Annotated in this window: 55 protein-coding genes and 1 tRNA gene (2 of these 56 only partly in view); 29 read left to right on the plus strand and 27 right to left on the minus strand. The window is 65.9% G+C overall.

Features of this window, described 5'->3' with window-relative positions:
* Positions 1-134, plus strand: the final stretch of a protein-coding gene (locus ACN0V4_RS03645) for an acyl-CoA carboxylase subunit beta (protein WP_417673168.1). It extends 1,483 nt beyond the left edge of the window; only the last 134 of its 1,617 coding nucleotides appear in the window; its start codon lies beyond the left edge, outside the window; its stop codon occupies positions 132-134.
* Between the two features lie 19 nt (positions 135-153).
* On the plus strand, positions 154-2,109 hold the full coding sequence (locus tag ACN0V4_RS03650; protein WP_417673169.1) for an acetyl/propionyl/methylcrotonyl-CoA carboxylase subunit alpha: 1,956 nt from the start codon (positions 154-156) through the stop codon (positions 2,107-2,109).
* A 21-nt stretch (positions 2,110-2,130) separates the two neighbouring features.
* On the opposite strand, the gene ACN0V4_RS03655 is transcribed toward ACN0V4_RS03650, so the two are convergent.
* Positions 2,131-2,799, minus strand: coding sequence for a GntR family transcriptional regulator (locus ACN0V4_RS03655; RefSeq protein ID WP_417673170.1), 669 nt, complete (start codon positions 2,797-2,799; stop codon positions 2,131-2,133).
* A 113-nt stretch (positions 2,800-2,912) separates the two neighbouring features.
* Positions 2,913-3,953, minus strand: coding sequence for an MBL fold metallo-hydrolase (locus ACN0V4_RS03660; RefSeq protein WP_417673171.1), 1,041 nt, complete (start codon positions 3,951-3,953; stop codon positions 2,913-2,915).
* A gap of 505 nt (positions 3,954-4,458) precedes the next feature.
* Between ACN0V4_RS03660 and ACN0V4_RS03665 the strand changes: the two genes are divergently transcribed.
* Positions 4,459-4,908, plus strand: a complete 450-nt coding sequence (locus tag ACN0V4_RS03665; RefSeq protein WP_417673172.1) for an MmcB family DNA repair protein — start codon at positions 4,459-4,461, stop codon at positions 4,906-4,908.
* Here ACN0V4_RS03665 and ACN0V4_RS03670 read toward each other — a convergent pair.
* Positions 4,898-5,089, minus strand: a complete 192-nt coding sequence (locus tag ACN0V4_RS03670) for a DUF6324 family protein (protein WP_417673173.1) — start codon at positions 5,087-5,089, stop codon at positions 4,898-4,900. The two genes, ACN0V4_RS03665 and ACN0V4_RS03670, sit on opposite strands and share 11 nt — an antisense overlap.
* Before the next feature lie 65 nt (positions 5,090-5,154).
* Between ACN0V4_RS03670 and ACN0V4_RS03675 the strand changes: the two genes are divergently transcribed.
* Together ACN0V4_RS03675 and ACN0V4_RS03680 are read left to right on the plus strand one after the other, a co-directional pair.
* A complete protein-coding gene (locus ACN0V4_RS03675; protein WP_417673174.1) occupies positions 5,155-5,358 on the plus strand; it encodes a hypothetical protein in 204 nt (67 codons plus the stop codon).
* A 217-nt stretch (positions 5,359-5,575) separates the two neighbouring features.
* Positions 5,576-5,652, plus strand: a tRNA-His gene (locus ACN0V4_RS03680).
* Positions 5,653-5,870: 218 nt separating this feature from the next.
* Here the strand turns inward: ACN0V4_RS03680 and ACN0V4_RS03685 are convergent.
* The 5 genes from ACN0V4_RS03685 to ACN0V4_RS03705 all read right to left on the minus strand — a co-directional run bounded on the left by ACN0V4_RS03685 (position 5,871) and on the right by ACN0V4_RS03705 (position 11,470).
* The gene (locus ACN0V4_RS03685; RefSeq protein ID WP_417673175.1) at positions 5,871-7,748 is read right to left on the minus strand and encodes an alpha/beta fold hydrolase; all 1,878 of its coding nucleotides are present in this window, start codon (positions 7,746-7,748) and stop codon (positions 5,871-5,873) included.
* Positions 7,748-8,635: a branched-chain amino acid ABC transporter permease gene (locus ACN0V4_RS03690; protein ID WP_417673176.1), complete on the minus strand. Its 888-nt coding sequence runs from the start codon at positions 8,633-8,635 to the stop codon at positions 7,748-7,750. The genes ACN0V4_RS03685 and ACN0V4_RS03690 overlap by 1 nt, the downstream gene beginning before the upstream one ends.
* Positions 8,635-9,414 carry an ABC transporter ATP-binding protein gene (locus tag ACN0V4_RS03695; protein WP_417673177.1) on the minus strand — a complete coding sequence of 260 codons (780 nt, stop codon included), beginning with the start codon at positions 9,412-9,414 and terminating at the stop codon, positions 8,635-8,637. Before ACN0V4_RS03695 ends, ACN0V4_RS03690 begins: the two co-directional genes overlap by 1 nt.
* Positions 9,407-10,144 (minus strand): ABC transporter ATP-binding protein, encoded by a 738-nt coding sequence (locus tag ACN0V4_RS03700; RefSeq protein WP_417673178.1) that lies wholly within the window; start codon positions 10,142-10,144, stop codon positions 9,407-9,409. Before ACN0V4_RS03700 ends, ACN0V4_RS03695 begins: the two co-directional genes overlap by 8 nt.
* A 93-nt stretch (positions 10,145-10,237) precedes the next feature.
* Entirely contained in the window at positions 10,238-11,470 is a 1,233-nt protein-coding gene (locus ACN0V4_RS03705) for an ABC transporter substrate-binding protein (RefSeq protein WP_417673179.1), read from the minus strand.
* A gap of 140 nt (positions 11,471-11,610) precedes the next feature.
* Between ACN0V4_RS03705 and ACN0V4_RS03710 the strand changes: the two genes are divergently transcribed.
* Positions 11,611-12,336 (plus strand): helix-turn-helix transcriptional regulator, encoded by a 726-nt coding sequence (locus ACN0V4_RS03710; RefSeq protein WP_417673180.1) that lies wholly within the window; start codon positions 11,611-11,613, stop codon positions 12,334-12,336.
* 20 nt (positions 12,337-12,356) lie between these two features.
* Here the strand turns inward: ACN0V4_RS03710 and ACN0V4_RS03715 are convergent, their stop codons facing one another.
* Positions 12,357-13,997, minus strand: coding sequence for an AMP-binding protein (locus tag ACN0V4_RS03715; RefSeq protein ID WP_417673181.1), 1,641 nt, complete (start codon positions 13,995-13,997; stop codon positions 12,357-12,359).
* A 156-nt stretch (positions 13,998-14,153) separates the two neighbouring features.
* Here ACN0V4_RS03715 and ACN0V4_RS03720 point away from each other — a divergent pair, with 156 nt between their 5' ends.
* The 12 genes from ACN0V4_RS03720 (at position 14,154) to ACN0V4_RS03775 (ending at position 28,736) form a co-directional block, all read left to right on the plus strand.
* Complete coding sequence (locus ACN0V4_RS03720; RefSeq protein ID WP_417673182.1) at positions 14,154-15,368, plus strand: acetyl-CoA C-acetyltransferase; 1,215 nt, start codon at positions 14,154-14,156, stop codon at positions 15,366-15,368.
* Positions 15,369-15,378: 10 nt separating this feature from the next.
* Positions 15,379-16,782, plus strand: coding sequence for an enoyl-CoA hydratase-related protein (locus ACN0V4_RS03725; protein WP_417673183.1), 1,404 nt, complete (start codon positions 15,379-15,381; stop codon positions 16,780-16,782).
* Between the two features lie 5 nt (positions 16,783-16,787).
* Positions 16,788-18,092 carry an aminotransferase class III-fold pyridoxal phosphate-dependent enzyme gene (locus tag ACN0V4_RS03730; protein ID WP_417673184.1) on the plus strand — a complete coding sequence of 435 codons (1,305 nt, stop codon included), beginning with the start codon at positions 16,788-16,790 and terminating at the stop codon, positions 18,090-18,092.
* A 28-nt stretch (positions 18,093-18,120) separates the two neighbouring features.
* Complete coding sequence (locus ACN0V4_RS03735) at positions 18,121-18,501, plus strand: nuclear transport factor 2 family protein (protein WP_417673185.1); 381 nt, start codon at positions 18,121-18,123, stop codon at positions 18,499-18,501.
* 168 nt (positions 18,502-18,669) lie between these two features.
* Entirely contained in the window at positions 18,670-19,428 is a 759-nt protein-coding gene (locus ACN0V4_RS03740) for an IclR family transcriptional regulator (protein WP_417673186.1), read from the plus strand.
* 323 nt (positions 19,429-19,751) lie between these two features.
* Complete coding sequence (locus ACN0V4_RS03745) at positions 19,752-21,761, plus strand: hydantoinase/oxoprolinase family protein (protein WP_417673187.1); 2,010 nt, start codon at positions 19,752-19,754, stop codon at positions 21,759-21,761.
* Positions 21,758-23,353 (plus strand): hydantoinase B/oxoprolinase family protein, encoded by a 1,596-nt coding sequence (locus ACN0V4_RS03750; protein ID WP_417673188.1) that lies wholly within the window; start codon positions 21,758-21,760, stop codon positions 23,351-23,353. The genes ACN0V4_RS03745 and ACN0V4_RS03750 overlap by 4 nt, the downstream gene beginning before the upstream one ends.
* A 53-nt stretch (positions 23,354-23,406) precedes the next feature.
* Positions 23,407-25,017: an ABC transporter substrate-binding protein gene (locus ACN0V4_RS03755; protein WP_417673189.1), complete on the plus strand. Its 1,611-nt coding sequence runs from the start codon at positions 23,407-23,409 to the stop codon at positions 25,015-25,017.
* Between the two features lie 61 nt (positions 25,018-25,078).
* Positions 25,079-26,107, plus strand: coding sequence for an ABC transporter permease (locus ACN0V4_RS03760; protein WP_417673190.1), 1,029 nt, complete (start codon positions 25,079-25,081; stop codon positions 26,105-26,107).
* A gap of 4 nt (positions 26,108-26,111) precedes the next feature.
* On the plus strand, positions 26,112-26,951 hold the full coding sequence (locus tag ACN0V4_RS03765; RefSeq protein ID WP_417673191.1) for an ABC transporter permease: 840 nt from the start codon (positions 26,112-26,114) through the stop codon (positions 26,949-26,951).
* A complete protein-coding gene (locus ACN0V4_RS03770) occupies positions 26,951-27,925 on the plus strand; it encodes an ABC transporter ATP-binding protein (RefSeq protein WP_417673192.1) in 975 nt (324 codons plus the stop codon). The genes ACN0V4_RS03765 and ACN0V4_RS03770 overlap by 1 nt, the downstream gene beginning before the upstream one ends.
* Positions 27,918-28,736, plus strand: coding sequence for an ABC transporter ATP-binding protein (locus ACN0V4_RS03775; protein ID WP_417673193.1), 819 nt, complete (start codon positions 27,918-27,920; stop codon positions 28,734-28,736). Before ACN0V4_RS03770 ends, ACN0V4_RS03775 begins: the two co-directional genes overlap by 8 nt.
* 2 nt (positions 28,737-28,738) lie before the next feature.
* Here ACN0V4_RS03775 and ACN0V4_RS03780 read toward each other — a convergent pair whose 3' ends face one another.
* On the minus strand, positions 28,739-29,059 hold the full coding sequence (locus ACN0V4_RS03780; RefSeq protein WP_417673194.1) for a DUF6476 family protein: 321 nt from the start codon (positions 29,057-29,059) through the stop codon (positions 28,739-28,741).
* On the opposite strand from ACN0V4_RS03780, the gene ACN0V4_RS03785 reads away from it, so the two are divergent.
* Positions 29,058-30,104 (plus strand): RluA family pseudouridine synthase, encoded by a 1,047-nt coding sequence (locus tag ACN0V4_RS03785; RefSeq protein WP_417673195.1) that lies wholly within the window; start codon positions 29,058-29,060, stop codon positions 30,102-30,104. The genes ACN0V4_RS03780 and ACN0V4_RS03785 overlap by 2 nt on opposite strands.
* Here the strand turns inward: ACN0V4_RS03785 and ACN0V4_RS03790 are convergent.
* Positions 30,055-30,726 (minus strand): DUF4386 domain-containing protein, encoded by a 672-nt coding sequence (locus tag ACN0V4_RS03790; RefSeq protein WP_417673196.1) that lies wholly within the window; start codon positions 30,724-30,726, stop codon positions 30,055-30,057. The two genes, ACN0V4_RS03785 and ACN0V4_RS03790, sit on opposite strands and share 50 nt — an antisense overlap.
* A gap of 322 nt (positions 30,727-31,048) precedes the next feature.
* Here ACN0V4_RS03790 and rpoH point away from each other — a divergent pair, with 322 nt between their 5' ends.
* Positions 31,049-31,945, plus strand: a complete 897-nt coding sequence (gene rpoH, locus ACN0V4_RS03795; RefSeq protein ID WP_417673197.1) for an RNA polymerase sigma factor RpoH — start codon at positions 31,049-31,051, stop codon at positions 31,943-31,945.
* A 586-nt stretch (positions 31,946-32,531) separates the two neighbouring features.
* Complete coding sequence (locus ACN0V4_RS03800) at positions 32,532-32,801, plus strand: DksA/TraR family C4-type zinc finger protein (RefSeq protein WP_417673198.1); 270 nt, start codon at positions 32,532-32,534, stop codon at positions 32,799-32,801.
* A 4-nt stretch (positions 32,802-32,805) separates the two neighbouring features.
* Here ACN0V4_RS03800 and ACN0V4_RS03805 read toward each other — a convergent pair whose 3' ends face one another.
* From ACN0V4_RS03805 to ACN0V4_RS03830, 6 genes are all read right to left on the minus strand, one after another.
* On the minus strand, positions 32,806-33,033 hold the full coding sequence (locus ACN0V4_RS03805; RefSeq protein WP_417673199.1) for a hypothetical protein: 228 nt from the start codon (positions 33,031-33,033) through the stop codon (positions 32,806-32,808).
* On the minus strand, positions 33,030-33,518 hold the full coding sequence (locus tag ACN0V4_RS03810) for a GNAT family N-acetyltransferase (RefSeq protein WP_417673200.1): 489 nt from the start codon (positions 33,516-33,518) through the stop codon (positions 33,030-33,032). Before ACN0V4_RS03810 ends, ACN0V4_RS03805 begins: the two co-directional genes overlap by 4 nt.
* A 23-nt stretch (positions 33,519-33,541) precedes the next feature.
* Positions 33,542-33,940, minus strand: a complete 399-nt coding sequence (locus ACN0V4_RS03815) for a hypothetical protein (protein ID WP_417673201.1) — start codon at positions 33,938-33,940, stop codon at positions 33,542-33,544.
* On the minus strand, positions 33,937-35,772 hold the full coding sequence (locus tag ACN0V4_RS03820; protein ID WP_417673202.1) for a M3 family oligoendopeptidase: 1,836 nt from the start codon (positions 35,770-35,772) through the stop codon (positions 33,937-33,939). The genes ACN0V4_RS03815 and ACN0V4_RS03820 overlap by 4 nt, the downstream gene beginning before the upstream one ends.
* Before the next feature lie 334 nt (positions 35,773-36,106).
* Positions 36,107-37,051 carry an alpha/beta hydrolase gene (locus ACN0V4_RS03825; protein WP_417673203.1) on the minus strand — a complete coding sequence of 315 codons (945 nt, stop codon included), beginning with the start codon at positions 37,049-37,051 and terminating at the stop codon, positions 36,107-36,109.
* On the minus strand, positions 37,051-37,338 hold the full coding sequence (locus tag ACN0V4_RS03830) for an SCP2 sterol-binding domain-containing protein (protein WP_417673204.1): 288 nt from the start codon (positions 37,336-37,338) through the stop codon (positions 37,051-37,053). The genes ACN0V4_RS03825 and ACN0V4_RS03830 overlap by 1 nt, the downstream gene beginning before the upstream one ends.
* 72 nt (positions 37,339-37,410) lie before the next feature.
* Between ACN0V4_RS03830 and ACN0V4_RS03835 the strand changes: the two genes are divergently transcribed.
* The 6 genes from ACN0V4_RS03835 (at position 37,411) to ACN0V4_RS03860 (ending at position 43,454) form a co-directional block, all read left to right on the plus strand.
* A complete protein-coding gene (locus ACN0V4_RS03835) occupies positions 37,411-37,980 on the plus strand; it encodes a tetratricopeptide repeat protein (RefSeq protein ID WP_417673205.1) in 570 nt (189 codons plus the stop codon).
* Positions 37,981-38,014: 34 nt separating this feature from the next.
* On the plus strand, positions 38,015-40,933 hold the full coding sequence (locus tag ACN0V4_RS03840) for a helicase-related protein (protein ID WP_417673206.1): 2,919 nt from the start codon (positions 38,015-38,017) through the stop codon (positions 40,931-40,933).
* A 7-nt stretch (positions 40,934-40,940) separates the two neighbouring features.
* Complete coding sequence (locus ACN0V4_RS03845; protein ID WP_417673207.1) at positions 40,941-41,315, plus strand: RNA-binding S4 domain-containing protein; 375 nt, start codon at positions 40,941-40,943, stop codon at positions 41,313-41,315.
* Positions 41,316-41,379: 64 nt separating this feature from the next.
* On the plus strand, positions 41,380-41,718 hold the full coding sequence (fdxA, locus tag ACN0V4_RS03850) for a ferredoxin FdxA (protein ID WP_417673208.1): 339 nt from the start codon (positions 41,380-41,382) through the stop codon (positions 41,716-41,718).
* Between the two features lie 274 nt (positions 41,719-41,992).
* The gene (locus ACN0V4_RS03855; RefSeq protein ID WP_417673209.1) at positions 41,993-42,502 is read left to right on the plus strand and encodes a CarD family transcriptional regulator; all 510 of its coding nucleotides are present in this window, start codon (positions 41,993-41,995) and stop codon (positions 42,500-42,502) included.
* A gap of 175 nt (positions 42,503-42,677) precedes the next feature.
* Positions 42,678-43,454: a potassium channel family protein gene (locus ACN0V4_RS03860; RefSeq protein ID WP_417673210.1), complete on the plus strand. Its 777-nt coding sequence runs from the start codon at positions 42,678-42,680 to the stop codon at positions 43,452-43,454.
* Here ACN0V4_RS03860 and cobS read toward each other — a convergent pair.
* Positions 43,451-44,230, minus strand: a complete 780-nt coding sequence (gene cobS, locus ACN0V4_RS03865; protein WP_417673211.1) for an adenosylcobinamide-GDP ribazoletransferase — start codon at positions 44,228-44,230, stop codon at positions 43,451-43,453. The two genes, ACN0V4_RS03860 and cobS, sit on opposite strands and share 4 nt — an antisense overlap.
* A gap of 79 nt (positions 44,231-44,309) precedes the next feature.
* On the opposite strand from cobS, the gene cobT reads away from it, so the two are divergent.
* Complete coding sequence (cobT, locus tag ACN0V4_RS03870) at positions 44,310-45,326, plus strand: nicotinate-nucleotide--dimethylbenzimidazole phosphoribosyltransferase (RefSeq protein ID WP_417673212.1); 1,017 nt, start codon at positions 44,310-44,312, stop codon at positions 45,324-45,326.
* 307 nt (positions 45,327-45,633) lie between these two features.
* Here cobT and ACN0V4_RS03875 read toward each other — a convergent pair whose 3' ends face one another.
* Positions 45,634-47,523 carry a cation:proton antiporter gene (locus ACN0V4_RS03875; protein ID WP_417673213.1) on the minus strand — a complete coding sequence of 630 codons (1,890 nt, stop codon included), beginning with the start codon at positions 47,521-47,523 and terminating at the stop codon, positions 45,634-45,636.
* A 21-nt stretch (positions 47,524-47,544) separates the two neighbouring features.
* Positions 47,545-48,000 (minus strand): Lrp/AsnC family transcriptional regulator, encoded by a 456-nt coding sequence (locus tag ACN0V4_RS03880; RefSeq protein ID WP_417673214.1) that lies wholly within the window; start codon positions 47,998-48,000, stop codon positions 47,545-47,547.
* A gap of 151 nt (positions 48,001-48,151) precedes the next feature.
* On the opposite strand from ACN0V4_RS03880, the gene hppD reads away from it, so the two are divergent.
* Positions 48,152-49,267, plus strand: a complete 1,116-nt coding sequence (hppD, locus tag ACN0V4_RS03885; RefSeq protein ID WP_417673215.1) for a 4-hydroxyphenylpyruvate dioxygenase — start codon at positions 48,152-48,154, stop codon at positions 49,265-49,267.
* 87 nt (positions 49,268-49,354) lie between these two features.
* Here hppD and tpiA read toward each other — a convergent pair whose 3' ends face one another.
* The 7 genes from tpiA to ACN0V4_RS03920 form a co-directional block, all read right to left on the minus strand.
* Positions 49,355-50,104 carry a triose-phosphate isomerase gene (gene tpiA, locus ACN0V4_RS03890; RefSeq protein ID WP_417673216.1) on the minus strand — a complete coding sequence of 250 codons (750 nt, stop codon included), beginning with the start codon at positions 50,102-50,104 and terminating at the stop codon, positions 49,355-49,357.
* A 273-nt stretch (positions 50,105-50,377) separates the two neighbouring features.
* Positions 50,378-50,767 carry a HesB/IscA family protein gene (locus ACN0V4_RS03895; RefSeq protein ID WP_417673217.1) on the minus strand — a complete coding sequence of 130 codons (390 nt, stop codon included), beginning with the start codon at positions 50,765-50,767 and terminating at the stop codon, positions 50,378-50,380.
* 262 nt (positions 50,768-51,029) lie between these two features.
* Complete coding sequence (locus tag ACN0V4_RS03900) at positions 51,030-51,392, minus strand: SUF system Fe-S cluster assembly protein (RefSeq protein ID WP_417673218.1); 363 nt, start codon at positions 51,390-51,392, stop codon at positions 51,030-51,032.
* A 71-nt stretch (positions 51,393-51,463) separates the two neighbouring features.
* On the minus strand, positions 51,464-51,736 hold the full coding sequence (locus ACN0V4_RS03905; protein WP_417673219.1) for an NfeD family protein: 273 nt from the start codon (positions 51,734-51,736) through the stop codon (positions 51,464-51,466).
* Entirely contained in the window at positions 51,736-52,626 is an 891-nt protein-coding gene (locus ACN0V4_RS03910) for an SPFH domain-containing protein (RefSeq protein ID WP_417673220.1), read from the minus strand. Before ACN0V4_RS03910 ends, ACN0V4_RS03905 begins: the two co-directional genes overlap by 1 nt.
* Positions 52,627-52,689: 63 nt before the next feature.
* Positions 52,690-54,117 (minus strand): 30S ribosomal protein S6--L-glutamate ligase, encoded by a 1,428-nt coding sequence (gene rimK, locus ACN0V4_RS03915; RefSeq protein ID WP_417673221.1) that lies wholly within the window; start codon positions 54,115-54,117, stop codon positions 52,690-52,692.
* 93 nt (positions 54,118-54,210) lie between these two features.
* On the minus strand, positions 54,211-54,942 hold the 3' portion of the coding sequence (locus ACN0V4_RS03920; RefSeq protein WP_417673222.1) for an MFS transporter. The gene runs 465 nt beyond the window's last position; only the last 732 of its 1,197 coding nucleotides appear in the window; its start codon lies off the right edge, out of view; the stop codon is at positions 54,211-54,213.

Consider the following 54,942-nt stretch of genomic DNA (forward strand, 5'->3'; position numbering starts at 1 on the left):
CGGCGCGCCTGCTGGACGACGGGGTGATCGACCCGCGCGACACCCGCGAGCTGCTGATCGAACTGATGGCCGTCGCCCGGGACGAGGCCGCGCGCCAGCCCAATGCCATCCAGTTCGCCGTCGCGCGCCCCTGAGACCGGAGACCCGAGAGCCATGGACAAGAGCACCCCTTTCACCAAGCTGCTGATCGCCAACCGGGGCGAGATCGCCCTGCGCGTCATGCGCACCGCCAAGGCGATGGGTTATGCCACCGTCGCGGTCTATTCCGAGGCCGACGCCGGGGCCGAACATGCGCGCGCCGCCGATCAGGCCGTCTGCATCGGCGGCGCGGCGCCGTCGGAGTCCTATCTGCGGATCGACCGGATCATCGCGGCGGCGCGCGCCACCGGCGCCGACGCGATCCACCCGGGCTATGGGTTTCTGGCGGAAAATCCTGACTTCCCCAAGGCTTGCGCGGCAGCCGGCATCGTCTTTGTCGGCCCCTCGGCCACGGCGATCCGGGCGATGGGCGACAAGGCCGGCGCCAAGGCGCTGATGATCGCGGCGGGCGTGCCTTGCGTGCCCGGCTATCAGGGCGCGGATCAGGGGGCCGAGACCCTCTTGGCCGAGGCGCGGCGGATCGGTTTCCCGGTGATGATCAAGGCCACCGCCGGCGGCGGCGGGCGCGGCATGCGGCTGGTCGCGCGGGAGGAGGTGTTTGCCGAGGCCCTGCGCTCTGCGAAGTCCGAGGCGAAATCGGCCTTCGGCAGCGATGTGGTGCTGTTGGAAAAGGCGATCCTCAATCCCCGCCATGTGGAAATCCAGGTGATGGCCGACCGTCACGGCAATGCCATCCATCTGGGTGAACGCGACTGTTCGGTGCAGCGCCGTCACCAGAAGCTGATCGAAGAGGCGCCGTCGCCGGCCGTCGACGCCGATCTGCGGGCGCGGATGGGGGCGGCCTCGCTCGCCGCCGTGCGCGCCATCGGCTACGAGGGGGCGGGGACTTTCGAATATCTGCTCGATGCCTCCGGCGGTTTCTATTTCATGGAGATGAACACCCGTCTTCAGGTCGAACACCCGGTGACCGAGGCGATCACCGGCCTTGATCTGGTGGCGCTGCAATTGCGCGTTGCCGCCGGCGAGGCGCTGCCGCTGCGGCAGGAGGATGTCACCTTTTCCGGTCACGCGATCGAGGTGCGGCTTTGCGCCGAGGATCCGCAGGCCGGCTTCATGCCGCAAAGCGGGGCGATGGAACGCTGGGCGCCGGCGCCCGGCATTCGCGCCGATCACGCTCTGAGGGATGGTGCCCCGGTGCCGCCGTTCTACGATTCGATGATCGCCAAGCTGATCGCCCATGGTCCGGATCGCGAGGCGGCGCGGCGGCGTCTGCTCTCTGCCATCGAGGGGACGGTGGCGCTGGGCCTGCGCAGCAATCAGGACTTTCTTGGCGCCTGCCTGGCTCATCCAATGTTTCAGGAAGGTGCCGCAACCACCGGATTCATCGAGGAAAATCGCGATGACCTCTTGCCGGAAACCGATCCTGCAGAGGCGCGCGCCGCAATGATCCTGGCGGCGCTGCTGCGGGCTGGTCCCACCACGGGGTTGGCGCATGGTTTCCCGACGCCGCTGCGGTTGGAGCGCAATGGCACCCTCTATGACCCGCAGGTGCGGGCGCTGAGGGCTGGCGCCTGCCAGGTCACCATGACCGGGCAGGACCCGCTGGCGCTGACCGTCCTTCACCGCGACCGGCACGCGGCACTGATCGAGTTCGACGGTATCCGCGAGCGAGTGGCGCTGTTGCCGGAAACGAACACCCCGGCGCTGCGACGTGCCGGGCGCAGCTTTGATTTCCGCGATCTCAGCTTTGCCCCGACGGTGCGCGGCGGCGCGCAGGGCGACGGTCGGGTACGGGCGACGATGAACGGATCGGTGGTCTCGGTCGAGGTGGCGGTCGGTGATCAGGTCGAGGCCGGGCAGAAGGTGCTGGTGCTGGAGGCGATGAAGATGGAGCACACCCATACCGCCGCCGTCGCGGGCATCGTTGCCGCCGTGCATGTCGCGGCGGGCGCGCAGGTCACCGCCCATGCGGTTGTGGTCGAGATTACGCCCACGGCGCCCCCGGCCTGACGCCGGGGGCGCCGCCCGGGATTATTCCGGGAAATGCGGCAGAAGATGCGAGGCGGTCATCAGCACATAGGCACGGGCGGTCTTCTCCGCCTTGGCGCCATCGCCGCTGAGGATCGCCTGCGTCATCTTGCGATAGCCCTCGACCCGTTCCTTCACCGGCACCGCCAGGCGATTGCGGATCAGGTGCACCTGCAGCCGGGGCAGCAGGGTGGCAAGCTCGGGGTTGCCGCTGATTTCGATCAGCGCGCGGAAATAGCGGTCGCGGCGGCGGATGAAGTCGAACCGGTCGCTCAGATCCTCATGCGCGGCGATGGCGTCGAAATGCGCCTGCAGCTTTTCGCGCGCGCCCGGCGCGTCGATATGCTGCGCCGCCTGCCGCGCGGCGAGGCCCAGCACCACCTCCATGATGGCGAAGTTGTTCTCGGCGTCGTGCCGGGTCATCCGCCGGATGCTGGCGCCGCGATAGGGGTGCGACACGACGATGCCGTCCGAAGTAAGCTGTTTCAGCGCCTCGCGCACGGTGCTGCGGCTGACCGAATAGTGCTGCATCAGGTCGGGTTCGACCAGCCGCTGACCCGCGACATAGCGCCCCTCATAGAGGCCGCGCACGATATCGCGCACGATCACGGTCGAGGAGCTGATCGTTGCCTCTCCCTTGCCGCCATCCTTGTCGCGCCGCGTCTTGTCCATGTTCGTTCCGCATCCTCTGGGTGATCCCGCGGCTATCGCTTTTAGAGGGTTTCAGGCCTTTCGGCCAGCCGCCTTGCGAAACCGGGGGTGCTCAGCTCGGGCTATGGCATCGCTCAGGGCGTCGTCAGCCGCCGGTGGCCCTCGGCGTCGATCTGCCAGACCAGCTCGCCATCGGCGGCGAGATAGTTCATATGCGCCAGCACCTCGCTGAAGGCGAAGCTCATCTCATGCGGGCTGAGCGTCTGGTGAAACAGCACCGGCACCAGCTCGGCGGCCGAGACTGGGCGCACCGCTGCCTCGCCGCGGATCAGATCGCAGCGGTAGCCGTGATGGGCGATCAACTCGCGGCAGCGCTGATGCAGCCCGACGAAGGGCAGTCGGTGACCGGAGAGAACCAGCGCATCCTCGGGGATATCCTCGATCAGCGCCTGCAGCGAGCGGATGAAATCGCCCAAGGGGTTGCCATCGGGTTCGAAGGCGGTGACCGAGATATTCGGGCTGATCTTCTCGATCACCTGATCGGCGGCCAGCAGGATATTGTCCTCGGGGGCGTAGAACATCAACTGTTCGGGGCAATGGCCGTCGCCCGAAAGCACGTTGAAGCGGCGCGTTCCCACCTGCAGCCGGTCACCGGCGGCGAGCCGGCGATAGGTCAGCGGCGGTTTGGACAGCATCCGCATGTATTGATGCCCCTGCACGCTGACCAGGGCCGCGATCTCGTCGCTCATCCCGTGGCTGATGAAGAAGTCGCTATAGGCGCTGGCCGCGAGCAGTTCGGGCGAGTTGAAATAGGTGGTGGTCGACAGGAAGGTGGTGCGGCTGGTCAGCAAGGGGATGCGCAGGGTTTCGCACAGCCAGCCGGCCAGGCCGATGTGATCGGGGTGATGGTGGGTGATGATCAGCCCGGTGATCTTTTCGCCCTGCATCGCGCCGGCCAGCATGGCGCGCCAGGCGTCGCGGGTCTCGGGGTTGTCGATGCCGGTGTCGATGATCAGCCAGCCGTCGCCGTCCTTCAGGAAATAGACGTTCACATGATCGAGCCGGAACGGCAGGGCAAAGCGCGCCCAGAGAATCCCGGGGGCGATTTCGATCAGCTCTCCGGGGGCGGGGGCAGTGGCAAAGGGATGCTCGAGAGGGGCGTTCTGGGGGATCATCTGGTTTTGCTTCCGTTAGGTCACGCCATGGTGCTGCAGGTGCGGGCCAAGCGCAACCACGCCCGAGGTCGCTTGCGCCCGGAGGCTGGGATGCGACGGAACGTCAGGACAGGATTTTGGGGGGGATGGCGGACAGCCGGATGGATCATGTGGCGGGACCACCGCAAACGTGCGGTTTGATTCCCGAGGACCTGTATGTACAGGTGGGCGCCAGGTAATCAGGCCAAGACCTGAACAGAGCCAGCCCCCTCGGAAATGTTTAAGGCCACCGGAATGCTACCGAACACAGGAAGGGCAGTACCCGCCACGGATCAGAGGTAGGGCGCCGCGAAGGGGCGCGCAAGGGGGCATGCGAGGATTTCGAATTCCGAGGTGGCAGGGGGCGCTGTCCCGCCTTCTGCCAAGACGCCCGCGGGATATGCCCATCTGCAAAACGGCGGGAGGCGGCGGGCAGCGACTGAGAAGGGGGCTTGATTTTTGTTCCCTAAATGTTCACATTTGCGCCATGCTTGAGGAACTGCAGCCAGGACAGCGATTGGCCCGCGGGGTGGCGCGTCATCTGACGCGGCTGGGGTTCGTGTCGGTCGAGGAATTCGTACCCGCCCGCGGCTTGCGCGTTGACGTGATGGGGCTGGGGCCGAAGGGCGAGATCTGGGTGATCGAATGCAAGTCCAGCCGGGCGGACTTCCAGTCTGACGCCAAATGGCACGGCTATCTTGAGTGGTGTGATCGCTATTTCTGGGCGGTGGACATGGCGTTTCCGACCGAGCTTTTGCCGCAGGAGAGCGGGCTGATCATCGCCGACCCCTATGATGCCGAGATCATCCGGATGGCGCCGGAGGCGAAGCTGCCGGCGGCGCGGCGCAAGGTTCTGATCCAGAAATTCGCGACCCATGCGGCGCGGCGCCTGCAGGCGCTGCGCGACCCGGGTGTTCTGGGGCTGGTCAGCCTTTGACGTGGCGCGCGGCCTGAGCGGCGGCGCGGATTTCCTCGGCGATCTCCTCGGCTTCTTCCGGTTCGAAATCCATCGGGATTTCGGTGCCATCGGTCGCTTCGATGAACAGCCGGACCATGCCCTTGTCGGTGGGTCCGATCTGCAGGTTCGCCTCGATATCGCGTTCGGTGTTGATGCCCATGACGGCCTCCTGTCTCAAGGCGCTTCTGCTAGCTCTTCGGAGGTTGAGAATCAAGCGGCATCCGCGTGCAGATGGGGCTGTGCGATGTGATCCCGCGCCCGTTTCGTCGCGATGGCATGTCCTGGCGGGGGGAGCGTCACCAAAGCCTCTATGCGAAGGATGGGGGAGGAGAGCACAGCTTTGGCCCGCTGGAGGCAAGCCGTCTTGTGGAATTCGTCGCCGGTCAGGATCCGAAGCGGGGCTGGATCACGGAAGCGGCCGGGCTGTGACTAGCCCCGCCTCTGCCCGAGGCGCATCGCGAGATGGTGCTTTGACCCCAGGAGAGCCAGCGGGCGGCCAGGGCGCCTTATGCCGCTGCCGGCTGGAGACTGGAGCGCCGCGAGCCGCCGCGATCCCTCGGTGTCGAGCCGGTTGAACAAAGCTGCAGAATAGTGCGGTAAAGCGCTTGCAATCCCCGGAGCGGTTGGCTAAATCCCCCTCCACAGTGCCGCCTTAGCTCAGTTGGTTAGAGCGCTGGATTGTGGATCCAGAGGTCCCCCGTTCAAGCCGGGGAGGCGGTACCATCACTCTCAGACAGAATTGATTGATGTGTTGCAGGCGACAGGCCTGCGATCGGCGCTGGCGATTGGCCTGGGCGCCTTTTCCTATTGGGTTTTGATGTCGCCCCGCGACAAGCGCCGATGGCGTTGCGGGCCATGCTCGGCGGGGCCGGGTGCATCTGGCCCTGCGGCTTCGCCCGGTGAAACGGGACGGCCAAGGTCAGGCCGCCCCCGGGGAAGTGTTAGAATGCTCCGTTGCCGCCGTCGGTTTCGGCGAAGCGCAGGAAAGAGAAATAGGACAGGTCGAAAACGTCCGTCCGGTTGAAGAAGGGCGCGTGCTTGCCGTCCTGGATGTCCTGCGGCGCGCCCTTCCAGAGATTGCCGTATTTCAGCCCGGCCACATAGGCGTGGTTCAGGAACGGATCGTCGTTGCCGTTGAGGATGGCGGTGGGAATGCGCCCCTCGGCCAGCATCCGCATCTGCCGCGGCCAGTCGACGATGGCGAGCTTGGTCATCATATAGAACCGCGCCCGCCCATCGGTCCGCCGCACCGCCCGGTGCAGGAAGGCGCTGTCTTCTGACAGCGGCGCGGTGGCATGCTGGCCGTAGGACCGCGCCTCCTCGCGCGAGAAATACTGTTTCGACGTCAGCACCATATGCGCGGTGGGCATATAGGCGCGGCCCATGTCGTCGGGCACCACGGTCAGCGGTGGCGTGCCGCAGATGGCAAGCGAGGTGACCTCGACCTGGTCCCGCGCGGTCAGCTCCAGCGCCACATAGCCGCCGAGCGACCAGCCGAAGACATGGACCCGGGCAACGCCGCAATCGGCCAGCACGGCTTCGGCGATCTCGGCATAGGCTTTGACGTTATAGGCGGTCTCGGGATCGGCGTTATCCGACACGCCATGGCCCGGCAGGTCGAAAGCGATAACGCGGTATCTGTCGGCGAAGCTGCGGAACTGCTTGTAGAACGCCTCCTTGCAGGCGGAGTTGCCATGCAGGAACAAAAGCGCCGGTCTGTCGCCACCGGGACCGGTGTCGGCGATGGCGATCTGCCCATAGGCCGTTCGCAGCATCCGTTCCTTGGCGCCGGTCAAGGCTTCGCGTGCGGCCTTTTCGCGGTGCCGACGCAGGCGGGCGATAGTCTGGCTGCGCAGCCCGTCGGCGATCTCGCGCAGGTGCTGCAGCGCCGCCCAGAGCCCGCCGGGATAGAAGACCACCACCAGGATGATGGCGAGCGCCACGATGATGTTCTGCCAGGGCCCGAAGCCCGCCAGCCATTCCGACAGGAAGGAGATCGCGAAGGCGCCGATCAGCGGCCCCCAGATGGTGCCGGTGCCGCCCACCAGCAGCATCGACAGCACCAGTGTCAGGAAGCCCATCCCGAAGGCATCGGGCGAGGCGACCCGCAGATAGGCGCCGTAGAAGCCGCCGGCGATGCCGGTGAAGATGGCGCTGGCGGTCAGCGTCAGCGCCCGCGTCTTGGCCTCGGACACGCCGCGGGCGATGGCGTAATACTTGTTGTCCCTGAGCGCCATGATCGCCCGGCCCAGGCGCGAGCGGGTGAGGAGGTAGAGAAAGGCCAGGTTCAGCGCCAGGAGCCCCAGCCCGATGTAATAATAGCCGATGCGCCCGTCCTTCGACAGGCGATAGTCGCCGATCTGCAGCGTCGGCAGCGTCACCATGCCCGAGGTGCCCCCGGTCACGTCGGACCAGGAGATCACCACCAGATAGATCAGCTGGCTGAGCGCGATGGTGACCAGGATCACATATATCCCGTCAAGCCTGAGCACCGGCAGCGCGATCAACAGCGCCACGATGGCCGCGGTGCCGCCGCCCGCCAGGATCGCCAGCCAGGGCGAGACGCCCAGCGTCTTGGCCAGGATCGCATAGGTGTAGATGCCCACCGCGAACAGCGCCACATGGCCGAAGTTGAACAGGCCGGCATAGCCCAGCGACAGATCCCAGTTGGTCGCCACGATGGCGAAGATGAAGGCCAGGATCATCACATGGCGGAAATAGGTGGCCTCGAAGACCAGCGGATAGACCAGCAGCGCCACCGCCGCGACGATCAGCGGCACCAGACCTTGGGTCTTGTGAAGGGGGGGATCGTAACGCATCACAAGGTCCTCTGGTATTTGCCGAAGAGACCTTCGGGCTTGATCAGCAGCACCACGATCATGGTGAAGAACAGCACCGCAGGCGCCCAGTAGAGGCCGACGAAATAGACCGAGAAGGCCTCGATCTGGCCGATGATCAGCGCCGCGTAGATCGGGGAGGAGAAGCGCGCCACGCCGCCGAAGATCACCACGATCAGCGCCTTCATCAGCGGCTCCGACCCCATCGAAGGGCTCATGAAGCGGATGGTGCCGACGAAGATGCCGGCCAGTCCCGCCGTCAAGGCCGAAAGGCCGAAGACCATGGCGAAGTAAAGCGGCACGTTCAGCCCCAGCAGCGCTGCGGCATCCTGGTTCTGTGCCACCGCCCGCATTGAGCGGCCGGGTTTCGAATAGCGCAGGAACAGCCCCACGCCGATGAGGATCGCCAGCACCAGCCCGATCAGCAGCAGCTCGGAGCGGCCAAGCGACAGCGCGCCGATATCGACCGCCCCCTGCGCCAGCGGCGGGATCTGCTTCGATCGCGCGCCCCAGATCAGTTGCAGCCCGTTTTCCAGGATCACCGCGCCGGCAAGCGTGGTGATGACCGAGATCAGCACGATGTCCTGGCGCCGCTCGAAGGGTTTGACCAGCAGGAAATGCAGCAGGGCGCCGACGGCGAACATCACCAGGCTGCTCAGCACGATGGCGGGGACCATCGGCAGACCCCAGGCGTCGGTCGAGGAGAATTGCCAGGCCAGATAGGCCCCGAGCGCGATAAAGGCGCCATGGGCGAAGTTGAAGATGCCGAGCGTGGTCCAGACCAGCGACAGGCCGGTCGCCATCAGCGCATAGAGCGCGCCCAGCACCAGTCCGGATTTGACGATATCCATGAGGATCGCGGTATCCATCAGTGCGCCTCTCCAAACAGCATGGTCATGAGGGTTTCGTGATCGGGCATCTCGGCCTTGCCCATCCGGCCGGAGAAGCGGCCGTGATCGAAGAGGTAGAGCGTGTCGATGATCTGTTCGAGAAAGGCGACATCCTGGTCGATCAGCACCAGCGGCAGCCCGTGGTTGCGCACGCTGAGGATGGCGTCGCACAGCTCCTGCCGCACCTTGGGCGACAGGCCCAGCGTCGGCTCGTCGAGGATCAGCAGTTTCGGCGCCGCCATCAGCCCGGCGGCCATCGACACCATCTGGCGTTCGCCCCCCGACAGGAAACGGATCTTGTGGCCGGCACGCTCGCCCAGGCGCGGGAACAGGTCCTTCACCTCCGACAGGTTCCAGCCCTTGCGGCCGCGGGCGGCGGTGGTGGCGATCGACAGGGTTTCATCCACCGTCAGCTCGGGGAACAGCAGGTTGCCCTGCTGCACATGGATCAGCCCGGCGCGCGCCACCGCCTTGGGGTCGATCCGGCGGCGGGTGACGGCGTTGTAGTTGAAGTTGCGCATCCGCCGGCTGCCGCGCTCGCCCTCGCGGTTCATCCGCTCGCCGCAAAAGAAGATATCGCCCGCCCAGGGGTCGATCAGCCCGGACAGCGTCTTGAGAAAGGTGGTCTTGCCATGGCCGTTCGGCCCGAAGATGCCGATGCTTTCGCCGGCGCCGATCTGCAGGTCGATGCCCGAGAAGATCTGGGTGGTGTCGTATCCGCCCGACAGGCCGCGGACGTCGAGGATGATCTCACTCATGCGCGACCCCCAAATAGGCTTCGATGACGGTGGGGGCGCGGGTCACCGTGACGGGATCGCCATTGGCGATCACCCGGCCCTGGTCGAGGATCAGGAGCTGGTCCGACACCTCCATCAGCAGCGCCAGCACATGTTCGATCAGCACCACGGTCATGCCGTTGTCGCGCACCCGCAGGATGATCTGCTTCATCCGCTCGATCTCCGGCCCGGTGAGCGAGGAGGCGGGTTCATCGAGCAGCAGCACCTTGGGCTGCAGCGCGAGGGCCGAGGCGATCATGAGCTGCTTGCGATAGAAGATCGGCACGCTGCCAGCGGGAGAGTTCTGCATGGTGGCGGGAAAGCCGACCAGCGCCAGCGCCTCTTCCGCGCGTTCGAGCTGTTCGGCGAAGGGTGCTGTCGGCACCAGGCTTTCGACCGCCACCAGCACGTTGTCGATGGCCGAGAGCGAGGCGAAGACATTCTCGCGCTGAAAGGTGCGGGCGATGCCGGCGAGCGCGATGCGGTGCGGCGACAGCCCCTGGATCGGCCGGCCGTTCAGCAGCACCTCGCCCCGGGTGGGGCCGAAGGGGACCTTGGTCATGACGTTGAACAGGGTGGACTTGCCGCTGCCGTTCGGCCCGGCGATGCCGAATATCTGCTGCGGCAGGACGTCGAAACTGACGTCGTCGACGGCCCTGAGACCGCCGAAATGCTTTGCCACGCTCCGGACGGAGAGGATGGGGGCAACCATGCATGGACTCCGGAAAAAAGGGCCCCACGCCGTGGACCGGCACGGCGCGCAGGCGCCGCCGATCCAAGGCGAGGGGCAGTTGGGGGAGGTGGGTTACTTCTTCAGCCAGGGCGGCGTCTGGAAATCGGCGTCCGCATAGGCCTTGGGCGCGATCATGTACCGCTTGCCGTCCCAGATCTGCCAGAAGGTGGTGGGCGAGCGGTCGTCAGCCTGGGTCGCCACATGGGTCGCCGGGTCGAATTCCAGGATGCCCGAGGCGACTTCCTTCTTGGTGCGGCCGATGGCGGCGCCGATGGCATCGTGATCCTTGGGATCGCCGACCTCGCGCAGGGCGTCGAAATAGACGTTGGCCTCTTCATAAAGCCCGACGCCATAGGAGCCCGATTCGATGCCGTAGCGTTCCTTGTAGTCCGCCATCAGCTTCTGCCCGCGCGGCCATTTCGAGGTGTTGAGCGGCGCCGAGATCAGGTTGTAGAGCACGCCGGTGGCGGCGTCGCCGGTCAGTTGCAGGAATTCGGGCACCGAGGGGGCGTATTGCAGGAACACCAGGCTGTCGGTCGGCGCATCGAGGAACTGCTTCATGAAAAGCGCCGAGTTGCCGGGGATATAGTCGGTATTGACCACAAGATCGGGGTTGGTTTCCTTCACCTTGGTCAGGATCACCGTCCAGTCGCTGACCTCGCCGAAGGGGACCAGCTCATCGACGACGATCTTCCAGCCGCCGTCGGCAAAGCTTTTCTTCATGCCCTCCGAGATGGTCTTGGAATAGGGGTTGTCGGACGAGATGATCGCCACGGTCTTGCTGTCGACGGTGATCTTGCCATCGGCGGCCAGCCCGTCGACCAGCGGCAGGAGATCGGTCTCATAGCCTTTGAAATCGGCGGTATAGGACCAGCAGCAGTTGTAATAATCCGGGTCCTTCGACACGATGGCTGCGAAGGCGGGCGACGGGCCCGAGGCGATATAGGGCATGTTCTCTTCGGCCATCAGGTCGACCTCGAACATCGACAGGCTGGCGTATCCGGTCAGGATCACCTCCACCCCGTCGGTGCCCAGCAGCCGTTCCACCGCGCTCGACACATTGGCGGCGGAGTGGTCTTTGACGTCGGCCACCTCGAGTTCGAAGGTATGGCCGGCGACGCCGCCGTTGGCATTGGCCTCTTCGATCGCCCATTTGGCGCCGCGCACGAATTCTTCCCCATCCGAGGCGGTCGCCCCGGTCAGCGGTGCCAGCACCCCGATCTTGACGACATCCGCCAGGGCCGTGCTGCCCATCAGCGCCGTCGCCAACCCGAGCACGACGCCCAGTCTGTTTTTCTGCGTCATTTTTGTTGACCTCCATGTTGCGGTCCGCAGCGTGCCAGAGGCGACCGGGCGGACGGTACTGGCAAATCTTGCAAAAAGAGCGCCAAGCCGGCAGAATCTTAACGCTCCTTCCACCTTGCCGGACGAAAGGCGATCAGACCGTGGGTCTTGGCGAACTCGATTACCTGCCGCAGAAACCGGCGCCCGACCGGGACAGCTTCCTTGCCGAGATCGAGGGGTTCTTGCGTGACTTCGGCATGTTGCGGTTCAGCTATGCCGCCTTCAGCGATGCCCGGGCCGAGGCGCTGGGCCTGCCCGGCACCTTCAAGCTGACCACCAATTACGATGCGCATTGGGCAAGCCGCTATCAGGGGCGGCACTATGACCAGATCGACCCGGTGATTCAGGTCGCAAAGACCTCTCGCACCCCGTTTTTCTGGGGCTCTGGCCCGTTTCTGAAACCCTTCCGCAAGCGGCAGCGGCTGGTGTTTCACGAGGCCAATGAATTCGGCATCTCCTATGGCTTCTCGATCCCGATCAATGGCCGCAACGGGCTCGAACTGGTCACCTTCACCTCGGACAATCGCAGCGTGGTGCGCGACGCCTTCTCTGGCCATGGCAGCAAGCTGATGGTCGCCGCCTATCACATCGCCGACACGCTGAACGCGCTTGAGCCGCAGGTGAGGGTGGAGGAGACGCCGCTGACCCCGCGCGAACGCGAAAGCCTGATCTGGGTGGCCGAGGGGCTGACCAGTCAGGAAATCGCCGAGAAAATGACCATCTCGGCCTCGGCGGTGAATTATCATCTGAACAACGCCGCGCGGAAGCTGTCGGCGCGCAACCGCCATCACGCCGCCCTGCTGGCGCTGAAGAAACACTGGATCTGAGTGCCGGCCCGGGCGGGGGCTCAGCTCCTCGCCGCTGCGGCCTCGCGCTCCTGCAGGGCGCGCCAGTCGACCTTGTGCGAGGCGGTGCGCGGCAGGCTGCCCACGAATTCCACCAGACGCGGCAGCTTGAAGGCGGCCAGTTGCGGGCGCAGCCAGTCGGTCAGCTCCCCGGCGGTCAACCTGGCGCCCGGGCGCAGCTGGATCAGCGCCTTGACCGTCTCGCCGCGATAGGCGTCGGGGGCGGCGATGACGCAGCAGCCCTCCACCGCCTCATGGCCGAAGATCACGCCTTCCACCTCGGTCGGCCAGACCTTGAAGCCCGAGGCGTTGATCATCCGCTTCAGCCGGTCGACGATGCGGTAATAGCCATCCGCCTGCCGCAGGGCGAGATCGCCGGTGCGCAGAAAGCGTTGGCCGTCATGAGAAAAGAAGGTCTCGGCATCGGCCTCGGGCCGGTTCCAATAGCCCAGCATCAGCTGCGGGCCGCTCACCACCAGTTCGCCGACCTCACCGTCGGGCAGCGGTGCCAGCGTGTCGGGATCGACGATCATCGAGCGGGTCATCTGCGCCGGGATGCCCACGGTGCTGGCCTGTGGCGCGTCGATCGGGTTCAGATGGGTGGGCGACATGGTTTCCGACATGCCGAAAGCCTCGACATATTCCAGCCCGAACTGGGTCTTCAGCCGCGCCGCCACCGGCCCCGGCATCGCAGCACCGCCGCCGGTCAGAACCGTGACCCGCGCCAGCGCCGGCGTCACCGCGCCGCCGCGTGACATCATATCGACCACCATGGTCGGCGGCGCATTCCAGAAGGTCACGCCGTAATGGGTAAAGAGCGCGATTGCCGCCTCGGCCTCCCAGCGGGTCATGATCATCAGCGTGGCGCCGGCATGGATCGCCGCGTTCATCGACCCCTGCATGCCGGCGACATGGAACAGCGGCTGCACCGCGGTCACCACGCTGTCTGCGGTGATCCCGTACCATTCCACCTGCAGCACGGCGGTATGCATCACGCTGCGGTGGCTGTGCAGGCAGCCTTTCGGCACGCCGGTGCTGCCTGAGGTATAGGGCATCACCGCCCAGTCGGTCGCCGGCGCATCCTCTCCCGGCAGGCGGGCGGGGACGGGGGGGCGGAGCGCCTCGGCCCAGGGGATCAGCCGCTCGTCGCCGGAGAGATCGAGGGGCGCGGCCTGGGTCACCGCCGGCGGCGGGGTGACCGGGGTGTCGGGCAGCATGTCGGCATAGCGCGCGACGATGAGCGAGAGAGCCTCCGCTCCCGGCCAACCGGTGAACCGGTCCAACACCTCTTCCGCCGCCAGCACCACCCGCACGCCGGCGTCGCCCAGGATGGTGGCGACCTCTTCCGCGCGATACATCGGGTTCAGCGGCACCACCACGCCGCGCGCCGCCAGCACCGCGTAATAGGCGATGACGTATTGCGGGCTGTTCTGCATGTCGATCGCCACCCGATCGCCGGGGGCAACGCCGAGGTCCAGCAACGTCCCCGCGACATGGCGCACCGCCTGCCAGAGCTGGGCAAAGCTCAGATCGGCGCCGTAATAGGCCAGCGCGCGGGCCTCGGGCCGGGTCTCGGCCTGATGGGTGAGATTATAGAGCAGGCTGCCGTCGGGCCCGAGATGCGCTGCGCTGGGCGGGGTCATCACTTTGCTATCCTTTCGGCCTGGCGCGGCAAGGGCCGCGAGTTGCCTAATTGCTAGCACCCGTCGCCGACAGAAAATAACAAAAATCGGAAAAATCTTGCGAATATTCGAAACTCGTGATTTCCGTTTGTACAAATTCTCAGCGGAGCCGCCGACGTGACCCCATTTCCGGACGTCTATATCTGTGACGCCCTGCGCACCCCTCGCGGCAAGGGCCGGGCGGGCGGCGGGCTCGCCACGGTCAAGCCGGTGCGGCTGGTCGCCGATCTGCTGGCCGAGCTGCAGCGCCGCACCGGATTCGCGCCCGAGGCGGTGGACGACATCATCCTCGGCTGCGTCTCGCCGGTGGGAGAGCAGGGCGGGCCGATGGGGCGCACGGCGGCCTTGCTGAACGGCTGGCGGACCGCCGCGCCGGGGCTGCAGGTGAACCGTTTCTGCGCCTCGGGGCTCGAGGCGATCAACCTGGCGGCGCAGAAGATCCGATCGGGCTGGGAGCATCTGGTGATCGCCGGCGGTGTCGAATCGATGTCGAGGGTGCCGATGTTCTCGGACGGTGGCGCCTGGCAGTTCGACCCGGAGATTTCCACCGCCTGCGATTACCTGCCTCAAGGCATCAGCGCCGATCTGATCGCCACCTTGGCGGGCATGACGCGCGCCGATCTCGACGCCTTCGCGGCGCGGTCGCACCAATTGGCGGCACGGGCCTGGGCGGCGGGGCATTTCGACCGTTCCGTCGTGCCGGTGGTGGACGAGCTGGGGCTGCCGCTGCTGGCGCGGGACGAAAACATCCGGGCCGGCGCCAGTATCGAGACCCTTGGCGCGCTGGCGCCGGTCTTTGGCGACATCGGCGCGGGCGGCTATGATTTCGTGGCGCTGGGGCGCTATCCGCAGGTGCCGGCGATCCGTCACGATCACACCGCCGGCAATTCCTCGGCCATCGTCGACGGGGCGGCGCTGGCGCTGCTGGCCTCTGCCAGCCAGGTGGAGGCGTCGGGGCTGACCCCGCGCGCCCGGGTGCTGGGCACCGGTCTGTGCGCCTCGGAACCGGTGATCATGCTGACCGGCCCGGCCGAGGCCGCGCGGCGGGCGCTGGCGGTCGCGGGTCTTGGTTTTGACGACATTGATCTTTTCGAGGTGAATGAGGCCTTCGCCTCGGTCCCGCTGCACTTCATGGCGGACACCGGCGTGCCGCTGGAGAAGGTGAATATCGACGGCGGCGCCATCGCCATGGGCCATCCGCTGGGGGCGACCGGGGCGATGCTGCTGGGCACGCTGATCGACGCCTTGGAACGCACCGGCGGCAAGCGGGGTCTTGTCACCCTGTGCATCGGCGCCGGCATGGGTTCGGCCACCGTGATCGAGCTGGTCTGAGGGGATGGCGATGTATCTGAGCGAGAGCCTTGGCCCCGACGGCATCCTGACCGTGACGCTCGCCGATCCCTCCGGTCCGGTGAACCGCACCACGGCGCAGTTCAAGGCTGAACTGGGGGCGCTGTTGGACCGGCTCGAGGTCGCGCCGGTGCGCGGGGTGATCTTTCTGACCGACCGGCCGGCCTTCGGGGTGGGCGGCGATGTCGACCAGATCGCCGAACTCGCCGCCGCCAGCCCGGCGGAGATCTTCGCCGACAGCCAGCGGATCAAGGCGCTTTACCGGCGGATCGAACGGTTGCGCCTGCCGGTGGTCGCGCTGGTCGAAGGGCTGGCGGTGGGCGGCAATTTCGAACTGGCGCTGGCCTGCCACGCCTGTTTCGCGACGGATGACGACAGCATCCGGCTGGGGTTTCCCGAATGCTCCATCGGGTTGATCCCCGGGGCCGGCGGGTTGGTGCGGCTGGTGCATCTTCTGGGGATCGAGGCCGCCATTCCGCTGATCGTCGAGGCCAGGTTGATTGCGCCCGCCCGCGCGGCGGAGCTGGGGCTGATCACCGGGCTTTGTGCCGATCGGGCGGGTCTCATGCAGGCGGCGCGCGACTGGATCGCCGCCAACCCGGCGCCGCAGCAGCCCTGGGACCGCCGGGGGCACCGGGTGCCGGGCGGTGGCCTGTTCGACCGGCGCGGGCGTTTTCTGGCGCAGCAGGGGCGAACCTCTGCCCTGGTGCAAGCGGGGCATGGCCGGCAATTGGCCGAGATCGTGGCGCTCTCGGGGATCTGCGACGTGGCGGCCTGTAGCTTTGCCGATGGAGAGATCATCGAAAGTCGGCTCTTCGCCCGTCAGGCGATCAGCCGCGAGGCCGAGGTGCGGATCGGCCTGCGGCTCAAGGACCGATCGGTGCTGAAACGGGCCTCGCAACCGCCGGACACAGCATTCGCCGAGACCTTGCGCGAGGCCTTGCGGGACGAGATCGCAGCGCTGCGGGGGCAGGGCGTGCCGGCGGCGCTGATCCGCAATGTGGCGACACATGCGGGCTATGACGCGGGGGCCTTGGGGATTGATGATGCCGCGGAGAGCCTCAAGGGCGATCTGCCCGCGCTGGCCGACATCGAGACGCGGCTTTTGACGGCGCAATGCTGTGCCGCCCTGCGCGCGCTTGCCGAGGGCGCCTTGCGGTCAGCGGCCGGCATCAATAGCGGCGCGGTTCGCGAGGCCGGCTTTCCCGCCTGGACCGGTGGGCCGCTGCGGCTGGTCGAGGCCGAGGGCGCCGCCGCTTTCCTGAGCCGCTGCACCTTATTGGCCACCGAGCTGGGCGCGCGCTTCGCGGTGCCTTTCGCCACGGCGGCAGAGCTTCAGGCGGCGCTCGATGCGGCGCGGGCCTTTGACACCGAGACACTCGAACAACAGGGATGACCGACATGTCACGACTTCTGAACACCAGCCTGACAACCAATGACGAGGCCCCGGTCTATGTCGTCGACGGCGAGGGCTGCTGGTACACGCTGTCCGACGGCCGCCGGGTGCTGGACGGATCGAATTCGGCCGGCTCGCTGGGCCACCGCCATCCGGATATGGTGGAAACCATCCGCAAGGCGGCGGAATACCCGGCGATTTCCGAAGGTTGGGCCTGGAAGGGACGGACCCAGGCGGCCGAGGATCTGATCGACATCGCTTTCGAGGGTGAAACCGATTGGGTCGGCGGCGTGCGTTTCGGCCTGTCGGGATCGGAGATCAACGATCTGGCGCTGTCGCTGGGCCAGGCGCTGACCGGCCGGTCGGCGGTGGCCACGCGCGAACGCGCCTATCACGGGCTCACCGGCCTCTCGCGCGAGGTGACGACGCAGCCGCAATGGCATGGCGGCCTGTCGCGCGGCGATGGCAGCGTCAGCCCGGCGGCGGCCAATTGCGCGGTGCGGGTGATCGCGGCCCCCGACAGCTCGCTCTACGGCCAGCGGGTGGTGCACTATCCGCCGATGAGCCGGGACGAGATGGCCAATGTGCTCTCCGATGCCTCCTCGGTCATCATCGACTATACCCAGGGCGGCATCTATCACGACGGCGCCTATCAGGATCAGGTGGCTGCGGCGGCGAAACAGGCCGGTGCGCTCTGGATCGCGGACGAGGTGGTGACCGGTGCCGGCCGCTCGGGCCGCTGGTTCGCCTTCCAGGGCGGCACCGCGCGGCCTGACATGGTGACCATGGCCAAGGGGCTGGCCGGCGGCGCCGGTCCGATCGGCGCGGTGATCCTGTCGAAGGAACTGACCGAGCAACTGAACGATGCCGCCTGGCAGAATTATTCGACCTATCGCGGCCATCCGACCGCGATGGCGGGGGTCTCGACCTATCTGAAGGTGGTGAAGCGCGACAAGCTGCTGGACCGGGTCGCGGCGCTGGGCGCGGTGATCGGGCCGCGGCTGGTCGAGATGGCCAAGCGTCACCCCAGCGTCGCCCGCGTCGATGGCCGCGGTCTGCACTGGACCGTCGAATTCCACGGCCCCCATTGGAACCAGTGGACCGCCGCCACCCGCGAAACCCCGATCGCTTCGAAAGTCGTGGCCGCCGCCATGGCCGAAAACGTCTCGATCGGCACCAGCGGCGAGCAGACCTCGCTGTTCCTGGCGCCGGCGCTGGTGATCTCGGATGCCGAGATCGACCAGCTTCTTCAGGTGCTCGATCACGCGCTTTACGTGGCCGACGAAGATTTCTCCCGCACCGCTGGCTGAGCGGCGGGCCAACTGAAAGGACCCTTAGATGACTGACCAATTCAAGGATGACGAAGCGCAGGTCGCGGCGCTGATTCAGGAATATTTCGACGCCCTCTATGACGGCGATGTCGCCCGCTTCCGCGAGGTGTTTCATCCGCTGTGCCGGCTGTTCGCCGTTGTCGACGGCAAGGTGGTGACCTTCGATCATGAACCCTACATGGCGCGGGTCGCCGGACGTCCCTCCAGCGCCTCGCGCGGGGATCGGCGCGATGATCAGGTGCTGGCGCTGACGGTGGCAAGCCCGACCACGGCCCACGCGCGGGTGCGCGACCTGTATCTGCCCAGCCAGTTCATCGACGAGCTGCTGTTCCTCAAGGAAGGCGATCGCTGGTGGATCGTTGCCAAATCCTGGCACGTGCTGGCCTGACGGTCGGCCCTTTCCGAATTCCGGAATACAATATTGACAGAGCGTCGCCGGCAGAGCAATTAGAACCGGTTGACGCTCTTTCGCGTCAGGTGGAAGATCGCGAAAGCGTATTGAAAGCATAGACATTGCTGCGGGGTCTCCTCGCGCGCGGAACGAGGGGGCAGACAGATGACCGAGGCAGACGATAGCCCGCTGGGTCGTGCATTCCGGATTCTGGAAACTCTTTCGGCGCATCCCGAGGGGCTGACCCTGTCCGAGATCGCCGCCGCGACCGGGTTGGTGGTCGCGACCGTGCACCGCCAGCTCAATACCCTGATCAGCGTCGGCGCGGTGCGCAAGCTGAACACCAAGGCCTTCGTGCTGGGCGAACGCATGTGGATGATGGCCAGCCAGATGACCAATGGCGCCGATATCACCCATTCGGCGGTGCCGGTCCTGAAGGATCTGGCGGACCGTTTCGGCGAGACCAGCTTTCTTGCCCGTCTGGTGGGGCAGGGGGTCGAGGTGATGTCGACCTGCACGCCCACCGCCTTCGGGCAGGCCTTTGTGCAGCCGGGGCGCGGCATGCCGCTCTATGCTGCCGCGACCGGGAAAATCCTGCTGGCGCTGAGTTCGGACGCCTTCATCGACGATTATCTGAAGCAGCCGCGGCAGGTGTTCACCGCGAATACCAAGGTGAACGAGGCGGATATCCGTGCCGAGATCGCCGATATTCGGCAGCGTCAGGTCGCCATCTGCAACAACGAATTCGACCCGGGCATTCTGTCCTATGCCGCCGCGGTCGAGGATCGCCGCACCGGGCTCAGCTATGCGTTGGCGGTCTTCGGGCTGGCCGATCGGTTTTCCTCCATCGACCGGGGCACCGTCGAGATCCAGCTTTTGAACGCGGCACAGCGGTTGTCGCTGTCGCTGCGCGGGATTGGCTGAGCGGCAAGCTTTCCGTTTTTCGGAAATCCCATGAGGCGCTAGCCGGCGAATCTTTGGCCGCCTGTTGCTGTCTGATTGTGATTTCCCCGATCTGCCTGACCTGAAGCATAGCGCTTTTGAGGTCCGAAAATTTCCGTAAATCGGAAAAATATCCCCTCTCGTTTCCGGAATACGATGCAAACTTGGGCAGCGCCCTGTCGCGGCCTGCCGTCACGGCGCTTTGTTCTCCCCCTGAGGAGCAAGTTTGGTTGACAGTTATTTTCAGCATGAGATGTTCGAAAAAACGAGAAAACTTGTCGAATATCGAAAAGTGAGGATATCCAGTGTCGGAGTGGCGCCTAGGAATTGATATCGGGGGCACGTTCACCGACGTAATCGCGGTTTCCCCGGATGGGATGAACCGGCGGTCGGCGAAGGTTCCCAGCAAGCCGGCAGAGCCGGTGCAGGCGATTGTCGAGGCGATTTCCGCCGTCGATCTGGCCTGGGATGAGGTGAGCGAGATCGTCCATGGCACGACCATCGTGACCAATGACATCGTCGAGCATAACTTCCCCCCCTGCGCGCTGATCGCCACCACCGGATTCTCCGACAGTATCGAAATCGGCCGCACCTCGCGCCGGGCGCTCTATCGTCTCGACCTGCCACCGAAGGTGGAGCCGCTGGTCCCCGCCGCCCTTCGGTTCGAGGTGCAGGAACGTCTGTTCTCGGACGGCACGGTCCTGACCGAGCTGACCGAGACCGAGATCGACCGGGTGATCGCCGAGATCAAGAAGACCGGTGTCGAGACCGTGGCGGTCTGCCTGCTGCATGCCTTTCAGAACCCGGCGCATGAGATCAAGCTGGGCGACCGGCTGGCCCAGCATTTCGCCAATGTCTCGCTCAGCCACGAGATTTCCCCGGAAATCCGCGAATTCGAACGGATGAGCACGACGGTGCTGAACGCCATGATGATGGGCAAGATCCGCGCTCATCTGCAGCGGATCGAGGAGACCAAGGCGCCGGACAGCCGTGTGCATCTGATGCACTCCGCCTCGGGGATGGCGACGCCCGAGCTGATCGCCGAACGGCCCTTGATGCTGGCGATGTCCGGTCCGGCCGCCGGCGCGCTTGCCACCACCGAGATGGCCCGCGCGCTGGGGATCAAGAACGCGCTGACCTTCGACATGGGCGGCACCACCACCGACGTCTGCCTGATCGTCGACGGCCGGGCCGAGATCGCGGCGAACCGGGAACTGGGCGGCCAGCGCATCCGGCTGCCGATGGTGGCGGTGGATTCCATCGGCGCCGGCGGCGGCTCGATCGCACGGCTTGTCTCGGGCGCGCTGGAGGTCGGTCCGCGCAGCGCCGGCGCCACCCCGGGGCCGGCCTGCTATGGCAAGGGCGGCGTGCTGCCGACGGTGTCGGATGCCGACATGGTGCTGGGCTATCTCAATCCCGCGCGCACGCTGGGCGGTTCGGTGCCGTTGCAGCCGCAGCTCGCCGAGGAGGTGATCCGCGCGCTCGGGGCCGAGATGGGCTTTGACGTCAAAGAGGCCGCCGTCGGTATCACCCGGGTGGTGCATGCCACCATGGCCCGGGCGCTGCGCAAGGCGACGGTGGAGCGCGGCCTTGATATCCGCAGCTTCGATCTGGTCGCCTTCGGCGGCGCCGGTCCGATGCACGCGGTCGAGGTCGCCCGCATCTGCGGCATCCGCAAGATCGTGGTGCCGATGTTCTCCTCCGGCTTCTCGGCCTTGGGCTGCGTCGATGCGGCGATGAGCTACTCGCGGCAGTTCACCGTCAGCATGAAGTCGCGCGACTGGGATCAGGGCCGGCTTGATGCGTTGTTGCGGGACGAGATCGACACGCTGTCGAAGGCGCTGATCGAGGCCGGCCATGATTGGGAAAGTCTGCGCGTCACCCATACCGCCGGCGTCCGTTACTCCGGGCAGAGCTATGAGACCCCGATCCATGGCCCGGCCTTTGCCGATCCGGATCAGTTGGGCGCGCAATTCGATGCCGCCCACAAGGCGATCTATGGTTATTCCACCGGCGAGACCTGGGAGCTGATGACCGTGCGGACCGAGGTCACCGGCCCCGGGCGCGGCGGCGAGGCGGCGGAAATCGTCGGCGGAACCGTGACCCCGGCGCCGGTCGGCTGGCGCGAGGTCACCTTCGAGACCGGCGAAAGCGCCAAGACCCCGGTCTTTGCCCGTGACGCGCTGGTGGTGGGCGAGGTGCTGCAAGGCCCGCTGATCGTCGAGGACGACTGGTCGACCGTCGTCATCCCGCCGCGCGAGACCATCCGCCGCGACGCCACCGGCAACCTGCACATCGAGGTGGACCTGCAATGAAGGACATGACCGTGAAACTCGATCCCGTCTCGCTGGAAGTGATCCGCAACGCGCTGACCGCGGTGGCGGAGGAAATGTCGAGCGTGGTGATGCGCGCCGCGCGCTCGCCGCTGTTGCGCGAGGCGGGCGATCATTCCTCGGCGCTGACCGATGCCAATGGCTATCTGGTGGCGCAGGGGCGGGACGTGCCGGTGCACCTGGGCGTGCTCAGCTTCACCGTGCGGGAGTTCATCCGCATGGTCGGCCGCGCGGCGCTGAAACCGGGCGATGTCTGGATCCTGAACCTGCCCGATGTCGGCGGCAATCACCTGCCGGACGTCAAGCTGATCCGGCCGATCTTTCACGATGGTCAGCTCTATGCCTTTTCGATCAGCCTGGCGCATTGGGCCGATGTCGGCGGCGCCATGCCGGGCAGCTATTACGCCGCCGCCTTCGATTGCTGGCAGGAGGGGCTGCGCATCCCCCCGGTCCGCCTGGTCGCGGGCGACGAGATCGACGAGGAGAAGATGGGCCTGATCCTTGCCAACGTGCGCGGCCCGGCCGAGCGGCGCGGCGATATCCTGGCGCAGATTTCGGCCACCACGGTCGCCGGACGGCGGCTGGAGGAGCTGCGGCTGACCTATGGCGTCGATTTCCTGATGGCCGCCTTCGAGGCCATCCACGACCGCGCCGAACGCCAGATGCGCGAGGCGATCGCCGCGATCCCCGATGGCGTCTATGAGGGCGAGGACTTCATGGATGACGATGGCCACGGCGGCGCCCCGGTGGCGATCCGCGTCAAGGTCACCATCGCAGGCGAGGCCGCCAGTTTCGATTTCACCGAAACCGACAACGCGGTGCCGGGCGCGCTGAACACCACGCCCTTCATCGCCGCCGCCGGCGTCTTCTATGTGATGAAGGCGCTTTATGGCCCGGATATCCAGCCCTCTGCCGGCTGCTATCGGCCGCTGTCGGTGGTGACGCGGCCGGGCTCGATCCTCGATCCGCGCGCCAATGTGCCGGTGGTCGGCGGCAACCACGAGACCTGCCAGCGGGTCGCCGATGCCATCTTCAAGGCGCTGGTTCCCGTCGCGGCCGAGAAGCTTTCCGCCGGGGGGCCGACCACGGCGGGTCTTCTGATCTTCTCCGCCCGCAACGAGGGGGGGGATTATTCCACCTTCTACGAGGTGCACGGCGGCGGCGAGGGCGCCCGGATCGACCGCGACGGCATGGCCGTCACCCGGGTGCACCTGGCCAATGTGATGAGCACGCCGGCCGAGGTGATCGAAACCGAATATCCGATCATGGTCGAACGCCAGGCGCTGCGGCCGAATTCCGGCGGGGCGGGGGCGCATCGCGGCGGCGAGGGGCTCGACCGGGTTTACCGGATGATGGCCGACAATGTCTCGCTCACCACCATGTTCGAACGGGCCGTGGTTCCCGCCTATGGGCTGGAGGGGGGCGAGGATGGCGCCCTGTTCGAAGTGGTTCTGACAAGAAAAGAAGGCACGCAGGAAAAGCTGCCCGGAAAACACAACGTCACCATCAACCGGGGCGATCGGGTCACCGTGCTGTCCTGCGGCGGTGGTGGATACGGGGCAAAACCGGACTGAACCGGGCCCCCGGAACACCAACGGAAAACCAACAGGAAAAGGTAGACGGAAGAATGAAAAGACGTGACTTTCTGAACGCGGCCGCTCTGTCCGGCGTCTCGCTTCTGGGCCTCAAGCTGGGCGTCGGGCCGGCGGCGGCGGCGGACCGCAACGATGTGATCCGCATTCTGCTGGAAGACAGCCCGAATACCTTCGACCCCTCGGGCACCGGCTATAACCCGGCCTCCTGCAACATCTCGTGGAACGTCTACGACCGGCTGGTCACCTATGGGTCGAAACCGGTCGCCGGAGAAGAGGACGCCTTCATCTACGATTACAACACCATCGTGGGGCAGGCGGCGGAAAGCTATTCGGTGTCTGACGACGGCAAGGTGCTGACCTTCAAGATGCGGGACGGCGCCAAGTTCCACGATGGCCGCCCGGTCACCGCGCAGGATGCCAAATGGTCGCTGGACCGCGCGGTTTCGGTGCCGACCTCCAAGGCGCAGCTCTCCACCGGGTCGCTGACCAGCCCGGACCAGTTCGTCGTTCTCGACGACATGACGCTGCAGATCACCGTGCCGCAGGCCGACCGCTTCACCCTGCCGAACCTCTGCATCCTGTTCCCGGCAATCATCAACTCGGAACTGGCGAAGGAACATGCTACCGCCGAAGACCCCTGGGCGCTGAACTGGCTGAAGACCAACGAGGCCGGCGGCGGCCCCTTCAAGGTCACCCGCTTCGTCGCCGATCAGCAGTTCGTGCTGGAGCGGTTCGACGACTGGAAGAATGGCGCGGTGCCGAGCCAGGCCCGCATCCTGGCGCAGATCGTACCGGTCGCCTCGTCGCGCCGCGCCGCCGCCGAGAAGGGCGAGGCCGATCTGGTCCGCGCGCTGTCGGGCCGCGACATCAAGGACGTGATGGACGAGGGCAAGCGCCGGGTTCTGGGCATCTCGAACCCCGCACGGATGGTGGCGATCGCGATGAACTCGGAAATGCCGCCGTTCAACGACAGGCGGGTGCGTCAGGCGGTGGCCTATTCGGTGCCTTATGAGGAAATGTTCAAATCGGTGCTCTACAGCCGCGGCACGCCGCTGTTCGGCGGCACCGCCGAGACCACCGAGGCGATCTATCCGCAGCCCTTGCCCTATACCCAGGATCTGGAGAAGGCCAAGGCGCTGCTGGCCGAGGCCGGGCTGGCCGACGGGTTCGAGACCACCTTCACCATTGACAGCTCCTATACCGCGACGAGCGAGCCGGTGGCGATCCTGATGCAGGAGGCGCTGGGCAAGATCGGCATCAAGGTGAAGATCGAAAAGGTGCCCTCGGCCCAGATCGGGCAATTGCAGACCGACCGCGCCCTGCCGATGTTCATCGCCATGGGCGGCGCCTGGCTGGCCGATCCGGATTACTTCTTCCGCATCTTCTACAACTCCACCCGCCGCTGGAACTACGGCAACTATCAGAACCCGGAGATGGCGCAGCTGGTCGAGGAGACCCGGTTCGAAAGCGACAGGGCGGTCTATGAGGCCAAGGTGTTGCGGATGATCGAGCTGGCCAAGGAAGACGTGCCGCTGATCGCGCTCTGGTCGCCCTTTGAGGACACCGTGCTGAGCGACGCGATCCACGGCTATACCTATATGTTCCACGGTCAGATCGAGATGCGGCCGCTCTACAAGGCCTGAGACTGAACCACCTTGCGGGGCCGGTCGACCGGCCCCGCCGCTGCCCGTCCGGGAGGCCGTCATGAAGTACCGCACCCTTCGCCTCATCCTCTGGCGCCTGTTGATGGCGCTGCCGATCCTCTTCGGGGTGATCGTCGTGACCTTCGTGCTGATCCGTGCGTTGCCCGGGGATCCGGCCATCGCCTATGCCTCGGGCCCCAGCATGGGGCAGGAGGATATCGAGGCGATCCGCCGCTCCATGGGGCTGGACAGATCGGTCTTTGAACAATTCCTGATTTACCTCTCCAATATCGCCCATCTGAACTTCGGCAATTCGATGATCACCGGCCAGCCGGTGCTGAAGGACTTCGCCGAACGGCTGCCCGCGACGATCGAGCTTGCGATCTTCGCCTTCGCGATGTCGCTGATCGTGGCGCTGCCGGTGGGCGTGCTGGCCGCCGTCTATCGCGACAGCTGGATCGATCAGCTGTCGCGGGTGATCACCTCGATCTCGGCCGCCATGCCAGGCTTCTTCTTCGGGCTGATCCTGATCTTCGTTTTCTACTTCCTGCTGAGCATGGCGCCCGAACCGATCGGCCGGCTGTCGGGCTGGTCGATCGCGCCGCCCACCGTCACCGGCTTCATGACCATCGACGCCGCCCTGATCGGCGATTGGGAGATTTTCTGGGAGGCGATCGAGAAGATGCTGATGCCGGCGGCCTCGATGGCGATCTTCGCGGTGGCGCCGCTGATGCGGATGATGCGGGGCGGCATGATCGACGCGCTCGACAGCGATTACATCAAGGCGGCGCGCGCCTATGGGGTGCCGGGCTGGAAGATCCTGCTGCAATACGCGCTGCCCAACGCCATGCTGCCGGTTCTGGCGACCATGGGCATGGTGCTGTCGACCATGCTGGGGGCCAATATCATGATCGAAAAGCTCTTCGCCTGGCCCGGCATCGGGTCTTACTCGGTCAACGCGCTGGTCGGGGTCGATTACGCGCCGGTGCAGGCCTTCGTGCTGATCGTCGCCGTGCTCTTCGTGCTGATGACGCTGGCGATCGACATCCTCTCTGCCGCGATCGACCCGCGTTACAAGCTGAAGGGGTAACGATATGGCCGCCTCTGTCCTGCGCTATCACCTGCGCCGCAACGTCGCCACCGCCGTGGCCGGGGTGATCATCGTCATCCTGTTCTTCCTGGCGGTCTTCGGCCCCGCCATCGTGCCCTATGACCCGCTGGCGACCGCGATGCAGAAGGTGCTTGAGCCGCCTTCGGCCGACCATTGGTTCGGCACCGATCAGCTTGGCCGCGACATCTTCAGCCGGGTGATCGTCGCCACCCGGCTCGATTTCGCCATCGCCTTGGCGGCCGTCGCGCTGTCGGCCTTGGCGGGCATCTCGGTCGGTGCGCTGTCGGGATACCTCGGCGGTTGGCTCGACGGGGTGATGAGCCGCATCGTCGACGTGATGATGGCCTTCCCGCTGTTCGTCGCCGCCATGGCGCTGGTCGCGGTCTTCGGCAATTCGGTGGAATCGGTGGTGCTGGCGACCTCGATCATCAACTTCCCCTTCTACTTTCGCCTGGCCCGGATCGAGGCCGCCGCGCGGCGCGAGATCGGCTATGTCGAGGCGGCGATCATCAACGGCAATTCAACCGGCTCGGTGATCTTCCGCTTCCTGCTGCCGAATTCGCTGCCGCCGGTGATCGTGCAGATCTCGCTCAACCTCGGCTGGGCGATCCTGAACACCTCGGGGCTTGCCTTCATCGGGCTGGGGGTGGCGCCGCCGACGCCGGAATGGGGCATCATGATCCAGGAGGGCGCCTCGATGATGATGTCGGGAGAATGGTGGACGGTGCTGTTTCCCGGGCTGGCGCTGGTGCTGTCGGTCTTCTGCTTCAGCCTGCTGGGCGACGGGCTGCGTGACATTGCCGATCCGAGGAGACGGAGCTGATGAGCGCCATGCTGGATATCAAGGGGCTGACGCTGGAGTTCGAGACGCCGACCGGGCTGATCCACGCGCTCGACAATGTGGAGCTGTCGGTCGAACGCGGCGAATGCGTGGCGCTGGTGGGCGAGAGCGGATCGGGCAAGTCGATCACCGGCATGTCGATCCTGCGGCTGAACGGGCCGAACGCCCGGATCCGCGCGACCCGCATCGCGCTTGATGGCAGCGACCTGCAGGGGCTGGACGACAAGGCCTTTCGCACCATTCGCGGCCGCCGGGTGGCGATGATCTTTCAGAACGCCAAATCCGCGCTCAACCCACTCAGGAAGGTCGGCGACACGCTCACCGATATCCTGCGCGCCCATGCGCCGGAACGGCTGTCGCGCAAGACCGCCCGCGCCCGGGTGCTCGAGGTGTTGGAGCAGATCGGCATCCATCACGCGGCAGACCGGATGCAGGCCTATCCGGCCGAGCTGTCGGGCGGCATGTGTCAGCGGATCATGATCGCCGCCGCCCTGGTCTGCGAGCCGGAACTGATCATCGCCGATGAGCCCACCAGCGCGCTCGATGTCACCACCCAGATCAAGGTGATGGATCTGCTGATGTCGGCCTGCCGTACCCGTGGGGTGGCGGTTCTGTTCATCACTCACGATCTGGCGCTGGCTTCGGCCTATTGCGACCGGGCGGTGGTGATGCACGCGGGCCAGATGCTTGAGGACGGTCCGGCGGATGAGGTCTTCGTTCACCCGCGCCATCCCTATTCGCGGATGCTGCTGGCTTCGATGCCCTACGGCAAGGACAGCGCCGAGGAGCTGCAGCCGATGGGGGGCAACCTGCCGGACCTCAGGCGCGACGATCTGCCGACCTGCCGCTTCGCCGACCGCTGCCCGCGGGTGCAGCCCTGTTGCCGTGCGCAGCCGGTGCCCGAGGCCGCCTTTGGCGACGACCATATCGTGAGGTGTTTTTTCCCCCATGACTGAGATTCTTCTCGAAGCCGGCGCCATCGTCAAAGATTTCCCCCTCGGGCGCGGCCATGTGCTGCGCGCGGTCGATCAGGTGTCCTTCAAGCTGATGAAGGGCGAAATCCTCGGGCTGGTGGGAGAGAGCGGCTCGGGCAAGTCGACGCTCGCCCGCATCCTCGCCAGGCTCTTGCCGCAGACCGAAGGCGCGGTCTGGTTCGACAACGAACAGCTCGGCGGGGTCAGCGGTGCCCGTTTCGCCCGGATGCCGGCGCGGCGGGATATCCAGATGGTGTTCCAGGATCCGCTGGCCAGCCTCAATCCCCGCTGGCGCGCGGCCGAGATCATCGGCGACCCGATCCGCCGGCTCGGCACGGCGGAGGAAAAGCAGCGTATGCGCGCCATGATCGAGGAGGCGGCAGAGCGGTCAGGCCTGCCGCCGGCGCTTTTGAACAGCTTTCCGCACCAGCTTTCCGGCGGTCAGCGCGCGCGGGTCGATATCGCGCGGGCCATCGTGCTGCGCCCGAAGCTGCTGATCTTGGACGAACCGACCTCGGCGCTCGATGCCTCGTTGCAGGCGCATGTGGTCCGCACACTGATGCGGCTCCGCTCCGACCTCGATCTTACCTATATCTTCGTCACCCACGATCTGAACCTGCTGCGGCTGATCTCGGATCGCATCCTGGTGATGCAGAAGGGCAAGCTGGTGGAGCAGGGGCCGGCGCGTCAGATATTCGAGGCCCCGCAAGAGGCTTACACGAAAGAGCTGATCGCGGCGATCCCGGTGCTGGGGCAGCGGCGGGTCGACCGCAGCGGCCGGCAGACCGCCTGAGGTCAGTCGAGCGTCACCGTCTTGCGCAGCGCGCCCGTGCCGGCGTCAAAGATCAGGATGCGCTGATCCCCGGTCACCACGGCGACCCAGCCCTTGCCCAGCGTCACGGCCTCGGCCTTGGCGCCCGCGGGCAGGGTCAGGTGATCGGGCAGGGCGGGGGTACGATCCGAAGACAGCCGGGTGACAAGCAGGCCAACGATCACTACAACGCCCAAAATCATCACCACCATCAGCGTGGTGACCAGACGGCGCAGCATCCGCAGCGAAGCGGGCTCGGGCGCGCTCTGGGTATCGGGATTGGAAGGATCGGGCGAAGCGTTCATGGACAGCCGTTCAGTCGAGTTTGAGATCGCGGCAAATCCGCCGCCGCGCCTTGATAAGGCGCTTTCGCGCGATGTGCCAGACGCGGCGGCCCTGTCGCGCACCCGGTTGGCCCGGCTGATCGCCGATGGCGCGGTGCGGGTCGATGGCGTGGTGGTCTCCGATCCCAAGGCGAAGGTCGAGGAAGGCGCGCAGATCGCCATCACCGTCGAGGCGGCCGAAGACAGCCATATCGGCCCCGAGGCGATCCCGATCGAGGTGATCTTTGAGGATGCCGATCTGATCGTCATCAACAAGCCCGCCGGCATGGTGGTGCATCCGGCGCCGGGCTCTCCCGCCGGGACGCTGGTCAATGCGCTGCTGCATCATTGCGGCGATGATCTTTCCGGCGTCGGTGGCGTCAAGCGCCCGGGCATCGTGCATCGGATCGACAAGGACACCAGTGGTCTCTTGGTGGTGGCGAAAAGCGACGCGGCGCATCACGGGCTTGCCGCGCAGTTCGAGGCCCATAGCGCCGAGCGGCATTACAAGGCGCTTTGCTATGGGGTGCCGGAGGCCGGCGATCCGCGGCTGCGCGGCATCAAGGGGGTGAGCTTCGAGCTGGGCAATATCATGAAGATCACCACCCAGCTTGCCCGGCACAAGACCGACCGGCAGAAACAGGCGGTGCTGTTCCAGGGCGGCCGCCATGCGGTGACCCGGGTGCGGGTGGAGGAGGGCTTTGGCACCCCGCCGGTGGTGGCGCTGGTCGATTGCTGGCTGGAGACCGGGCGCACCCATCAGATCCGGGTGCATATGGCCCATGCCGGCCATGGGCTGATCGGGGATCCCACCTATGGCGGCCGGCGCAAGCTGGCGCAGAAGGCGCTGCCCGAGGCGGCGCAGGAGGCGGTGCGGGATTTCCCGCGTCAGGCGCTCCATGCCGCGGTTCTGGGGTTTGACCACCCGGTGACGGGGGAGCATCTGAGCTTCGAGGCGCCGCTGCCTGACGATATGGTCAGGCTGATCGCGCTGCTGCGCGGAGAGGCCGCAGACCCCGCAGAATGAACCAGAGGCAGAGCGCGGTTTCCGCCACCAGCGGCAGCAGATAGGCCGGCTGCAGCGCCGCGTTCAGGTCTGGTGCGACCAGGGCGGTGAGGCTGCCGGCCAGATAGACCAGGCCGGCGCCCGCCAGCGCCCAGGGCAGAACCGGCCGCATCAGCGTGCGCAGCATCACCGCCATGATCAGGCAGTTCACCCCGAAGAAGATCAGCGCGATGTCATAGCCCAGCCGATGCAGGGCGAGCGCCTGCATCAGCGCCCAAGGCTGCTCCAACAGTGTCGGGACCAGCGCCAGCGGCATCAGCGCCGCCGCGATCACCGCCGCCTGCACCAGCCGGAAACCGAAGGCCATCGGGGCGAACAGGGCGAAGCGGGCGGCGAAGAGGCGCAGGAAGACCGCGCCGATGGCGACATCCGCCAGCACCATCGCCAGATCGGCCGCCAGCCCCAGCCGCCACAGCGGCAAGGCCGCGCCGATCGCCCGGGCCGTTCCCCCCGCGTCGTCAGGGGCGATCAGAGGCGCGCGGATCAGCCCCTCTGACGAGAGGCCGCAGAGGAGGATGACCAGATAGAGCCCCCCGGCGGCGATCAGCAGCGGGCGAGGCGGGGTGTCGGGGGCAAGGGACATCGGCGAACCTCTTCATGCCTGGCAGAGCGGGATATCGGCAGACTATCGCCTGTCCTGATAGTCGAAACTGGCGCGAGACGCGAAAAAATCGTGCGAAAATGCTGAGATAATGCGTTTCGGCGGGGGGTGGAGCATATGTTACATGTTCTGTGCAGCAGACCACATGCGCGTGAGCGCGCGGTGACATGGGTTTCTTTGCGACGGAACCCGGCCCATATTTCGTATTACCTAAGTCAGCCCCTTGAAACGACAGGGGCGCTTACCTACCTCGATGTTAAGTTGATAAACATAACACGATATACAGACGGAGAGACAGAGGATCATGGCGAATTATGCTAACTTGCCGGCACCGACCCCCGAAGGTGGGCTGAATCGGTATCTGCAGGAGATTCGCAAATTCCCCCTCCTGGAGCCGGAAGAGGAATATATGCTGGCCAAGCGCTGGGTCGAGGAGCAGGACGCTCAGGCGGCGCATCGGATGGTGACCAGCCACCTGCGGCTGGCGGCCAAGATCGCCATGGGCTATCGCGGCTACGGTCTGCCGCAGGCCGAGGTGATTTCCGAGGCCAACGTCGGGCTGATGCAGGCGGTCAAACGCTTCGACCCGGAAAAGGGCTTCCGCCTCGCCACCTATGCGATGTGGTGGATCCGCGCCTCGATCCAGGAATATATCCTGCGGTCCTGGTCGCTGGTGAAGCTCGGCACCACCTCGGCGCAGAAGAAGCTGTTCTTCAACCTGCGCAAGGCCAAGGCCCGCATCGGCGCGCTGGAAGAGGGCGACCTGCGCCCCGAACACGTCAAGCAGATCGCCAACGATCTGGGCGTGACCGAGGAAGAGGTCACCTCGATGAACCGGCGGATGTCGGGCGGCGATGCTTCGCTGAACGCCACCGTCGGATCCGAAGGCGAAGGTTCGATGCAATGGCAGGACTGGCTGGAGGACGAGGATGCCGATCAGGCGGCTGATTTCGAGGAACGTGATGAGCTGGAGGCGCGGCGCGAGTTGCTGGCGCGGGCGCTCGACGTTCTGAACGACCGCGAAAAGGACATCCTGACCCAGCGCCGCCTGGCCGATCAGCCGGTCACGCTGGAGGATCTGAGCACGCAGTACAAGGTCAGCCGCGAACGGATCCGCCAGATCGAGGTGCGCGCCTTCGAGAAACTGCAGAAGAAGATGCGCGATCTGGCCAAGGAAAAGGGCATGCTGACCCCGGCCTGATCGGGATCGGCAACCGGTCTCCCCAAACCCGGCCCTTTACGGAACCCCGCCCCGGCAAAGGGCGGGGTTTTCATATGTGTGGGGCGTCTCGCCTGCTCTTCAAGGGGGGCGTGCCGGTCCTTCCAAGCGTGATTCCAGAACTGGTCTGTCCCGGGGTTCCGCCCGCTCGCGGCGGAAGGGAGGCGCAGCAGAAATCGCCCCGGGGGAGCGCTTACCCGCCGAATATCCATAGGACCGTTTGTCCCTGCGCCTTCCCGGGGCTCCGCCCGTTCGTGGGTGAAAACGGTCCACTGGACCGTTTCCTAGACGGAACCCTCCCTGGGCTCCGCCCGTTCGCGGCTGAAAACAGTCCACTGGACTGTTTTCCGGGCGCCGCTCACCCCCCTTTTTCTAGCGGCAAATATCCCGGGGAGTTTGAGGGGCTGGCCCCTCAATCCCGATCAGGGTGTAAAGCACGAGGCCCAGAAAGCTGCCCTCCGCTAAGGCGCATCCCCCGGGCTTCGCCGAGAAAATCCGCTCCCACGTGGCATCCCTCTGGGCAAATGGCGGTGTGATGCTTAAATTTCCGGTCTCAGGAGGATTGCGGATGGCAAGCGGATGGGCCCGGGACGGGGCGGTGAACGAACAGATCGAGGCCTCGATCAGTGATGAGCTTGCGCGGCTCAAGGCCCGGCGCGCGCCAGTGGGTGAAAGCCTGACCCATTGCGCCGAATGCGAGGAACCGATCCCCGAGGCGCGGCGCAAGGCGATCCCCGGCGTCAAGCTGTGTCTCGACTGCCAGCAGGACCGCGACGCGGCCTTCAAGCCGCGGGCCGGCATCAACCGGCGCGGCTCGAAGGACAGCCAGTTGAAATAGGGGCTTAGCGGCCTTTCTTCTGGCGCCGCCAGCGCAGGAAAAGCCGCACATCAAAGGCCGCGATCATCAGCCCCAGCGGGATCATCCAGAATCCCAGCACCGGCAGGAAGCCGAAGGTGCCGCCGATCATCAGCAGACCCCCCAGCCCGAACCGCGCCCCGCGGGGCACCCGGCGGTTGATCCGCATCATCACCGGGGACAGCGGGGCGCGGATGTCGGCCCAGCGGATCATCCCGCCGGGGTATCGGTCAGCGCAAGCCGCAGGATATGTTGCGGCCCGGCGCCGCCGCCAAGGTAATCGGCGCCGGTGTCGATGAAACCGCCTGCAAGATAGGCGGCGCGCGCCCGCGGGTTGCGGTGGTTGACGGTCAGATAACAGGCATGGGCCTGCGGATACTCTTGGCACAGGTAATCGCGCAACAGCCGGCAGGCGGCGCTGGCGATGCCGCGGCCCTGATGGCGGTGGTCGATCGAAAACATGCGCAGACCGATGCTGCCGGCCTCGGCGAAGTCATGCGCCTCCGGGTAATCGGGATCGATGCCGAAGAAGCCGACGGTGTGATCTCCTTCGCGGATCAGATGCCCGTCGCGCCGCCCGCGCGCCTTGGCCAGCGCCTGTGCCGGCGGGGCGGAGAATTCATGCTGCTCGGGGGGCAGGGTCAGATCGGCGATCAGATCAACGCGGCCGGCAGGGAGGGGGGAGAGGGTGACGGGCATGGGGCTGTCCACTTTGCTTGGGGTCAGGGGGAGGCCGGAACCGTGAAGGTGCGGTGCTTGCGCGGATCGGTCCCGCTCCAGTTTCTCGGCCCGTTTTCCGGGTTAAAGGACAGGCAATAAGCCTCCCAGGCTGCGAAGGTCTTGTCGAAGTCTGGGGTTCCTTCGCGCTCGATGATCCAGCCCTGCGCCCGCAACTCGGGCTCAAGCCGGCTGAAGGGCACCGGATCCTTCTCGGCAACCGGAAAGTCCAGGCCGGTGCCCAGTTCCCGCAGCAACCGGACGGGGGCGAAGCGTATCCCGTCCGGCGTGAGGAAATGCTGCGGCTGCCGCAGCAGGCGGCGAAACTCCTCTGGATGGGTGGACTGGAGGCGCTGAAACGCCTCCCAACCCCGGATCAGCACCCAAGAGGAGATCAGGCTCACGCCTCCATCGCCTCCAACTCGTCGATGAAGCCCGAGATCATGTCGAGCCCCTTGTTCCAGAAGGCCGGGTCGCTGGCATCGAGCCCGAAGGGGGCCAGCAGCTCCTTGTGATGCTTCGATCCGCCCGCCTTCAGCATGTCGAAATACTTGTCCTGGAAGCCCGGCGCGCCCTCGGCGTAGACCGAGTAGAGCGCGTTCACCAGCCCGTCGCCAAAGGCATAGGCATAGACATAGAAGGGCGAATGGATGAAGTGGGGGATATAGGCCCAGAAGGTCTCGTACCCGTCCATATATTCAAAGGCGTCGCCCAGCGATTCCGCCTGCACCGACATCCAGAGCGCGTTGATGTCGTCCGGCGTCAGCTCTCCGCCGCGCCGCGCCGCGTGCAGCTTGCACTCGAAGTCATAGAAGGCGATCTGGCGGACCACCGTGTTGATCATGTCCTCGACCTTGCCGGCCAGCAGCACCTTGCGTTCGGCCTGATCCTTGGCGCCGTCGAGCATCTTGCGGAAGGTCAGCATCTCGCCGAAGACGCTGGCGGTCTCGGCCAGGGTCAGCGGCGTCTGGCTGAGCATCTCGCCCTGGCCCGCCGCCAGCACCTGGTGGACGCCATGGCCCAGCTCATGCGCCAGCGTCATCACGTCGCGCGGCTTGCCGAGGTAGTTCAGCAGGATATAGGGGTGCACATCGGTGACGGTGGGATGGGCGAAGGCGCCCGGCGCCTTGCCGGGTTTCACGCCGGCGTCGATCCAGCCCTTGGCGAAGAAGGGGGCGGCGATTTCGCCCATGCGCGGGTCGAAGGCGGTATAGGCCGACATCACGGTCTGTTCCGCCTCGGCCCAGGGCACCAGGCGGGTCGCCTCCATCGGCAGCGGCGCGTTGCGGTCCCAGATCTGCAGCTTGTCGAGCCCGAGCCATTTGCGCTTCAGCTCGTAATAACGGTGGCTGAGGCGGGGATAGGCGGCGACCACGGCGCTGCGCAGCGCCTCGACCACCTCGGGTTCGACATCGTTCGACAGGTGCCGCGCGGTCTGGGCGGTGGGCATGCCGCGCCAACGGTCGATGATTTCCTTCTCTTTCGCCTGGGTGTTGTGAACGCGGGCGAAGGTCTTGATGTTCTTCTCGAACACTTCGGCCAGCGCGCGGGCGCCGGCCTCGCGCTCGCTGCGGTCCTGTTCGGTCATCCGGTTCAGCGTCGCTTCGATGCCGAGGGTCTCACCGTCGACCTCGAACTCCAATCCGGCGATGGTTTCGTCGAACAGCCGTTCCCAGGCATCGCCCACCACGCCCATGTCGTGGAGGAATTTCTCCATCTCGTCGGAAAGCTGATAGGGTTTCATCGCCCGGATGCGGCGGAACACCGGCGCATAGCGGGCCAGATCGGTATTGGCGGCGAAGAGCGTCTGCAGCTTGTCTTCGGCGATCCGGTTCAGTTCCAGGCTGAAGAAGACCAGCGGGGTGGTGAAATTGGTGATCTTCTCCTGACAGTCGGAGAGGAACTTGGCGCGACCCGCGTCGGTGGTTTGCTGGTAATAGCGCAGGCCGGCATAGGACATGATACGCCCGGCGATCTGGCTGATCTTCTCGTCGCGCAGCACGCAGGTCAGCAGCCCCTCGGCATCGAGGCTGTCGAGCTTGCCTTCGTAATCGGAGGCAAAGCTGGCGCAGGCCTGGTCCAGCCAGTCGAGATCGCGCTTGAGTTCGGGCGCGTCCTCACCGGTGTAGAGGTCGTTCAAGTCCCAGTCGGGCAGGTTGCCCAGCGGCGCGGCGCCGGCGTCTGTCTTGTCGAGAGCGGGGCGCGGCGCGAAGGGCAGGGCGGCGAAGGGTGTCATCGGAAACCTCTGTGTCTGTTTACAGAAAGGATTAGGGGCGCGGGGCGTCAGGTTCAAGGCCGGGGCTTGGTATGAGACTTGGGGGAAGGGGGCAGGGGCGCTGCCCCTCTGCGCCTGGCGGCGCATTCACCCCGGGATATTTGCCGCTAGAAAAAGGCGGGTGAGCGGCGCAGGGACAAACAGTCCAGTGGACGGTTTTCAGCCGCGAACGGGCGGAGCCCAGGGAGGGTACCGTCTAGGAAACGCCCCAGTGAAGCGTTTCAGCCGTGAACGGGCGGCGCCTGAAAAACAGCAGCCATCCGGCGAGAACGGGCGCCTCCGGGGCCTGTTCGGCTCAGCGTGCGGCGTCGAAGAGTGCCGCCATGCGGTCGAAGGCATGGGCGCGGGTGGCGGCATCTTCCATCAAAACCTCGTGCTTGCCGCCCTCGATCAGCTCAAGCTCGCCCCGGCGCCAATTGGCCATGCGCGCCCGGATCGCCGCGCCGGAGACAATGGCGTCGGCGGTGCCGAAGAAGGTGATACAGGGCAGGTCGGGCGCCGGCAGATGGGCAAGGCGGGCGGTTTCGCGCAGGGCCTCGCGCAGCCATTGCAGGCTGGGGCCGCCGATGCCGAGTTCGGGGTGGGCTTGGAGCTGGCTTTGGATGAAGCGGTACATCTCCGGGTCGTTGGTCAGCCCGTTGCCCTCGAAGGGTTGGATCTGGAAGTAGTTTTCGCCCTTGGTGCCGGGGCTGAGACGGTGGGACAGGCCGAAAAACGCGCTGAGCGCGGTCACCCCATGGGCAAGGGTGCGCTGCGCTGCGGTGAGGGATATCGCCCACATTGGCCCGGTAAAGGCGGCGGCGGCGACCGGCAGCCCCTCGATCAGGGCGCGCAGGCCGATGCAGCCGCCCATCGAATGGGCGATCAGGAACCAGGGCCCCGGCAGATCAAGCAGGGCGGCTGCCTGGGTGAGGGCGGCGACATCGCGCTGATAATCGGGGAAGTTGGCGACATGGCCCGGGCGCGGATCGGGCAACAGCCGGTCGGCCAGCCCCTGGCCGCGCCAGTCGACCACCAGGGTGGCAAAGCCGCGCGCCGCCAGATCGCCGACGGCGGGGCCGTATTTCTCGATATATTCGGTGCGGCCGGGAAACAGCAGGACGGTGCCCTTGGCCGCGCCTTCGGGGCGCCAGTGGGCGATGCGGATGCGCGGCCCGTCCTCGGTGGTCAGCCAATGCGCGGCGCCGCCCGGGGGGGCGCCGGCCACATCGGCAAAGAGGGGGGCCGGCGCCAGCCGCATCAGGCCAGCACCGCGGCCAGTTTCATCGCCAGCCCCATGTCGCCGTCGATGCTGAGCTTGCCGGTCATGAAGGCCGAGGTCGGGTTCAGATCGCCGGTGACGATCGCCTGCAGGGTCTCCGAATCGGCGCTGAGCGTCACGTCGGCCTCTTCATCGGCGATGCGGGCGCCGTCGGCGTCCAGCATGATGGCGCCGAGGTCGGTGATCTGCAGCTTGGCGCAGCCGTCGAAGCCGCCGCCCAGCTTTTCATTCAGTTCGGCCACGGCGGTTTCCAGAAAGTCGCTCATCTGATATCTCTTCCGTTTCTCTTCGGGCGGCCTCTGGTATTCGGCGCGCACCGCGTTACATTCATCATTGTTATGGGCATGAAACGGCACAATCTCAAAGCTATCGTGACGGCAACCGCGATCTTCGCGGGGGTTTGCCAGCCCGTTCTGGCGCAGACCGCCGATCTGACCGACGAGCGTACCCTTCTGGCGCAGCTTGCCCATGCCGGCGCCGAGGCGGCGCCGCGGCTGGATCGGCAATTGCAGGCGATCTGGAATCGCAGCGGCTCGGCCGCGATGGACTTTCTGCTCAAGCGTGGTCGCGACGCGATGGATCGCGGCGATTTCGCCGAGGCAGTGGAGCATCTGACGGCGCTGACCGACCATGCGCCGGAGTTCGCCGAAGGCTGGTTCATGCGCGCCACCGCCTATTACAATGCAGGTCTTTACGGGCCGGCGCTGTCCGATCTGGAACATGCGCTGACGTTGAACCCGAACAACTATGACGCAATTTTCGGGTTGGGCACTTTGCTGGAAACCTTCGGCAATCCCAAGCTCGCCTATGAGGCCTATGGCCGGGCACGGGCCTTGAATCCCCATCACGAGGAGACCATCAAGGCGATGGACCGGCTGAAGCCGGCGGTCGAGGGCAAGGCGCTCTGACCCTTCGGGGCATGGCGCAGCAGGGGATTTCAGGATGAGCAGCGCATCCCGCATCGTGGCCGTTCTCGGCCCGACCAATACCGGCAAGACGCATTACGCGATCGAACGCATGCTGGGGCATCGCACCGGGGTGATCGGCTTGCCTTTGCGCCTGCTGGCGCGCGAGGTCTATGACCGGATCGTCGCTGCGCGGGGGCCCTCGGTGGTGGCCCTGGTGACGGGGGAGGAGCGGATCGTACCGCCGCGGGCGCAATATTGGGTCTGCACGGTCGAGGCGATGCCCGAGGGCATGGGGGCCGATTTCGTCGCGGTCGACGAAATTCAGCTTTGTGCCGATCCCGAGCGCGGCCATGTCTTCACCGACCGGTTGCTGCGGGCGCGCGGCCTGCACGAGACGCTGTTTCTGGGCTCGGACACCATGCGGGGGCCGATTGCGGCGCTGGTGCCGGGGGTGCAGTTCATGCGCCGCGAGCGGATGAGCCAGCTGGTCTATACTGGTTCGAAAAAGATAAGCCGGATGCCGGGGCGCAGCGCGATCGTCGGGTTTTCGGTTGAGAATGTCTATGCCATTGCCGAGCTGATCCGGCGCCAGAAGGGCGGTGCCGCGGTGGTGATGGGGGCGCTCAGCCCGCGCACGCGCAATGCGCAGGTGGCGCTCTATCAGAATGGCGATGTTGATTATCTGGTGGCCACCGACGCCATCGGGATGGGCTTGAACCTCGACATCGACCACGTTGCTTTTTCAGCGCTTTCCAAGTTCGACGGGCGGCGGATGCGGCCCCTGCAGCCGAACGAGCTGGCGCAGATCGCCGGTCGTGCCGGGCGGGGGATGTCGAACGGCACCTTCGGGGTGACCGGGGAGGTCCGCCCGCTGGACGAGGAAGTGGCCCAGGCGATCATGGAGCACCGCTTCACGCCGCTGAAAAAGCTCAACTGGCGCAATGCGGCGCTGCAGTTCGGGTCGATCGACTGGCTGATCCAGTCGCTGGAGATGAGCCCGCAGGACGACCATCTGATCCGCGCCCGCGAAGCCGACGATCTGAGCGTGCTCAAGACTCTGGGGCAGATCGCCGAGGTTCGGGCGCGGGCCAGTGACGGGCGCAGCGTCAGGTTGCTGTGGGATGTCTGCCGGATCCCGGATTTCCGCGGAATCAGCCATGCCGAACATGCCGGTCTGCTTGAGGTGATCTTCAACCATCTGCATCAGAGCGGGGCGATTCCGGATGATTTCATCGCCCGTCAGATCAAGCGGATCGACCGCACCGATGGCGATATCGACACATTAAGCAAAAGATTGGCGTATATTCGCACTTGGACCTACGTGGCTCAACGCAAGGGGTGGCTGCGTGACGAAACCCATTGGCGCGAGGAGACTCGCGCTGTAGAAGACAGGGTGTCCGACGCGCTGCACGAGCGCTTGACGCAGAGATTTGTGGACCGGCGCACCAGCGTGTTGTTGCGGCGGCTCAAACAGAAGGAGGCCCTTTTGGCCGAAGTGAACGACAAGGGTGAAGTGACCGTCGAAGGCGAATTCGTCGGTCGGCTGGAGGGGTTCCGGTTCTCGCCGGACAAGTCCGCTGCGGCGGGTGCCGAGGCGAAGACGGTGAAATCGGCGGCTTTGCAGGCGCTGGCGCCGCATTTCCATCTGCGCGCGGACCGGTTCTATAATGCCCCGGATACCGAGATCGACTTCACCGATCAGGGCGGTCTGATGTGGGGTGAATATGCGGTGGGCAAGCTGGTTGCTGGCTCGGATCCGCTGAAACCCCGGATCGAGGTCTTCGTCGACGATGTCGCCGGGCCCGAGGTGGCGCAGAAGGTCGAACGCCGGCTGCAGCATTTCATCGACCGCAAGATCGCTGCGCTGTTCGAACCGCTGCTGAACCTGCAGCGTGACGAGACGCTGACGGGCTTGGCCCGTGGCTTTGCCTTCCGCCTGGTCGAGGCGTTGGGTATCCTGCCGCGCGCCAATGTGGCGCAGGACGTCAAGTCGCTGGATCAGGAGGCGCGCGGCGCCCTGCGCAAGCATGGCATCCGCTTCGGCCAGTTCACCATCTTCATGCCGCTGCTGCTGAAGCCGGCGCCGACCCGGCTGCGGCTCTTGCTGTGGTCGCTGGCGCAGGGGCTGGACGAATTCCCCTCGGCACCGCCCCCGGGGCTGGTGACCCTGCCGGTGGCACTTGATGTGCCCGAGGGTTATGACACCATGTGCGGCTATCGCAACGCCGGCGAGCGGGCGATCCGGATCGACATGCTTGAACGGCTGGCCGATCTGCTGCGCGGTCAGGACAGCCGCACGGGCTTCGAGGCGACGCCGGACATGCTCTCGATCACCGGCATGACGCTGGAGCAATTCGCCCTCCTGATGGAGGGGCTCGGCTATCGCGCCGAGAAGGGCGAGCGGGTGAAGGCGAAACCGGTGGTGGCCGTGGCCGCCGCGGCAGAGCCTGTTGCCGAGGCGTCCCCCGAGGGTGCCGAGGCGGCCGCTGAGGGCGAGGCCGCTCCGGTGGCTGAGGCTGAGCCGGTGGCAGAGGCCCCCGAGGTCGCGGCCCAGCCCGAAGTGGTTGCGGAACCGGCCGAAGCGGTCGCCGAGCCTGCCGCAGAGGCGGCGGAAGCCGTGAGCGATGAGGCGGCAGCCCCTGAAGCGGGCGCCGAGGTGCCGGAGATGGAGGTGTTCTATACCTTCACCTGGGCCCGCAGCGCTCCGCGTGGGCGTCAAGGCCAGGGACAGGGCCGTGGCGGCAACAAGTCCGCTGCCGGAGCCAAGCCTGCCGGCAAGCCGCGCAGTGGCGACAAGCCGCGTGGCAAGAAACCTCAGGGCGGCAAGCCCAAGGGCGAGCGCGCGCCGCAGGGTGGCAAGACCTTCAGCGCCCATCCGCCCAAGAGGGAAAAGCCGATCGACCCCGACAACCCCTTCGCCGCTGCGCTGATGGGGCTGAAAACCGGCAAGTGACGCGAACATGAGCGATCCTGCCGCCCGGTTGCGGCTGGACAAATGGCTGGTCCACGCGCGGGTCTGCAAGACCCGCGGCGTGGCCGCCGCGCTGATCGGCGCCGGGCATGTCCGGGTCAACGGCGCCCGGGTCGAGAAACCTGCCCATGCCGTCGGTCCCGGTGATGTGCTGACGCTGATTCACCCGCGCCTGGTGCGGGTGATCCGGGTCGAGGCGCTCGGGCTCAGGCGGGGGCCGGCGACCGAGGCGCGGACACTTTACACCGAATTGCAGGAAACCCGGGAGGAGAGCCCGCCGAACCCGGCCTTCGAGGGAAAAGGGCGTCCGTCCAAGCGCGATCGGCGGGCCCTTGATCTTTCCCGACACTCCGAGACCGATTGACGCCTTGAAGTGCCGTCGGCTCTGTTCTAGCTAAGACCCCGAACGCTGAGACGGAAACCTGCCCATGACCTATGTTGTGACCGACAACTGCATCGCCTGCAAATACACCGACTGCGTCGAGGTCTGCCCCGTGGATTGTTTCTACGAGGGGGAGAACATGTTGGTCATTCATCCCGACGAATGCATCGACTGCGGCGTCTGCGAGCCGGAATGCCCTGCCGATGCGATCCGCCCGGACACCGAGCCGGATATGGACGATTGGGTCGAGTTCAACCGGAAATATTCCGAACTGTGGCCGGTGATCATCACCAAGAAGGATCCGCTGCCCGAAGCCGAGGAACGCGATGGCGAGACCGGCAAGCGCGAGAAATACTTTTCCGAGGCGCCGGGCGAGGGCGATTGAGTGATTCGAGCCGCCCGTGCTGAATTCAGCATGAATGTTATGTTCTAATGGCTTGATTTGGGTGCACTTTATTGAACGAACCTTGGCTGCCCCTTTCAGAGGGGCCATTTTCGTGCTATATAGTGTGTTCAGATGATAGGAACGCCCGGATCCCCCTGTGAGGTAGCATTGGGGTAACTTAATTTGTCGGAAAACGCAGCTTGACGGGGCAGACAATTTGGCCCGCCGCTGTGTTTTTGTCGCCTGTGATCCGGCGATAACAAGGAAAACCTGAATGACCAAGTCCAAGAAACTCGAATTCCGCCCGAATGAGTATGTGGTCTATCCGGCGCATGGCGTCGGCCAGATCCTCTCGATCGAGGAGCAGGAGGTTGCCGGCATCAAGCTGGAGCTGTTCGTGATTTCTTTCGAAAAGGACAAGATGACCCTGCGGGTGCCGACCAACAAGGCGACCGAAGTGGGGATGCGCTCGCTCAGCACGCCGGACGTGATCGACCAGGCGATGAAGACGCTCAAGGGCAAGGCCAAGGTCAAGCGCGCCATGTGGTCGCGTCGTGCCCAGGAATACGAACAGAAGATCAACTCGGGCGATCTGATCTCGATCGCCGAGGTGGTCCGCGACCTGCACCGCACCGACGATCAGCGCGAGCAGAGCTATTCCGAACGTCAGCTCTATGAAGCCGCGCTGGAGCGTCTGACCCGCGAAGTCGCCGCCGTCTCCGGTGGGGATGAGGTGCTGGCCGCCAAGCAGGTCGATGACGTGCTGATGTCGCGCGCCGCCTGAGATCGCGCCTCTTGCAAACGTCTGGCCGCGCCTCTCCTGCGAGAGGCGCGGTTTTTCATGCTGGATGGGGCCGTTCGGACCGGTTCGGGCCGGTCTTCGCCTTGCGGCAAGGCGATGATTTGCGCTTAGCTTGGCGAACCCCGCAAGCGTTCTTTGAAAGGCCGCCGCCGCCACGATGCCAGATCGCCTGAAAAACCGCCTCGATCAGCTCTACAACGGCGGGGCGCGTGCCTCGGTCCGCTTCCGCTACGGGTTGATCCTGTTCGACGCCATCAGCATCCTTTATTTCATCGTCACCGCGCCCTTCATCGCGACGCCGGCGGTGCATGTGGTCAATTCGGTCTTTGGGGCGCTGATCCTGCTGGATTTCCTGGCGCGGTTCTGGCTGGCCCGCGACCGCTGGCGACTGCTTGGAAAGATTTACACGCTGGCCGATATCGTGGTGATCGCGGTGCTGATCCTTGATCCCTTCCTGTCGCACAGCCTTGCCTTCCTGCGCATCCTGCGCGGGCTCAGGCTGATCCATTCCTATCACCTGCTGGGCGATCTGCGCCGCGACAGTCGGTTTTTCCGGCTGCATGAGGACGCGGTGATCGCGGCGATCAACCTGGTGGTCTTCATCTTCACCACCGCTTCGGCCGCCTATGTGATGTTCTTCGACCAACATCCGGGGCTCGGGGCCTATATCGACGCGCTCTATTTCACCGTGGCGACGCTGACCACGACAGGCTTTGGCGATATCACCCTGGCCAGCGCGGTGGGCAAGTTGTTCTCCATCTTCGTGATGGTCTTCGGGGTGGCGCTTTTCGTCAGCCTGGCGCGGGCGCTGTTTCAGCCGCAGAAGGTGCGTTTCACCTGCCCCGATTGCGGTCTTCTCAGACACGACCCGGATGCGGTGCATTGCAAGCACTGCGGCCGGTTGCTGAATATCCCGACCGAGGGCGCCGATTAGGCCGGCGTCAGCGCCAGAAAGGCCAGCAGCGCGGCGATCTCGGCCAATTGCTGGCTGGCTCCCAGGATATCGCCGGTCTGCCCGCCGATCTTGGCCCGCGCCACCGCGGCCAGTCCCCAGACCACGACGGTCGCGGAAAGCGCGGCTGTCAGCGCGGCATCACCGGCGACCGACAAGCCGAGCACGAGGGCAAGGGCGATGCCGCCCACCGCCGTTGCGGTCGAGGGGCGACCGACCGAGCGTGACAGCCCGCCGCTCCGCGCAGGGGGGAGGGCGGCCATCAGCACCGCCATTCCGGCGCGCGAGATCAGCGCCGTGGCGATCACCGCGCCCCAACCGGCCCAGCCACCTTGCGCGACCAGCGCGCTGAGCGCACCCCAGCGCAGTCCGGTGGCAAGGATCAGCGCCAGCACGCCATAGCTGCCGATCCGGCTGTCCTTCATGATCTCCAGCCGCCGCTCGGCCGTCATCCCGCCCCAGAGCCCGTCGGCGGCATCCGCCAGCCCGTCCTCGTGCATCGCGCCGGTCAACAGCACCTGCACGGCCAGGATCAGCCCGGCCGCCACCGTGGCCGGCAGCCCCAGTGCCAGCGCAGCCGCGCCCAGCAGGCAGGCCGGCAGCGCCACCGCCAGCCCGGCCAGGGGAAAGGCCCAGCCCGCCTGCGCCTGGCGGGCGAAGGCCTCGGCCGGCAGCCTTGGCAGCGGCAGTCGCGTCAGCAGCACCAGCGCCACGGCGCCATCCTGGCCGGCCTGCCTGATCCAATCGCTTTTTCGCATCATCCGGCCCTTTCCGGGGTTGCCGCAGGGGGTCATGGGTTTAAACACCGGGGCCAGACCCGATGCAATGAGACTGGCCATGCTTCCCGATTTTCAGACGCTCGATCAGTTCCGCGCCCTTCTGGCCGGAGCCCCCGGACCCGATACCGCCGCCCTGGCCCAGGCACGGGCACGCAACGGCCAGCTCACCAAGCCGCCGGGGGCGCTGGGGCGGCTTGAGGATCTGGCGATCTGGTATGCCGGCTGGCGCGCCGATCCGCGACCGCGCATCGTGGCGCCGCAATCCATCGTCTTTGCCGGCAATCACGGCGTGGTGGCGCAGGGCATCTCGGCCTTCCCGGCCGAGGTGACGGTGCAGATGGTCGCCAACTTCCGCGCCGGCGGCGCCGCGATCAATCAGCTCGCCGGTGCCGCCGGGGCGCAGATGTCGGTGGTGGAACTCGAGCTTGACCGCCCGACCGCCGATTTCACCCAAGGCCCGGCGATGACCGAGGCCGAAACCGTCGCCGCCCTGCGCGCCGGCTGGCAGGCGGTCGATCCCGCCGCCGATCTGCTGGTGGTGGGCGAGATGGGGATCGGCAATACCACCGCCGCCGCGGCCCTGTCGCTGGTGCTCTACGGCGGCGAGGCGGGGGAGTGGACCGGGCGTGGTACCGGGCTCGACGACGCTGGGCTCGCGCATAAGACCGAAGTGGTCACCCGTGCCGTGGCGCTGCACGCGCCGACGATCACCGATGGGCTCGACGCGCTGGCCTGCCTCGGCGGGCGCGAGATCGCCGGCATGGCCGGCGCCATGGCGGCGGCGCGGCAATTGCGCATCCCGGTGATCCTTGACGGTTTCATCTGCTGCACGGCAGCCGCCTGTCTGGCGGAAACCCAGCCCGGCGCGCTCGATCATGCGATCGCCGGCCATTCCGGCGCAGAGCCTGGCCATGCCGGCGTTCTGGCACGGCTCGGCAAGGAACCGCTGCTGACCCTCGGTCTGCGGCTGGGTGAAGGCACCGGCGCCGCGCTGGCGATCCCGGTGTTGAAGGGCGCGGTCGCCTGCCTCTCCGGCATGGCGACCTTCGCCGAGGCCGGGGTGTCCGAGGGCTGAGGTCGCGAGGATCGGCGGCTCTTGCTGGGCCGCCTGACCCTTCCCCGGGGCCCCGCCCGTTCGCGCCGAACGGCCACGGGACGGTTTGCCCCTGCGTCTCCCGTGGGGTCCCTCGCCCCTCAAACGCCCCACTGGATCGTTTCCGGGGCGGGGCCATTCCTCCGCCCGTTCGCGGCTGAAAACGGTCCACTGGACCGTTTTCCGGGCGCCGCTCACCCCCCTTTTTCTAGCTGAAAATATCCCGGGGTGAATGCGCCGCAAGGCGCAGAGGGGCAGAGCCCCTGCCGCGCTTGCCGCGTTTCTCCACTCAAGCCGATTTGCGCAGCTTCTCCTGTTCCGCCAGTGCGAGAAGCGCCGATTCCAGCTCTTTTTCCAGCTCCTTGGTTCGCTGGATATAGGCGGCGTTCTCGCTCGCCGGCACCCCCGGTTTCCACAGCTTGGCCAGCTCGCGCACGCTGTGGCGGTCATGGGCATAGAAGGTCTGCTCGGCCTGCGCCGCCTCGTATTCGCTCAGCCCGATGTTCTCGAGCACATAGCGCCCGGCACGCAGCGAGCTGTCGAACATCTCGCGCACGATGTCGTCAGCCCCGGCCTGATAGAGATCGAACACATGGTTGCGGTCGTGGGCGCGGACGATGATGTGCAGATCGGGCCGTTCGCGCCGGGCATAGGTCACCAGCTTGGTGGAGCTGGCCGGATCGTCCAGCGCCACCACCAGCACCCGCGCCTTGGCGAGGCCCGCGGCCTTCAACAGCTCGGGTCGGGTCGGATCGCCCAGGAACCCTTTCACCCCGAACCGCCGCATCAGTTGGATCGTCTCCATGTCGTGGTCGAGCACGATGGTCTTGAAGCCGCTGGCGCGCACCAGCCGGTTGACGATCTGGCCGAACCGACCGATGCCGGCGATGATCACCGGGCCCTCGTCGTCGATCTTGTCGGCCTGCTGCACCGGGCTGGTCTCCTTCAGCCGCTTCGACAGGATATCATGCACGATGAACAGCAAAGGCGTGATCAGCATGGTCAGCGCCACCACCAGCAACAGCTTTTCCGACAGATTCTGCGGCAGCACGTTCAATTGGGTCGAGAAGGCCAGCAGCACAAAGGCGAATTCACCGGCCTGCGCCAGCCCCAGCGTGAACAGCCACTGATCGCGCCCCCTGAGCTTGAAGGCGCGGCCGACGAAGAACAGCACCACCCCCTTGATCACGATCGCCAGCAGCGCCAGCCCGATCAGGTCGAGCGGATCGGCCAGAAACGCCTTGAAGTTGATGCCGGCCCCGACGGTGATGAAGAACAGCCCCAGCAGCAGCCCCTTGAAGGGTTCGAGGTCGCTTTCCAGCTCGTGGCGGAATTCGCTGTTGGCCAGAACCACCCCGGCCAGAAAGGCGCCAAGCGCCGGCGAGAGCCCCACCAAGGTCATCAGGAAGGAGATGCCGACGACGATCACCAGCGCCAGCGCGGTATACATCTCGCGCAGATGGGCGGCGTGGATATAGCGGAACACCGGCCGGGTCAGGTAGACGCCGGCGAGGATCACCGCGCCGACCGCGCCGATGGTCACCAGCGTCACCGCCCAGCCCGGCAGGCCCTCGACCAGCGACAGGCCGGTATGGCCGGCGTCATGCGCCGCCTCGCCGTTCGTCCGCTGGATCGACCCGTCAAGCCCGAGAACCACCCCGGGAGGGGCGATCGCCAGCAGTGGCAGGAAGGCGAGAATCGGGATCACCGCGATATCCTGCGTCAGCAGGACCGAGAACACCGAGCGTCCGCCGCTGGTCTGCATCAGCCCCTTTTCCGACAGGGTCTGCAGCACGATGGCGGTGGAGGAGAGCGAGAAGGCCATGCCGACGGCGAGGCCCACCTGCCAGGTCTCGCCGGCGGCGAGGGCGGCGATCATCAGCACCAGCGTGGTCACGGTGATTTGCAGCCCGCCCAGCCCGATCAGCCGGTCGCGCATGTTCCACAGCGCCTTCGGCTCCAGCTCCAGCCCGATCAGGAACAGCATCATCACCACGCCGAATTCGGCGAAATGCTGCAGATCCTGGGTTTCCGACCCGACCAGTCCCAGCACCGGCCCGATGACGATGCCGGCAGCGAGATAGCCCAGAACCGATCCCAGCCCCATGCGGGCGGCGAAGGGCACCGCGATCACCGCGGCGGCCAGATAGATCGTCGCCTGGTAGAGAAAACCTTCCAAGATGACCGTTCCTTTCCGGGGTCAGGTGGGCAGCGGCGCATCGGGCTTGAGCTGATCCATCACGATCTGGCTTTGCACCCGGGCCACCGTGGGGTGGGGCAGAATGATGTCGTGGAGCAGCCGGTTGAGCGCTGGCAGATCCTCGCAATAGACGCGCAGCAGATAGTCCGCTTCGCCGGTCATCGTCCAGACGCTGATGATCTCGGGCCGCGACCGCACCAACCGGGCAAAGCCCTTGGCCTGTTCCGGGCCATGGGTGCCCAGATGGACCTGGATGAAGCCCTGAACGTGCAGCCCGAGCTTGAGCGGATCGAGCCGGGCGGCATAGCCGACGATATAGCCTTCGGCCTCCAGCCGCTGGCGGCGGCGGCCTGCCTGGCTGGGGGAGAGGTTCAGCAACTCTCCCAATTCCTGCGCGGTCAGATGCGCGTCCTTCTGGAGCGCAGCCAGAAGGCGTGTGTCAATGTCATCGAGCATGTGCGGTGGATTCCTTGATCTCTGCCAGTTTAGTGCGGGAACCCCGCATGTCAAATCGGGTTTGCGCGGAAAAATGCGCAAATTACGTATTTCACATGTCGTATTCTTGGAGGCAGCAGAAAAACGCTCGTCGCAACAGAGGAGATGCGCCATGGGACCTTTCCCGCACAATGCCCCGAAATCGGTGATCAGCCCGGAAAATCCCGCCGGCACCGACGGGTTCGAGTTCGTCGAATTCGCTCATCCCGATCCGCAGGAGCTGCGCGACCTCTTCGCCCGCATGGGCTATGCGCTGGTGGCGCGGCACAAGACCAAGCCGGGGATCGAGCTGTGGCAGCAGGGCGATATCACCTATATCCTGAATGCTGAAAAAGGCAGCTTCGCCGAGAAGTTCGTGGCCGAACACGGCCCCTGCGCCCCCGCGATGGGCTGGCGTGTGGTGGATGCGCAGCAGGCCTTTGATCACGCGGTCTCGAAAGGGGCAGAGGCCTATGAGGGCAGCGACAAGACCATGGATGTGCCGGCGATCAAGGGCATCGGCGGCAGCCTGATCTATTTCATCGACCAGTATTACGAAACCTCGCCCTATAATGCGGAGTTCGAGTGGCTGGCGCAGTCGAAGCCGCGCGGGGTCGGTTTCTATTACCTCGACCATCTGACTCACAATGTCTTCGCGGGCAATATGGACAAGTGGTTCGCCTTCTATGGCGATCTGTTCAACTTCCGCGAAATCCGCTTCTTCGACATCCAGGGCAAGTTCACCGGCTTGTTCAGCCGGGCGCTGACCTCGCCCTGCGGCCGCATTCGCATCCCGATCAACGAGGATCGCGGCGAGACCGGGCAGATCGTCGCCTATCTGAAGAAATACAAGGGCGAGGGCATCCAGCATATCGCGGTGGGGACCGAGGATATCTATGGCGCCACCGACGCCATCGCCGAGATGGGGCTGAAGTTCATGCCGGGGCCGAATGACGCCTATTACGAGATGTCCCATGACCGGGTGAAAGGCCATGACGAACCGATCGAGCGGATGAAGAAACACGGCATCCTGATCGACGGCGAGGGTGTGGTCGATGGCGGCGAGACGCGGATTTTGCTGCAAATCTTCTCGAAAACCGTGATCGGGCCGATCTTCTTCGAATTCATCCAGCGCAAGGGCGACGACGGATTCGGCGAGGGCAACTTCAAGGCGCTGTTCGAATCGATCGAGCGCGAGCAGATCGAGAGCGGCGAACTGGTGGCGCCCGAGGCGACCGCGGCGGAGTGATCGGTCCTGCCCTGGTCCCGACCGGGGCAGGACAAAGCCCGAAATCCGGCGCGGATTTCGGGCTTTGTCCTGTCGGGAAGCTGAGCCTCAGGCGGCGTCGAGCGCCTCGATGATGGCGGCGAAATCCGCGGCCTTCAGGCTGGCGCCTCCGACCAGCGCGCCATCGACGTTGGAGACGGCGAAGATCTCGGCGGCATTGCTGCCCTTGACCGAACCGCCATAGAGCAGCCGGATCGCATCGCCGATCTCGGGCCCGAACCGGGCTTCGAGCTTTTCACGCATGAAATCATGCACCTCGCCGATCTGACCCAGGCTGGGCACATGGCCGGTGCCGATCGCCCAGACCGGTTCATAGGCGATCACCAGGGTTTCGGCGGTCACATTGGCGGGCACCGAGCCGGCGAGCTGGCCGGCGATGATGTCGAGCGTCGCACCACCTTCGCGCTGATCGAGGGTTTCGCCGACGCAGACGATGGCGGTCAGCCCGGCGTCGATCGCAGCCTCGGTCTTGTCGCGCACCACCGCGTCGGTCTCGCCGTAATCGGTGCGCCGCTCGGAATGGCCGAGGATGACATAGCGGGCGCCGGCGTCGAGCAGCATCTCGGCGCTGACATCGCCGGTATGGGCGCCGGCATGGGCGGCGTGACAATCCTGGCCGCCGATCCGGATGGCGCTGCCGGCCACGGCCTGGGCGGCGCGGTGAATCAGCGGGCTCGGCGGACAGATCAGAATCTCGGATTTCGGCGCGGGTTCCAGCGCGGCAAGGGCGGCCAGTTCGCTCAGCGCGGCGCCGGTGCCGTTCATCTTCCAGTTTCCTGCCGCCAGTTTCTGCCGCATGCCTGACCCCTTGTCCGTTTTTGACTGCTTTCCGATGTCTCGTAGCATCGCGGCGAGGGCGAAACAATTGCGCAGGCCAGTGCGGGCGCGCCCTGGGGGAAGGATTGCCGATCGGCGGGCGGAAACGCTGAAATGGGAGGAGCTTGGGGGAAGGGGGCTCTGCCCCCATCGCCTGCGGCGATTCCCCCGGAGTATTTCGGCAGAGAAGAAGCTGCGGGCGGCCTCGGGGGCCGCGCCAAGGGATTTAGAGCCGGGGGATCAGAAGTAGGGGGATCAGAACCGGGGGATGCCGTCCGCCGCGCTCTCGGTTGCCGGGGCGTCCTTGAACTTGATCGACTCGCCGCAGCCGCAGGCCTCGGCCACATTGGGGTTGTTGAACTTGAAGCCTGATTCCAGCAGGCTCACCTCATAGTCGATCTCGGTGCCGAAGAGGAACATCTGCGCCATCGGCGCGATCAGGATCCGGGCGCCGTCCTGATCAACCACCTCGTCGTGGGGCGCGGCCTCGTCGACGTAGTCCATCGTGTATTCCATGCCGGCGCATCCCCCCTTCTTGACGCCAATGCGCAGACCGGCGTGACCGCCCTTCTGCATCAGCCTGGCGATCTGCGCCGCGGCGCGGGGGGTCATCGTGACGGCCTGTTTTCCGGGAATGCCAAACATGGGTTTCTCCTTCACCATTAATCTAGGGCGCCGGGCGGCGGGGCTCAAGCCCCCAGACGAGGACAGGAAGGCTGCGGGGGAAAGAGAGGGCCGCCCGGGGGGAGGGCGGCCCTTTGGGGGGATCGAAGACATGCCCTTGATGGGGCGGGCATGGCCCTGTCGCCGATGCTAGGGAGCGGATGTGACGAAACCCGGACATCGCTGTGACATCCACGTCAAGAGTTTGCGACAGGCGCCTGAAATCTGTGGATAAGGGCGCGGCTTACATGAAGCCCAGTTCCAGCCGCGCCTCGTCCGACATCATGTCCATGCCCCAGGGCGGTTCCCAGGTCAGTTCGACATCGGCCGATTTGACCCCGGGGACGGTCTCCACCGCCTCGATCACCCAGCCGGGCATGTCGCCGGCCACCGGGCAGCCGGGCGCCGTCAGGGTCATGATGATCTTGACCTCGTCGTCATCGTTGATCTCGATGGTGTAGATCAGGCCAAGCTCATAGATATTCACCGGGATTTCCGGATCATAGACGGTGCGGCAGGCGTTGACGACCTGGTCGTAAAGGGGATGGTCCACGGTCGACGGCGCGATCAGCGGCGTGCCTTCCAGCGGTTCGGGGGCTTGGGTCATCGGGGCCTCGGTTCTTATCCTGAGCGAATATATAAGCTATCGCTCGGGAAGGTCCAGAGCGTGGCGCAGACTCAGTCGTTGATGTCCTTGTCGATGATCCTGGTCTGCCCCGAGGAATGCGGGAACAGCCGCCGCATCACCACCCAGGCCGCCAGCGACAGCAGCGCAAAGATCAGCAGGAGCGGCGCCAGCGTCAGGGCCGCGCCGATCAGCAGAAGCAGCAGTCCGACGCCGAGCGCGCCGAAGGCGAAGCCGAGGAAGACGAACCCCGGCACCAGCACCTCGAGCGTGGCAAGCACCAGCGCCGCCGCGATCCAGAGCCACCAGATCGTCCAGAGCAGCATCACGCGCGCCCCTTCAGCAGCTTGAAGGCATCTCCGAAGGCCTCGAGCGCCTGGGCGGGAACCACGATGGTCTGCTTGCCCGATCCGTTGCCAAGCGCGGTCAGCGCCTCGACCTGTTTCAGCGCGACCTGATACTGTGCCGCCTCAAGCCCGTTTTCCGCGATCGCCTTGGCGACCACCTCGGTGGCATAGGCCTCTGCATCAGCCTGGATGCGGCGCGCCTTGGCGGTCTGTTCGGCGGCGTAGAGCTCGGCATCGGCCTGCAGCTCGACCGAGCGCTTGCGGCCCTCGGCCTCGGTCACCTGGGCGCGGCGGGCGCGTTCGGCGTTGAGCTGTTGCAGCATGGCGTCGCGGGTGGCCTGATCGAGATTGACGTCGAGGATCTCGGCGCGGGTCACCTCGATCCCCCAATCGTCCACCGCATCGGCGACCGAGGCCTTGATGGTGGTGATCAGTTGCGAGCGGTTCGACTGCACCTCGTCCAGATCCATCTTGCCGATCTCGGCGCGCACGATGCCGGCGACGGTGGTGGCGATGGCGGCATCGACGTCGCGGATGCGATAGACGGTCTTTTCCGGCTCGATGATGCGGTAGAAGACCGAGGTTTCGACCTCGACCAGCACGTTGTCGCGGGTGATCGCATCCTGGCTGGCGGTGGGCAATTGCCGTTCGAGAATGGAAATCTTGTGCCGCACCACATCGAGGAAGGGCACGATGAAGTTGATGCCCGGTCCCATCACCGCGCGCAACCGGCCGAAGCGTTCGACCACGTATTTCTCCGACTGGGGCACGATACGCACCCCCTTGAGGATGACGACGATGACGAACAGCGCCGCCAGAAGATAGACGATATTGGCCGACAGCAGGCCGGCGATCTGATCCTCGGTCATGGAGGGCTCCTCAAGTATGCGCCAAAGACTGTCCTGCCTATATGGCGGCAGCAGGGGGGCGCATCAAGCGTCGCTGGCGGTTGCGCGCAGGGCGCGTTGACGGCGCGGCACCGGGCGGGGGCGGACGTGGCTCTCGATCTCGTCATAGATGCGACCGACCACATCCTTGCCGGTGGCCTGTTCGATCCCCTCGAAGCCGGGGGAGGAGTTGACCTCGAGCACCTTGGGGCCGTCGTCGCTGCGCAGCAGGTCGACGCCGGCCATGTTCAGGCTGAAGGCGCGGGCGGCGCGCACCGCCACGTCACGCTCCTCCTTGCTGATGCGGGTGACGCTGGCCTGACCGCCCTGATGCAGGTTCGAGCGGAAATCGCCCTCGGCCCCGGTGCGCTTCATCGCCGCGACCACCTTGCCGCCGATCACCAGACAGCGCACATCCTCGCCCGCCGCCTCCTTGACGAAGTGCTGGACCAGAAAGTTGGCGCGCAGGCCGCGGAAGGCCGAGATCACGGATTCGGCGGCCTTCTTGGTCTCGGCCAGCACCACGCCCTTGCCCTGGGTGCTTTCCAGCAGCTTGACGATCAACGGGGCGCCGCCGACCAGACCGATCAGGTTGCTGGTGTCCTTGGGCGAGGAGGCGAAGGCGGTGGCCGGCATGCCGATCTTGTGGCGCGCCAGCACCTGATGCGCGTGCAGCTTGTCGCGGCTGGCGGTGATGCCGGCCGAGCCGTTGACGCAATAGGTGCCGATGGTTTCGAACTGGCGGATCAGCGCGGTGCCGTATTGGGTGACCGAGGCGCCGATGCGCGGGATCACTGCGTCATAACGCGGCAGGCGCTTGCCGTCATAATGCACCTCGGGCGCCATCGCGTTGATCGCCATATAGCAGCGGGTGGTGTCGATCACCTCGACGGTATGGCCGCGCGCCTCGCCGACTTCGACCAGCCGGCGGGTGGAATAATTGTCCTCACGGCTGAGCACGGCGATCCGCAGGGCGCGTTTCGGCGCGCTTTGGCGCATCAGGGCGGAATGATAGACGTCGTAATTCAGCACCGGCTGCAGGTGCCGTTCGGTCGGCAGGATCGAGATATGATCGGTCAAGGCCTGCCGGCCCAGCAGCATGCGGCTGGCCATGCCGGCGCGGTTGGTCAGGGTGATCTCGATCGGCCATTTCCGGCCGGCGACCAGCAAGGGTGTGGTGATGACATAGCGCAGCTCGGATTCGCCGTTTGACGAGGTCACCTCGCGCCGGTCGGTGATCGGGGCGGAACAGGCGATTTCCAGATCGTCGCGGCCGGGAATCGGATGCACCGAAAACCGCACCTTGGGGGCGGAGGAGGGGCCGAAGAGCTCGATATCATAGGCATGCAGCGCCGAGGTCCGCGCGCCGGTGTCGATCTTGGCGCTGATCGCCGGCAGACCGAGTGCGGGCAAGGCGATCCATTCCTCCCAGCCGAAAGTCAGCGGGAGGGGCGCGGCGGGGGAATCGATCATGCTTGGGGATCCTGGGGCAGTCCTCTATGCCGGCCTCCCTAGCGGTTTGCCGCACCCGCGCAAGTGAATTTTCTGCAACTGCAAAATGACGGGTCAGCCCCGTCCGAGACCCAGATCGAGGCCGCGCGCCCTGGCCCGGGCGCGGCTGAGCCCGAGATGGACGAAGAACGCCGCCGCATAGCAGAGCGCGACCACCACGGTCAGCCCCGGCTTTCCGGCGCCACCATAGATCGCCAGCATCAGCGGCGTGCCGGTCATATTGCCCAGATTGCCCATCTGCGCCAATGCGCCATTGGCGAGCGCTCGGGTCTCGGCGGTGTCGTTGAGCTGGGGGATGGCGGCAAAGCTCGCCCCCTGGACCAAGCCGAGACAGGCGAAGAGCGCGATGGCGGGCAGGCCGCTGTCGGGGGCGAGCGGCAGGCTGAGCGCCAAGCAGAAGGCGAGGGCGAAGCCCAGCATCACCACCTTGATCGCCGGCCAGCGGCGCAGCAGGGCAACCCCCAGCGTCATCGAGACGGCGATCGCCGCCAGTGGCGCGAGTGTGGCGGTGAGGGTGGCGGCGCGCGCCGGCAGCAGTGGCGGCCAGACCGCCAGCAGCGCGACGAAGGTCAGGGTATAGAACAGCCAGCCCCAGGCCGGCGCGGCGAGGAAGGGCGAGCGGTAGAGGTCGAGATGCCGCCTGAGAAGCCCGGCGAATGTCAGGGGCGGCTTGGTTCTCGGGATCGGCGTGTCGGCGGGGACGAGACGGAGCAGCAGCAGCGCCATCGCCGCCATCCAGATCGCATGCGCGGCGAAGAGCGCCTGCGGCCCATAGCGCTCGGCCAC

The sequence above is a fragment of the Pseudodonghicola sp. genome (assembly GCF_048268305.1).
Lineage (GTDB): Bacteria > Pseudomonadota > Alphaproteobacteria > Rhodobacterales > Rhodobacteraceae > Pseudodonghicola.

Excerpts from the sequence above, each read along its gene's own strand:
- ACN0V4_RS03650 (WP_417673169.1), top strand. The coding sequence starts at position 154 with ATGGACAAGAGCACCCCTTTCACCAAGCTGCTGATCGCCAACCGGGGC.
- ACN0V4_RS03655 (WP_417673170.1), bottom strand. The coding sequence starts at position 2,799 with ATGGACAAGACGCGGCGCGACAAGGATGGCGGCAAGGGAGAGGCAACG.
- ACN0V4_RS03660 (WP_417673171.1), bottom strand. The coding sequence starts at position 3,953 with ATGATCCCCCAGAACGCCCCTCTCGAGCATCCCTTTGCCACTGCCCCC.
- ACN0V4_RS03665 (WP_417673172.1), top strand. The coding sequence starts at position 4,459 with ATGCTTGAGGAACTGCAGCCAGGACAGCGATTGGCCCGCGGGGTGGCG.
- ACN0V4_RS03670 (WP_417673173.1), bottom strand. The coding sequence starts at position 5,089 with ATGGGCATCAACACCGAACGCGATATCGAGGCGAACCTGCAGATCGGA.
- ACN0V4_RS03685 (WP_417673175.1), bottom strand. The coding sequence starts at position 7,748 with ATGCGTTACGATCCCCCCCTTCACAAGACCCAAGGTCTGGTGCCGCTG.
- ACN0V4_RS03690 (WP_417673176.1), bottom strand. The coding sequence starts at position 8,635 with ATGGATACCGCGATCCTCATGGATATCGTCAAATCCGGACTGGTGCTG.
- ACN0V4_RS03695 (WP_417673177.1), bottom strand. The coding sequence starts at position 9,414 with ATGAGTGAGATCATCCTCGACGTCCGCGGCCTGTCGGGCGGATACGAC.
- ACN0V4_RS03700 (WP_417673178.1), bottom strand. The coding sequence starts at position 10,144 with ATGGTTGCCCCCATCCTCTCCGTCCGGAGCGTGGCAAAGCATTTCGGC.
- ACN0V4_RS03705 (WP_417673179.1), bottom strand. The coding sequence starts at position 11,470 with ATGACGCAGAAAAACAGACTGGGCGTCGTGCTCGGGTTGGCGACGGCG.
- ACN0V4_RS03715 (WP_417673181.1), bottom strand. The coding sequence starts at position 13,997 with ATGACCCCGCCCAGCGCAGCGCATCTCGGGCCCGACGGCAGCCTGCTC.
- ACN0V4_RS03725 (WP_417673183.1), top strand. The coding sequence starts at position 15,379 with ATGTATCTGAGCGAGAGCCTTGGCCCCGACGGCATCCTGACCGTGACG.
- ACN0V4_RS03730 (WP_417673184.1), top strand. The coding sequence starts at position 16,788 with ATGTCACGACTTCTGAACACCAGCCTGACAACCAATGACGAGGCCCCG.
- ACN0V4_RS03735 (WP_417673185.1), top strand. The coding sequence starts at position 18,121 with ATGACTGACCAATTCAAGGATGACGAAGCGCAGGTCGCGGCGCTGATT.
- ACN0V4_RS03740 (WP_417673186.1), top strand. The coding sequence starts at position 18,670 with ATGACCGAGGCAGACGATAGCCCGCTGGGTCGTGCATTCCGGATTCTG.
- ACN0V4_RS03750 (WP_417673188.1), top strand. The coding sequence starts at position 21,758 with ATGAAGGACATGACCGTGAAACTCGATCCCGTCTCGCTGGAAGTGATC.
- ACN0V4_RS03755 (WP_417673189.1), top strand. The coding sequence starts at position 23,407 with ATGAAAAGACGTGACTTTCTGAACGCGGCCGCTCTGTCCGGCGTCTCG.
- ACN0V4_RS03760 (WP_417673190.1), top strand. The coding sequence starts at position 25,079 with ATGAAGTACCGCACCCTTCGCCTCATCCTCTGGCGCCTGTTGATGGCG.
- ACN0V4_RS03765 (WP_417673191.1), top strand. The coding sequence starts at position 26,112 with ATGGCCGCCTCTGTCCTGCGCTATCACCTGCGCCGCAACGTCGCCACC.
- ACN0V4_RS03770 (WP_417673192.1), top strand. The coding sequence starts at position 26,951 with ATGAGCGCCATGCTGGATATCAAGGGGCTGACGCTGGAGTTCGAGACG.
- ACN0V4_RS03775 (WP_417673193.1), top strand. The coding sequence starts at position 27,918 with ATGACTGAGATTCTTCTCGAAGCCGGCGCCATCGTCAAAGATTTCCCC.
- ACN0V4_RS03785 (WP_417673195.1), top strand. The coding sequence starts at position 29,058 with ATGGACAGCCGTTCAGTCGAGTTTGAGATCGCGGCAAATCCGCCGCCG.
- ACN0V4_RS03780 (WP_417673194.1), bottom strand. The coding sequence starts at position 29,059 with ATGAACGCTTCGCCCGATCCTTCCAATCCCGATACCCAGAGCGCGCCC.
- ACN0V4_RS03790 (WP_417673196.1), bottom strand. The coding sequence starts at position 30,726 with ATGTCCCTTGCCCCCGACACCCCGCCTCGCCCGCTGCTGATCGCCGCC.
- rpoH (WP_417673197.1), top strand. The coding sequence starts at position 31,049 with ATGGCGAATTATGCTAACTTGCCGGCACCGACCCCCGAAGGTGGGCTG.
- ACN0V4_RS03800 (WP_417673198.1), top strand. The coding sequence starts at position 32,532 with ATGGCAAGCGGATGGGCCCGGGACGGGGCGGTGAACGAACAGATCGAG.
- ACN0V4_RS03805 (WP_417673199.1), bottom strand. The coding sequence starts at position 33,033 with ATGATCCGCTGGGCCGACATCCGCGCCCCGCTGTCCCCGGTGATGATG.
- ACN0V4_RS03810 (WP_417673200.1), bottom strand. The coding sequence starts at position 33,518 with ATGCCCGTCACCCTCTCCCCCCTCCCTGCCGGCCGCGTTGATCTGATC.
- ACN0V4_RS03820 (WP_417673202.1), bottom strand. The coding sequence starts at position 35,772 with ATGACACCCTTCGCCGCCCTGCCCTTCGCGCCGCGCCCCGCTCTCGAC.
- ACN0V4_RS03825 (WP_417673203.1), bottom strand. The coding sequence starts at position 37,051 with ATGCGGCTGGCGCCGGCCCCCCTCTTTGCCGATGTGGCCGGCGCCCCC.
- ACN0V4_RS03830 (WP_417673204.1), bottom strand. The coding sequence starts at position 37,338 with ATGAGCGACTTTCTGGAAACCGCCGTGGCCGAACTGAATGAAAAGCTG.
- ACN0V4_RS03835 (WP_417673205.1), top strand. The coding sequence starts at position 37,411 with ATGGGCATGAAACGGCACAATCTCAAAGCTATCGTGACGGCAACCGCG.
- ACN0V4_RS03840 (WP_417673206.1), top strand. The coding sequence starts at position 38,015 with ATGAGCAGCGCATCCCGCATCGTGGCCGTTCTCGGCCCGACCAATACC.
- ACN0V4_RS03845 (WP_417673207.1), top strand. The coding sequence starts at position 40,941 with ATGAGCGATCCTGCCGCCCGGTTGCGGCTGGACAAATGGCTGGTCCAC.
- fdxA (WP_417673208.1), top strand. The coding sequence starts at position 41,380 with ATGACCTATGTTGTGACCGACAACTGCATCGCCTGCAAATACACCGAC.
- ACN0V4_RS03855 (WP_417673209.1), top strand. The coding sequence starts at position 41,993 with ATGACCAAGTCCAAGAAACTCGAATTCCGCCCGAATGAGTATGTGGTC.
- ACN0V4_RS03860 (WP_417673210.1), top strand. The coding sequence starts at position 42,678 with ATGCCAGATCGCCTGAAAAACCGCCTCGATCAGCTCTACAACGGCGGG.
- cobS (WP_417673211.1), bottom strand. The coding sequence starts at position 44,230 with ATGCGAAAAAGCGATTGGATCAGGCAGGCCGGCCAGGATGGCGCCGTG.
- cobT (WP_417673212.1), top strand. The coding sequence starts at position 44,310 with ATGCTTCCCGATTTTCAGACGCTCGATCAGTTCCGCGCCCTTCTGGCC.
- ACN0V4_RS03880 (WP_417673214.1), bottom strand. The coding sequence starts at position 48,000 with ATGCTCGATGACATTGACACACGCCTTCTGGCTGCGCTCCAGAAGGAC.
- hppD (WP_417673215.1), top strand. The coding sequence starts at position 48,152 with ATGGGACCTTTCCCGCACAATGCCCCGAAATCGGTGATCAGCCCGGAA.
- tpiA (WP_417673216.1), bottom strand. The coding sequence starts at position 50,104 with ATGCGGCAGAAACTGGCGGCAGGAAACTGGAAGATGAACGGCACCGGC.
- ACN0V4_RS03895 (WP_417673217.1), bottom strand. The coding sequence starts at position 50,767 with ATGTTTGGCATTCCCGGAAAACAGGCCGTCACGATGACCCCCCGCGCC.
- ACN0V4_RS03900 (WP_417673218.1), bottom strand. The coding sequence starts at position 51,392 with ATGACCCAAGCCCCCGAACCGCTGGAAGGCACGCCGCTGATCGCGCCG.
- ACN0V4_RS03905 (WP_417673219.1), bottom strand. The coding sequence starts at position 51,736 with ATGCTGCTCTGGACGATCTGGTGGCTCTGGATCGCGGCGGCGCTGGTG.
- ACN0V4_RS03910 (WP_417673220.1), bottom strand. The coding sequence starts at position 52,626 with ATGACCGAGGATCAGATCGCCGGCCTGCTGTCGGCCAATATCGTCTAT.
- rimK (WP_417673221.1), bottom strand. The coding sequence starts at position 54,117 with ATGATCGATTCCCCCGCCGCGCCCCTCCCGCTGACTTTCGGCTGGGAG.